The organism is uncultured Nocardioides sp. (assembly GCF_947489365.1).
GTDB lineage: Bacteria > Actinomycetota > Actinomycetes > Propionibacteriales > Nocardioidaceae > Nocardioides.
In genome coordinates, this window is sequence record NZ_CANLDB010000001.1 from 1,022,754 (window position 1) to 1,079,111 (window position 56,358).

Genomic DNA, 56,358 nt, shown 5'->3' on the forward strand with positions numbered 1-56,358 from the left:
CGCCGCCCGGCCGGGCCGGGTCGCCTTGTACGTGGTGGTCGAGCCCCGGCCGCGGCCCGACTTGCTGATCGCCAGGTAGCCAGCCGCCTCGAGCGCCCCGGCCTGCTTGGACAGGTCGGAGTCGCTGACCGCGAGGTGGTCGCGGAGGAAGCCGAAGTCGGCCGAGGTCGCTCCCGTGAGGACGGCCATGATCGCCAGGCGCTTCGGTGCGTTCAGGACGGGGTCGAGACCGGCCAGGGCGGAGACGGGGGTCTCGGTCACGCGACGCGCGCCTGCACGGCGGCCGACGCCCGGGCGTACGCGCGGTTGTAGAGGAACACCGCCAGGCCCCAGGTGACGCCGATGAAGACGGCGGCGACCCAGCCGGCCGCGTAGTGGCCCAGCAGGTACGTGACCGGGACGATCACGAGCGGCGAGCAGAACAGCGCAGCCGTCGCCCGGTTGTACTCCCGCGGCATCCGCCCGGTGTAGGACGGGTACGCCGCCTGGGTGCGGTGGTCCCACCAGATGTAGCCGAGCATCACGGCCAGGTGGAGCAGGGACCAGAGGTTGCCGGTCACGCCGTCGAGGTAGGCCAGGCCGAGGGTGAACGTCGCCGCCCAGGCCGCCATGGCGATCGGCGTCCAGGCCGGGAACCGGTAGCCGGTCCACCCGAGGGTCTCGCCGCGCTCGGCCTCGCGGAGCTCCTGTCGGAGGGTCTCGTTGCTTTCCATGACGGAAACCGTAGAGAGAACTTTCCGGTGGTGCAAGTGGAAAGTTTCGCTCCGACAGGTGGAGCCTGCCCGAGCGGACACCGTCCGCGCCCGGCTCAGACGGCCTCCCGCGTCAGCGTGACGTCGGTGATGGTGATGCCTAGCGCCGCCTCGACCGCCGCGACGGGTGCGTCGAGGTCGCCCTTCCGGGGACGGCGGGTGCGGGCGAACCAGGTGACCTCGAGCGGACGCCGACGGGCCGAGCCCATGGCGCGCCAGTAGCCGGTGATCCGGCCGTCGACCAGGAGCGGCGGCAGGACCGTGGCGTTGGCCTGGTTCCACAGTCGTCCGTGGTGGGCGGGGTCGGCGAAGCGGGTGCGCGACGAGGGCTCGTAGGCGCACATGAACGCGTCGAACTCGGGGAGCAGACGGACGCCCGTGTCGGCCACGGCAGGCGGGGCGTCGGGGAGGTCGACGTAGACCCGACCGTCCGGGCCCTCCTCCCCGTCGAGGGACAGCCGTTCCAGGGCGGCGTCGACGGTGCCGAGCGTGACCCCGGCCCACCAGGCGAGGTCCTGCCGGCTCGCCGGCCCGTGCGCGGTGAGATGAGCACGCACCAGGTCGGCGACGACGTCGGGGTCGGTGAGCCGACGGCCCCGCTCCGGTGCCACCGAGGTCGTGTAGCCCGCGCGCCCCTGGCCCTCCCACCCGCCGCTGAGCGGGCGCCGGACGAGCCCCCCATGGGTGTAGGACAGCGACCGGCCGATGCTCGCCCGCACCTCGTCGGGGTCGCGTCCGTCGCGCCCGCCGACCCAGGCGGCCAGGTGGGTGTGCAGGTCGTCCGCGGTGCGCGGCTCGGACGCGGCGTACGACTCGAGCTCCGACCACAGCTCGTCGACCGTGAAGCGCTGGGGCCGCAGCACGCGCGCGACGTCCCTGCGACGGGCCATCCGGGTGACGGCCTCGTGCAGGGGGTGGTCCTCCGCGGCGACGGTGTGGACGGTCCCGCGGAGCGTGCTGCCGCGCAGGATCGCGCCGGCCTCGAACGCGTCGGTGATCGCCGCGTGGGTGACACCGGGGAACCGTGCGGCCATGCCGAGGAATGTCGACCGCGCGGTCTGCGACTGGATCGCCCCGGTCCGGCGCAGCGCGGCGGCGACCTGCGCCGGGTCGGCCGGCGGTACGACGTCCGCGGGGAGCTGGCGGGCGAGGGCGCGGGCGCCGAGGTCGTCCCAGGTGGTCACGCCCCCGAGTCTGGGCCCCAGTGCGGGTCGCGGCCCAGCCTCCCGAGCAGCCGGTCGGAGGCGGAGGCGTCGTCCGGCACGCTCACGGGCGGCCCGCAGATGCCCTCGCTGTGGAGCGCGGGTCCCCAGCCGTCGGCGAGGGCGGAGAGGGCGTCCGCGTCGGGGACCTCGTACGACGCTCCCGCGGCGACGGCGACGTCCCAGGCGTGGATCTCGAGGTCCCAGCCGTAGAAGTCGGCCATGGTGGCGCCGATCGTGGTCGGCCCGAAGAACCCGTCGTAGGTGCGGGCGGCGACGTCGTCGGTCAGCACGACGGCCATCGCGCGGGCGTGCGCGCGCCAGCGGGCGGCCGGGTCGTCACCCGACGGCGCCGGGACGGTCAGTCCGTGGCGGGCGAGGAAGTCGCGCTCGGTGTCGATGACGTGGTCGACGACGTCGGCCACCGTCCAGCCCTCGCAGGGGGTGGGGGCGTCGTGGTGGCCACCGGCCCGGTCGAGGGCGGCGCTGAAGCGGTCGGCGCGGTCGCGGAAGGCGGCGGCGCTGCCGCCGGCGGTCTCGGTCGTGGTCATCCGACGACCGTAGGGCCGGTCGCCGACGGCGGGCTTGTGATAATCCGACACGTGCCCGCCCCCGACGTCGACCGGATCGATCCGGTCGACCGCGCGCACCTGACCGGGCGCAGCCGGCCCACACCGCCGATCGCGCGCTACTCGGCCTCGCCGGCGGTGGCCGGGCTCGTGTCGCGCTACTGGGTGCCGGTGTGGTCGTTGCCCTCGCCGCAGACCCAGACCACGCTGCAGCACCCGGTCTGCCTGCTCGTCGTCACGCCGGCGTACGCCCGGCTGTACGGCGTCGCCCGTGGCGCGTCGAGCGTGACGCTGGAGGGCGACGGCTGGGCCGTCGGCGTCCTGCTCCGACCCGCGGCCGGGTCGCTGCTCGTCGACGGGTCGGTGGCGCCGCTCGTGGACGGCGACCGGCCGATCGACGGACTGCCGGGTCTGGACGGGCCCGCGCTCGTCGCCGGGGTACGGGACGCCATGACCGACGACCCGGGCGCCGAGGCGTCGCACCGCACGGCGATCGCGGCGTACGAGGGCGCGCTGGCTGGCCTGCTGCCCCTCGACGAGGAGGGCGTGGCGGTCAACCGGGTCGTCGACCTCGTCGCGACGCTGCCGGTCGACGCCCGCGTGGTCGACCTCGCCGAGGCCTGCGGCCTGACCGAGCGCACCCTGCAACGGCTGGTGACCCGCCGCGTCGGCATCACGCCGAAGTGGCTCCTCCAGCGGCGGCGCCTGCACGACGCGGTCGAGCGGCTCAAGGCGGGGGAGACCTCGTTGGCCGCCATGGCGGCGGAGCTCGGGTACACCGACCAGGCCCACTTCACCCACGACTTCCGCACCGTCACCGGCCTCACCCCCGGTCGCTACCTCGCCGACCAGCCGGCGGGCTCGTGATCGACGTCCCGGCCGGGCTGGCCGACCGGCGTCGGCTGGGGGAGGACTGGGCGGCCTGGCTCGACCGTCTTCCGGCTCTCACGTCGACCCTGTTGGCGGAGTGGTCGCTGCGGCCCGACGGCGACCCGCTGCACGGGTTCTGCTCCCTGGTGCTGCCCGTGAGGGGCCCGGACGGGCCCGCGGCGCTCAAGGTGAGCTTCGACGGCGACGACGAGTCCGCCCTGGAGCACCTCGCGCTGCGGCGGTGGGACGGCACCGGCGCCGTCCGCCTGCTGCGCGCCGACCCACGGCGGCGCGCGCTGCTGCTGGAGCGGATCGGCCCGCACGACCTCGGCGACGCCTGGGACGTCGAGGCCTGCGAGGTCGTCGCGGGCCTGTACGCCGGCGTCCACGTCCCCGCGCTGCCGCAGCTGACGACCCTGGCGTCCGTCGTCGAGCGCGACGACGCACGCCTCGGCGACCTGCCACGCGACGCCCCGCTGCCGCGACGACTCGTGGAGCAGGCGCGGTCCCTCACCCCGGACCTCCTCGCCCCCGGCGGGGAGGACCCCGTGCTCCTGCACGGCGACCTGCACTACGGCAACGTGCTCGCCGGCCGCTCCGAGGCGGAGCCGTGGCTCGTCATCGACCCCAAGCCGCTGGCGGGCGACCGGCACTACGAGCCCGCCCCGATGCTGTGGAACCGGATGGACGAGCTCGGGGGGTCGGCGTACGACTCGGTGAGGGACGGCCTGCGCCGCCGCTTCCACACCCTCGTCGACGTCGGCGGCCTCGACGAGCACCGGGCCCGCGACTGGGTCGTCGTCCGGATGGTGCACAACGCGCTGTGGACGATCGACGACGCCCGGGCCCAGGACCGCGCCCTCGAGCGCGGCGAGCGCGACTGGATCACCCGCTGCGTCACCGTCGCCAAGGCCGTCCAGGACTAGCGCCGAGTCGGCCCGAACGCACCCGCTGGGGGCGCCGAGTCGGCTCGAACGCACCCGCTGGGGGCGCCGAGTCGGCCCGAACGCACCTGCTGGGGACGCCGAGTCGGCCCGAACGCACCTGCTGGGGGCGCCGAGTCGGCCCGAACGCACCCGCTGGGGGCGCCGAGTCGGCTCGGAGTCCTGGGCCGGGGGTCCTGGAGACGTTCGTTCGGGCCGACTCGAGGGCTGTGCGAGGTGCGTTCGGGCCGACTCGGCGGTGCTGGGGAGTGCGTTCGGGCCGACTCGGGCTACCGGGGCAGGGCGAGGGCGTGCTCGAGGCGGGCGCCGAGGGCGAGCAGGGTCGCGTCGGCACCGGCGGCGCCCATGAGCATCGCGCCGACCGGCATGCCGTCGACGACCGAGAACCCGGCGGGCACGCTGAGCGCCGGGACGCCGACGAGGTTGGCGACGACGGTCCAGCAGTCGGTGTACGGCGCCGCCATCGGGTCGGCGAGCTCCTCGGGGGTCAGCTCGCCGGCCAGCAGGGGAGCGGTGGTCGGCATCGTCGGGCACAGCAGCACGTCGCAGGTCTGCAGGGCCCGCGCCACCTGCAGGCGCAGGCGCCGACGGACGTGCTCGGCGCGGTCGAGCTCGTCCTGGCCGGCGGCCGTGGTGAGCAGCTCGCGGCCGATGGCCACCCGCCGCTCGACCTCCTCGCCGGCGCGCCCGGTGGCCACCCAGGGCTCCAGCACGGGCACGCAGGCCGCCGAGGTCAGCGACATGTACGACGCCAGGCCGCGCGGCCCCTCCGGCACCAGCTCGCGGACGACGTCGACGCCCAGGTCGACCAGCGCGTCGAGCACGCCGTCGAAGCACCGCAGCACGCCGTCCTGGTTCACCCGGCCCGAGAGCTCGTCGACGATCCCCACCCGCAGGGGCTCGTCGCGGCGCACCGGCAGCTCGGCGGGCGTCGGCGACCCGGCGAGCACGTGCAGCAGCCGACGGACGTCGCCGACCGACCGCCCGAGCGGGCCCACCCGGTCGAGACGCGGCGCGAACGGCACGACCCCGTCGAGCGGGACGAGCCCGGGGGAGGGCGCCATCCCGACGACCCCGCACTGCGACGCGGGCTCGCGCACGGAGCCGCCGGTGTCGGTGCCGACCGCCAGGGTCGCCATGCCGGCCGCCACCGACACCGCGGCCCCGCCGCTGCTGCCGCCGGGGCTGCGGCGCCGGTCGTGGGGGTTGCGGGACGGCCTCGTGACCGACGTCTGCGTGGAGGCGCCCATGGCGAGCTCGTCCATGTTCGTGCGACCCAGCAGCACGGCGTCCGCCGCGCGCAGCCGCGCGACCGCCGGGGCGTCGTACGCCGCGGGCACGCCGTCGTGGGCCGCCGAGCTGCAGGCCGTCACCTCACCGGCGACGTCGAGGTTGTCCTTCACGCTCACGGGCACCCCGGCCAGCGGGCCCAGCCCGTGCCCCGCCGCGCGCCGCGCGTCGACCGTGGCCGCCTGCACGAGCACCCGGTCCGGGTCGACCGCCACGAAGGCGGAGAGGTCCGGGTCGACCTGCTCGACCGCGCGCAGGTGGGCCTCGGCGACCTCGGTCGCCGAGGTCTCGCCGCGGCGTACGGCGCGCGCGATGCGGCCCGCGGAGGCGCGCGTCAGGTCCTGCACGACGAGCAGGGTCCCACCCGGGCATCATGGGCGCCGAGGGGCCTCCGACGGGGCCGGCGAGAGCAGGAGCGGGACGTGACCGGAGACGACTTCTGGACCCAGGCCGAGCGGCACCTGGTCCGGTACGGCGGAGCGTTCACGCCGCGCGTCATCGCCCGCGCCGAGGGCTCGTGGGTGCACGACGAGGAGGGTCGCGCGATCCTCGACTTCACCTCCGGGCAGATGAGCGCCGTCCTCGGGCACTCCCATCCCGACGTGGTCCGCACCGTCAGCGAGTCGGTGGCCACGCTGGACCACCTGTTCTCGGGGATGCTCAGCCGCCCCGTCGTCGACCTCGGCGTGCGCCTCGCCGGCACGCTGCCCGACCCGCTCGAGCGGATGCTGCTGCTGACCACCGGCGCGGAGTCGAACGAGGCCGCGATCGCGATGGCCAAGCTCGTCACCGGCCGCCACGAGGTCGTCGCCTTCGACCGGTCCTGGCACGGCATGACCACCGGGGCGCGCGCCACCACCTTCTCGGCCGGTCGCAAGGGCTACGGCCCCGCGATGCCCGGCAGCCTCGTGCTCCCGACCCCGAACGCCTACCGCTCGCCGTTCCGGCACCCCGACGGCAGCCACGACTGGGAGACCGAGCTCGACTTCGGCTTCGGCCTCGTCGACCAGCAGTCGACCGGGTCGCCGGCGGCCTGCATCGTCGAGCCCATCCTGTCCTCCGGCGGGATCATCGAGCTCCCCGAGGGCTACCTGCGACGGCTCAAGGACCACTGCGAGCGGCGCGGGACGCTGCTGATCCTCGACGAGGCGCAGACCGGGGTCGGGCGCACCGGCACGATGTACGCCTTCGAGCGCGACGGCGTCGTCCCCGACATCCTGACCCTGTCGAAGACCCTCGGCGCCGGCCTCCCGGTCGCCGCGGTCATGACGAGCGCGGCGATCGAGGAGGCCTGCCACGAGCGCGGGTTCCTCTTCTTCACCACCCACGTCTCCGACCCGCTGGCGGCCTCCGTCGCGCTCACCGTGCTCGACGTGGTCGAGCGCGACGACCTCGTCACCCGCGCCCAGGTGCTCGGCAAGGAGCTCGGCGAGCGCCTCGCCGACCTGCACGAGCGGTACGACGTCGTCGGCGACGTCCGCGGCCGAGGCCTGCTGCAGGGCCTCGAGCTCGTCACCGACAAGGCCAGCCGCGCACCGGCCGACGAGCTCGGGCGCGCGGTCACCGCCGGCTGCCTGGAGCGCGGCCTGCACGTCAACATCGTCCAGCTGCCCGGCATGGGCGGGATCTTCCGGATCGCCCCGCCGCTGACCATCAGCTCCGACGACCTGCACCTCGGCGTGGACCGGCTCGAGGAGTCCCTCGTCGCCGCGCTGGGCTGAGCCCTCACAACCGAGGCTCAGGCGGTCGCGAACCTCCCGAGCACCTGCTCGGCGCGGATGCCGCCGAGGTGGTCGGCGAAGATGCGCTGGTAGCCGAGCTCCTCGCGGCTGCGCGCCGACGGCAGGCCCTCGAGGCGCACGGACTCCCACTCGTCGTCGGGCACGAACGCCTCGGCGCGGCGGGTCATCACGTCGGCGGTGCCCGAGCCGTCCCCGAACTGCTCCTTGCGGCGCCACAGCACGGAGTCCGGCAGCCACCCGGCGAACGCCTCGCGGAGGATCGCCTTCTCCTGCGCCTGCTCCTGACCGTCCTCGCCGAGCAGCTTCCACGCCACGGGCACGCGCTGCGCGACGGCGAGCATCTCGCGGGCCAGGAACGGCACCCGGGCCTCCAGTCCGAACGCCATGCTCACCCGGTCCGCGCGCTGCAGGTTGAGGTGGTGCAGGACCTGCACCCCCTCGACCAGGGCGTCGGCCAGTGCGGCCTCGTCCAGCTCGCGGAGGTGGTGGTAGCCGGCGAACAGCTCGTCGGCGCCCTCCCCGGTCAGCACGACCTTCACGTGCTGCGCGGCCAGCTCGGAGAGCAGGTAGTTCGGCACGGCGGAGCGCACCAGCGACGGCTCGTAGGACTCGATCGAGCGGACGACGGCCGGCAGCACGTCGATCACCTCGTCGTCGGTGTAGACCCGCTCGTGGTGCTCGGTGCCGAGGTACGCCGCGACCCGGCGGGCCGCGACGAGGTCCGGGCTGTCCGGCGTCCCCGCCGCGAACGACCGGACCACGGTGCCGGGACCCGACACGTGCTCGATCTCGCGGACCATGATCGCCGCGACGAGGCTGGAGTCGAGGCCACCGGAGAGGAAGACGCCGATCGGGACGTCGGCCATCATCCGCGCCCGTACCGCCTCGACCAGCGTCCCGCGGATGGCGGCGTGCGCCTCCTCCCGCGTCGTGTACGACGGCCCGACCGGCTCGTCGGTGCCCAACGGGTCGGTGCGGAGGTCGACGAAGGGCTGCAGCCCGGTGCGCGGGGTCCAGTGGTGGCCCGGCGGGAACTCCTCGACCGCGGGCCGGACCTCGGGCGGGAAGGCGCCGAGCTCGGAGGCGGCGAGCAGCCGGCCGTCGTACCGGGCCCAGTAGAGGGGCTTCACGCCGAGGGGGTCGCGGGCGAGCACGAGTCCGCCGTCCCCCTCCCCGCCGTCGTCGGTGCCGTCGTCGGTGCCGTCCTCGGCGGCGACCGCGAAGGCGTACATGCCCCGGAGGTCGTGGATGCCGTCGAGCCCGCGGGCGGCGACGACGTGGAGGATCACCTCGGAGTCCGAGGAGGTCGCGAACGGCCCGCCGAGCTGGTCGCGGAGGTCGTCGTGGTTGTAGATCTCGCCGTTGGCGGCCACCCAGCGGCCGGCCACGGTGCCGCCGTCCGCGGAGGTCATCGGCTGTCTGCCGCCGGCGAGGTCGACGATCGCCAGCCGGGTGTGGCCCAGCCAGGTGGAGCCGACGAGGCGGGACCCCTGCCCGTCGGGCCCGCGGTGGGCGATCGGCGACAGCATGCGCTCACCGATCTCACAGGCCGTTGCCAGACGCTCGGGGGTGGGATCGAACTCGTGGACCACGGCGATGCCGCACACGCTGCTCAGCTCCTAGGGCGTCCCGCGCACGGTGGCGGGCCGATGAGTCGATGCCGAAAGGTTAGCGACGGCGTGTTACCGGTGAGTTGCGGCGTGATCTAGGTTACCCAGCAACACAGGCCCCGCCGGCTCGCGCCGGCGCCGGAGAGGGAGACCCATGACGACCACGCAGGACGCGTCCTTCGTCGATCACCTGCCCACCAACGTCGCCGTCCAGTTCTTCGACCGGGTCGCCGTGGCGCCGGGCGCCGAGGCCTTCCGGTTCCCCGTCGGGGAGGCCTGGGAGTCGGTCACCTGGAAGCAGGCGGGGGACGACGTCTCCGTGCTCGCCGCCGGCCTCGTCAGCCTGGGGATCACCCCCGAGCAGCGCGTCGGCATCGCCTCGGGCACGCGCTACGAGTGGATCCTGGCCGACCTCGCCATCATGGCCTCCGGAGCCGCGACCACGACGGTCTACCCGACGACGAACACCGAGGACACGGCGTACATCCTCGGCGACTCGGAGAGCCGCGTCGTCTTCGCCGAGGACGACGAGCAGATCGCCAAGCTCCGTGAGCGGCGCTCCGACCTGCCCCTCGTCTCCAAGGTCGTGACCTTCAGCGGCACCACCGACGGCGACTGGGTCATCGCGCTCGACGACCTGCGCCGCCTGGGCAACGAGCTGCTGGACCGCGAGCCAGGCACCGTCAAGGACCGCGTCGCGGCCACCGGCCCGGACGACCTCGCCACCCTCATCTACACCTCCGGCACGACGGGTCGCCCCAAGGGCGTCCGGCTGACGCACCGGTCGTGGGTCTATGAGGGCGAGGCCATCAAGGCCCAGGACATCCTCGGCCCCGACGACCTGCAGTTCCTCTGGCTGCCGATGGCGCACTCGTTCGGCAAGGTGCTGCTGTCGACGCAGATGGCGTGCGGCTTCGCGACGGCCGTCGACGGTCGCGTCGACAAGATCATCGACAACCTCGCCGTGGTGAGGCCGACCTTCATGGGCGCCGCGCCGCGCATCTTCGAGAAGGCCTACTCGCGGATCACCGTGATGACGGCCAGCGAGGGCGGGGCCAAGGAGAAGATCGCCACCCAGGCCTTCGCGGTCGGGCGCAAGGTCAAGGCCCTCGAGCTCGCCGGCAAGCCGGTCCCGCTGCCGCTCAAGCTCCAGTACGCCCTCTTCGACAAGCTCGTCTTCTCGAAGGTCCGCGCCCGCTTCGGCGGTCGCGTCCGGTTCTTCATCTCCGGCGCCGCGGCGCTCAACAAGGACATCGCCGAGTGGTTCCACGCCGCCGGCATCCTCATCCTCGAGGGCTACGGCCTCACCGAGACCGCCGCCGGCTCGTTCGTGAACCACCCCGACCACTACAAGTTCGGCACCGTCGGCCCCGCGGTGGCCGGCACGCAGGTCCGGCTGGGCGACGGCGACGAGGTCCAGATCAAGGGCCCCGGCGTCATGAACGGCTACCACAACATGCCCGAGGCGACCGCCGAGACGCTGACCGAGGACGGCTGGCTGCGCACCGGCGACAAGGGCTCGCTCGACGCGGACGGGTTCCTCACCATCACCGGCCGCATCAAGGACCTCTTCAAGACCTCCGGCGGCAAGTACGTCGCCCCGTCGGCCATCGAGGCGCAGTTCAAGGCGCTGTGCCCCTACGCCAGCCAGTTCCTGGTCTTCGGCAACGACCGCAACTACTGCGTCGCGCTCGTCGCGCTCGACCCCGAGCAGATCCAAGGCTGGGCCGATGAGAACGGCCTGGTCGGGTCGTCGTACGCCGAGATCGTGGGCTCTGACGCGGCGAAGAAGATGGTCGGCGAGTACGTCGACCAGCTCAACGCCCGCCTGAACCGCTGGGAGACCATCAAGAAGTGGGACATCCTCGACCACGACCTCACGGTCGAGTCGGGTGAGCTCACGCCGTCGATGAAGGTCAAGCGCAACGTCGTGGAGTCGACCCAGTCGGCCCGCATCGACGCGCTGTACGCCGGCTGACGGCTCCCACCCGGGTGCCCTCCCCGGCGTTGTCGGCGCCGGGGAGGATGGACCCATGTCGTTCGGGGTGTACGTCCACGTCCCGTTCTGCGCGACCCGCTGCGGCTACTGCGACTTCAACACCTACACCGCCACCGAGCTCGGCGGCGGGGGAGCGCAGGCGCAGTGGGCGACGTACGCCGAGGCCGAGGTCGACCTCGCCGTGGCCGCACTGGGCCCGCGGGAGGTCGAGACGGTCTTCTTCGGCGGTGGCACCCCGACGCTGATGCCGCCGGAGGACCTCGTGCGGGTCCTCGGCGCGGTCGGGGACCGGTTCGGGCTCGCCCCGGGGGCCGAGGTCACCACGGAGGCGAACCCCGACAGCGTCACGCCCGCGTCCCTCGCCGCGCTCCGCGAGGGCGGCTTCACCCGGATCTCGTTCGGGATGCAGTCCGCGGTGCCCCACGTGCTCGCCGTCCTGGAGCGCACCCACGACCCCGCCAACGTCGCCCGGGCCGTCGCCTGGGCGCGCGAGGCAGGGTTCGAGCAGGTCAGCCTCGACCTCATCTACGGCACCGCGGGGGAGTCGCTGGCCGACTGGCGGACCTCCCTGGAGGCCGCCCTCGAGAGCGCACCCGACCACGTGTCGGCGTACTCGCTCATCGTCGAGTCCGGCACGCGCCTCGCCCGCCAGGTCCGCTCCGGCGCCGTCGCCGCGCCGGAGGAGGACGACCTCGCCGACAAGTACCTCCTCGCCGACGAGCTGCTCACCGCCGACGGGCTGGAGTGGTACGAGGTGTCGAACTGGGCGCGGACGCCGGCCGCCCGCTGCCGGCACAACGAGCTGTACTGGGCGAGTGCCGACTGGTGGGGCGTCGGCCCCGGCGCCCACTCCCACGTCGCCGGCGAGCGCTGGTGGAACGTCAAGCACCCCACCGCCTGGTCCGGCCGTCTCGCCGCGGGGGAGTCGCCGGCGGCCGGCCGGGAGACCCTGACCGACGAGGACCGCCACCTCGAGCGCGTCATGCTCGAGCTGCGCCACCGCTCCGGCCTGCCCCTCGACCTCGCCGACCCCGCCGCCGTCGACGACGTCGTCGCGCGCGGGCTCGTCGTACGGCACGACGACCGGCTGGTCCTCACCCGCGACGGGCGGCTCCTGGCCGACGCCGTCGTGCGGGACCTGCTGCCCTGACCTCCTGGTCGGAGGTCGAGGTGCGAGGGCCGCCAGGCCCGAGCCACGAGACCCGGTGCGATGGAGGTGGTCGTCTCGCCGTGCGGTGGTCGGCGAGGCCGGCGTTCGTCTCACCGGGTCTCGACACGCCGGTCGCGACCTCGCAGGCTCGGTCGCGCGGCTGCTCGACCTCCCCGCCCTACGACCCCTCGTTCCTCGGGGTCGGGGCGGTGACGAAGTCGATGAGCTCCTCGACCCGCCCGAGCAGGGCCGGGTCGAGGTCCTGGAAGCCGCGGACGCCGCCGAGGATGTGCTTCCAGGCGCGGGCGATGTCGGCCTGGCCGCGGTGGGGCCAGCCCATCCGCTGGCAGACGCCCTTCTTCCACTCCTCGCCGCGGGGGACGTCGGGCCAGGCCTCCTTGCCGAGGCGCTGCGGCTTCACCGCGGCCCAGATGTCGATGAACGGGTGGCCGACGATCAGCACGTGCGCGCCCACGTCGGAGCGGCGTACGGCGTCCGCGATGCGGCTCTCCTTCGACCCGCGCACGAGGTGGTCGACGAGGACGCCGACCCGGCGCTGCGGGCCCGGCCTGAAGTCACGCAGCTCGGCGGCGAGGTCGTCGACGCCGCCGAGGTACTCGACGACCACGCCCTCGACGCGCAGGTCGTCGCCCCACACCTTCTCGACGAGCTCCGCGTCGTGGCGGCCCTCGACGAAGATCCGGCTCTGGCGGGCGACACGGGCGGGGGCGTCGTGGACGGCGATCGAGCCCGACGCGGTGCGGGTCGGACGCTCGGGGGCGCGCTGCGTGACCGGGGCGGTCAGCACGACCGGGCGGCCCTCCAGCAGGAAGCCGGGACCGAGCGGGAAGGTGCGCCGCTTCCGGCGTCGGTCCTCGAGGGTCACCGTGTCGAGGTCGCGGTCCACCGCGACCACCTCGCCGCACCAGTCGGTCGTGACCTCCTCGACGACGAGGCCGCGGTCGGCCGGGGTCTCGACGGCACGGCCGTTCTTCGGCCTGCGCCAGTCGGTGGAGAGGACGTCGGTCCCGTAGCGGTCGCTCACCCGCCGAGGCTAGGTCCGCGCACCGCCCCGACGGGGGAGGGCACGCCGCCGGGCACGGGGTCGGGTCAGGAGGTGGGGTCGTCCTCGTCGTCCCCGCCACCGCCGCCGATCTCGTGGTTCGGGTCGGCGAGCGGGTTGTCCTCGGCCGGGCGCACGTCCTCCGGCAGCGCCGAGTCGGGGATGCCCTGCTGGCCCTCGTCGCGGGACGGGGACTGCTCGGTCTGCTCGCTGCCGGATTCGCTCATGCTCGGACCGTAGACGCTTCCGCCGACACCCGACAGGGGCTGGGCCCGGTCCGTCGGTTCAGACGAGGGGAAGGCGCTTCTGGGCGCGGGGGAGCTGCTCGTAGATCCGGCGTACGGCGTCGCCGAGGCGGTCGGCCGGGAAGGGCCACTCGGCGGACCCGAGCGCGTCGTCCACGCGGATCCCGCGCCCGGCGAGGTCGCGGGCGGTCTCGGCGAGGATCCCGAGGTCGGCGCGCTGGTCCTGCACGAACGCCCGGTCGACGACGGGCCCGTGGCCGGGGACGACGACGGTGGTCGGGGTGACGAGCTGCAGGACGAAGTCGAGGGTCAGCGGCCACTCGAGCGGGAACGAGTCGGGGCCGAGGCCGGGCGTCGCGGCCTCCCGGTCCGAGGACTCCACCAGGTCGCCGGCGAGGACGACGTCCGCGTCGGGCACCCGGACGACGACGTCCCCGCCGGTGTGGCCGCGGCCGGGGTGGACGACCTCGAGGGCGCGGTCCCCGAGGTCCACGATCCCCACCGACGACAGCGTGTGGTCGGGGAGCACCGGGTCGGCGAGGCTCTCGAGGAGCTCGTCGCGGTGCGGGGCGTCGGGCGGCTCGCCCTGGACGTGGGTGCGCAGGTCGGCCAGGTACGCCGGCAGCGCGGCGGCTGCGTCGTCGTGGGCGTGGATCGGCACGCCGGGGTGCGCGTCGCGCACGGCGCGGTTGCCGAGCACGTGGTCGAAGTGCGCGTGGGTGTTCACCACGGCCACGACGTCGGCGCCGGGGACGAGCGAGCCGAGGTCGGCCAGGACCTCCCGCATCGCGGGCCCGGAGGCGTGGGTGTCGACGACCACCAGGCCGCGGTCGCCGCCGACGACGGTGACCGAGACGTCGCACCAGGCGTGGCGCCGTACCCAGACCCGGTCGGCGACCTCGACGAACGACGGGTCCTGGGGCACCCCCCGACCCTACGGGGCCCGGGGCGCGGCTCAGATGAGGCCGGCGTGCAGCTCGCGGCGCAGGAGGTTCGAGAGCTCGGCGGGGGTGCGCGCGGTGCGGGAGAACCAGACCGTGCGGGTGTGGGCGCCGTCCAGGTCGATCCAGCAGACCTCGACCCCGGCGGGTGTCAGGTGGGCGAGCGAGGCGGCGATCAGCTCGGAGCGCGGGGCGCCGGTGGCGAGCGCGAGGGAGGTGACGAGCTCGCCGGCGTGGCACTCGTTGGCGTGGTGGGTCGCGCGGCGCAGGTAGCCCTCGTTGAGGCGGTGCGCGGAGTCGGCGTAGAGCGCGAGGGGGACGGTGCGCCGGGCGGTCGACCCGTCCTCGGCGGGCTCGAGGACCACCACCAGGGAGGGGGTCAGCGTGACCACGCGCGCGTCGGCGCAGCACGACCCCGGTACCTCCTCCTCGGCGAGGCGTCCGGCGATGACGACCGACACGCCGTCGCCGCCGTCCTCGGACGCGGGCCCGGTCACGCGGAGCAGCGCGCTGCGACGCTCGCGGGCGGCGAGGGCGACCGGGGCCTCGCGGTGGCACCAGAAGGTCGGGACGCCGTCCCGCTCGGAGAGGCTCAGCCCGTCGGAGTTCAGCAGGTGCTCGACGCCCTCGGCGACCATGCTCGCCGCGGCCGGGCAGGACACCGCGCTGCGGGCGAGGCCGGCGAGCTCGGTCGGGTCCAGCGTGCCGACGGTGAGCGTCATGGGTACCTCCGGAAGAGCGCCGATCAACAATTTAGGTGAGCCTAACCTATGCAACGGGTCCCGGCGCAAGGGTTCGACCGCAGGTGCCGGGGCCGACGGCCGACGCCCGGTACGATTGGCACTCGACGCGCGGGAGTGCCAGAGTCGTGGGTCGCCGTCGTGGACCGTCGTCGCAAGGAGGTGCAGCATGGTCGAGGACCGGAGGCTGGCCGTCCTCCGCGCGATCGTGGAGGACTACGTCCGCACCGAGGAGCCCGTGGGGTCGCGCGCCCTCGTCGAGCGCCACCGGCTCGGCGTGTCCCCGGCGACCGTCCGCAACGACATGGCGGCGCTCGAGGACGAGGGCCTGATCGCCCAGCCGCACACCAGCGCCGGGCGGGTGCCCACCGACAAGGGCTACCGGATGTTCGTCGACCGGCTGACGACGCTGAAGCCGATGTCGGCCCCCGAGCGCCGCGCGATCGCCAACTTCCTCGACGGTGCCGTCGACCTCGACGACGTCGTGCAGCGCAGCGTCCGGCTCCTCAGCCAGCTGACCCGCCAGGTCGCCGTCGTGCAGTACCCGACGCTGTCCTCCAGCACGGTCCGCCACGTCGAGCTCGTCACGCTCACCCCCGCGCGGCTCCTCGTCGTCCTCATCCTCTCCAGCGGGCGCGTCGAGCAGCGCGTCGTCGAGCTGGCGGAGGGCTCGGCCGGGGGCCCCGACGTGGACGACGTCGAGGCCGGGGTCGCCGACCTCCGCCCGCGCCTGCTCGGGGCCGTCGTCGGCAAGCGGATCGTGGAGGCCGCCGCCGCGCTCGCGGACCTGCCCGGTCAGGTCCGCGAGGAGGACCGCACCCTCACGACACGCGTGGCCGAGGCGCTCGGCGACGCCATGTCCGACCACAGCGCCGAGGGCCGGATCGCCGTCGGCGGGACCGCCAACCTCGCGCGGTACGGCGACTCGTTCGACTCCGCCGTCCGGCCCCTGCTCGAGGCGCTCGAGGAGCACGTGGTGCTGCTCAAGCTGATCGGCGAGGCCACGGCGGGCGGCGCGGTCACCGTGAGGATCGGCGCCGAGGGCCCGTACCACGAGCTGTCGTCGACCAGCGTCGTCGCGACCGGTTACGGGCCCGCCGAGGCGCCGGCCGCCCTGGGCATCGTCGGCCCGACCCGCATGGACTACCCGGGCACGATGGTCGCGGTGCGCAGCGTCGCCCGCTACGTCTCCCGCATCCTCGACGACGCCTGACCAACGCCCCGGCGCGGCCCACCGGCCGATCGAGCGCCGGAGAACCACCAGACCCGCACCATCCCCGACAGACACGAGAGCCAGGAACCAGTGAGTCAGGACCTCTACGAGCTCCTCGGAGTGCCCCGCGACGCCGAGCCGGACCAGATCAAGAAGGCCTACCGGCGCCTCGCGCGGCAGCTGCACCCCGACGTGAACCCCGACGAGGCGACGCAGGACCGCTTCAAGGAGGTCTCGATGGCCTACGAGGTGCTGTCGGACCCGCAGAAGCGGGCGGCGTACGACCGTGGCGGGGACCCGATGGGAGGCGCCGCCGGCGGCTTCGGCCAGGGCGCGGGCTTCTCCTTCACCGACATCATGGACGCCTTCTTCGGCGGCCAGGGCGGCGGCGGCATGGGCGGTCCCGGCCAGGGACGCGGCCCGCGTCCGCGCATGCGTCGGGGCCAGGACGCGCTCATCCGGGTCGAGGTCGAGCTCGCCGAGGCCGCGTTCGGCGTGACCCGCGAGGTGACCGTCGACACCGCGGTCACCTGCGGGCTGTGCGGCGGCAACGGCGCGGCCGAGGGCTCGCAGCCGAAGACCTGCGAGACCTGCCGCGGCCACGGCGAGGTGGCCCACGTGCAGCGCTCGTTCCTCGGCGAGATCCGCACGCTGCGTCCCTGCGCGGCCTGCCGCGGCTACGGGTCGATCATCCCCGAGCCCTGCCGCGAGTGCTCCGGCGACGGCCGGGTCCGCTCGCGCCGCACGCTGACCGTCAAGATCCCCGCCGGCGTGGACGACGGGACCCGGGTCCAGCTGTCCGAGCAGGGTGAGGTCGGGCCCGGCGGCGGGCCCGCCGGCGACCTGTACGTCGAGATCTCGGTCGCCGCCCACGACGTCTTCACCCGCCACGGCCAGGACCTGCACTGCACGGTGACGATCCCGATGAGCGCGGCCGCGCTGGGGACGACGCTGCGGCTGCCGACCCTGGAGGCCGACCTGGTCGGCGCCGAGGCCGAGCCGAAGACCGACCTCGAGACCCACTACGACCTCGAGCTGCGCGCCGGCACCCAGTCGGGCGCCGAGCACCTCCTGCGCGGCCGGGGCATCCCGTCGCTGCGGGGGACCGGGCGCGGTGACCTCGTGGTCAACGTCACCGTCGAGACGCCCACACGCCTCGACCACCGCCAGGAGGAGCTGCTCGCCGAGCTCGCCCGCCTGCGCGGCGAGGAGAAGCCCGACGGCAGCGTCAAGCCGAGCACCCGGTCGGTGTTCGGCCGGCTGCGCGACGCCTTCAGCTGAGCCGACGCCCCGCCCGACCGGGTCGGGCCGACCGGTCGACCGCCCGGCGGCCGGGGCTCGTCACTCGATGACGAAGCCCCGGCTGTCGGCGTACGACCCGGCGCCCTCGGCGCCGCCCGTGGGGTCGTCGTTGCGGGCGATGAAGGTGTAGGTGCCGGGCTCGAGGTCGGACACGTCCACCTCGACGCTCCAGGGGTAGAGGCCGTCGACCCAGCCCTCCGCGGTGGTGACGCCCTCGTCGACGACCTCGCCGTCGATGCCACCGCTCCGCAGCTCCCACTGCACGGTGGCCTCGAAGCCGCTGCTGCGTCCGTCGGCGGCGAGCACGTCGCCGGTGACCTCCTGGGCCTCGACCGGGTTCGTGATGTTCATCAGCGCGAGGGTGTCGAGCTCGGCGGCGGCCGTCTCCGGGCCGGCGCCGACGCCGAGCAGGTCCCCGCCGTCCGGGCCGGACAGGAGGATCGGGTCCCGGGACTGCACGACGGCCTGGGTCGTCCAGACGACCTGCTGGCGCATCATCGTGGCCACGGCGTCGTCGATGCCGCCGGGGCGGCCCGCGAGGTCCTCGCTCTCGCTCGTCAGCCGCACACCCCACGGCTCGCCGTCGCCGCCGCTGACCTCGACGACGGTGTCCTCGGGCCACAGGGTCTGGTAGTCGGGGTCGCTCGGACGCACCGTCACCGCGGTGCGGACCGCGGCCTCGATCGTCGAGGCGGTGTCCTCGCCGTACGCGTCGGCCGGCCGGAATTCCCGCACCAGGCGGGGGCCGAGCTTCGTCCCGATCATGTAGTACGACGGCACGACCGGCGTCGCGACGACCTCGCGGTCCTCGCTCTCGTCGTTGCTGCCGCCGCCACCGCCACGCGTCCGGCCCTGGGTGGGCTCGATCTCGCGCGGGGTCGGCATCTCGGTGGAGCTGCTCGACTCGCTGGACGAGGCGGTGCTCGTCTCGTCGTCCGATCCGCCGCCGAGGACGGCGATGGTCACGATGACGACGGCGGTGGCCAGGACGGCGCCGCCGGCGCCGACGAGCCAGGTACGTCGGGACTCGGGCACGGGGGTCTCCTCGGTCAGGGGGGTGCGGGTGGTCCGCGGGGCCGGGGTGGTCCGCGGGGTGCCGCCGGGGGAGGTGCGGGCACGGATGGCCTCGAGGCGGTACGCCGGCTCGACGTCGTCGACGGCGTCGTGCATCAGGCCGCGCAGCTCGACGTCGTGACCGGGGTCGCGGGAGGTGTCGCGCCGGTCCCGGCCCGGCCACCTCATCGGTCCGCCTCCAGCAGGTCGCGGAGCTTGGCGGCGCCCCGCGAGGCGTGGCTCTTCACCGCGCCGCGGCTGATGTCGAGGATCTCGGCGATCTCCGACTCGGAGGCCTCGGCGTAGTAGCGCAGCACGAGCACCTCGCGCTGCCGGCGCGGCAGGCGGGCGAGGGCCTCCACCACGGTGCGGCGGCGCTCGGTGAGCAGCGCCATGCGGTCGGGGTCGCCGTCCTGCCCGGCGCCGCCCGGGTCGGGGCGGGCCGCCTCGGAGGCGAGACGTCGCCGGTGCTTCTCCACCACGCCGGCGTGACGCAAGGCCGAGCGCGACCGGTTGACGACGGCCTGGCGCAGGTAGGCCAGGGCCCGGTCGGGGTCGCGGAGACTGGACCACCGGCCGTGGGTCGCGACGAAGGCGTCCTGGACGACCTCCTCGGCCAGCCCGACCTCGCGGACGAGCAGCACCGCCAGCCGGACGAGACCGCGCCAGTGCACGGCGTACAGCTGCTCGAGGGCATGGTCGGCACCCCACCCGTCGGCCGTGGGGTCGGCGGTCGTGCCGGTGTGCGTCACGGTCCTCCCCGGCGCTCGCTGGTGTGTGATCACGCTAGTGGGACGCGTGGGGTTCGCCCGGGGTTGACACGTCCGGGCGAGTCGCCGTCCCCCGGGCCCCCGGCGACGGTCGTAGGGTCCGACCATGAGCGACCCCGACTGCCTGTTCTGCCGCATCGTGGACGGCGCGATCCCCGCCGAGGTGGTGCACTCCACCGAGCACTCCGTGGCCTTCCGGGACGTGAACCCGCAGGCCCCGACCCACGTCCTCGTCGTCCCGCGGGCCCACCACCGCGACGCCGCGGCCCTCGCCGCCGCCGACCCGGCCGCCGTCGCCGACCTCGTCGACGCCGCCGCCCACGTGGCGGCGTCCGAGGGCCTGGAGGGCTACCGCCTGGTCTTCAACACCGGGGAGGCCGCCGGCCAGACCGTCTTCCACACCCACCTCCACGTCCTCGGCGGCCGCCCGCTGTCCTGGCCCCCCGGCTGACCGTCGAGTCGGCAGATCTGCGCAGCCCTACGGCGTCGAGTCGGCACGTCTGCGCAGCTGTACGGCGTCGAGTCGGCACGTCTGCGCAGCCGTACGGCGTCGAGTCGGCAGATCTGCGCAGCTGTACGGCGTCGACCCGGGCCCCTCGGGTGCGCAGACGTGCCGACTCGAGCCCCCTGGGGTGCGCAGACGTGCCGACTCGAGCCCCCTGGGGTGCGCAGACGTGCCGACTCGGCACCGAGGGGCGGGGTGGGTACCGGAGGGTGCCCGGCGAATCTCGGTGGGCGGCCTCGGGGGACCGCGATATCCTCGAGGTGCCAGGACATCACCACCAGGAAGGCTGTTGCAGCCCTTGACCGACGACACCCCACAGACCGTCTCCCAGGTCGTGATCGTCCCCAACAGCATCGACATGGTCACGCTGCTCGGTCCGGCCGACAGCCACCTCGCGCTCGTGGAGCAGGCCTTCGGCGCCGACGTCCACGTGCGCGGGAACCGGATCACGCTGACCGGCGAGCCCGCCGAGGTGGCCCTCGCCGAGCGGCTGCTCGACGAGATCGTCACGATCATCCGCACCGGCCAGGGCATGAGCGCCGAGACCGTCGGGCGCGCCATCGCGATGATGCGCGAGGAGACCTCCGAGCGCCCCGCCGAGGTGCTGAGCCTCGACATCCTCTCCAACCGCGGGCGCACGATCCGGCCGAAGACGCTCAACCAGAAGCGGTACGTCGACTCGATCGACAAGCACACGATCACCTTCGGCATCGGCCCCGCCGGCACCGGCAAGACCTACCTGGCGATGGCCAAGGCGGTCCAGGCGCTGCAGAAGAAGGAGGTCACCCGGATCATCCTCACGCGTCCGGCCGTCGAGGCCGGTGAGCGGCTGGGCTACCTCCCGGGCACGCTGAGCGAGAAGATCGACCCCTACCTGCGCCCGCTGTACGACGCGCTGCACGACATGATCGACCCCGAGACGATCCCGAAGCTGCTCGCGGCCGGGACCATCGAGGTCGCCCCGCTGGCGTACATGCGCGGTCGCACGCTGAACGACGCGTTCATCATCCTCGACGAGGCGCAGAACACCTCGCCGGAGCAGATGAAGATGTTCCTCACCCGCCTCGGCTTCGGCTCGAAGATCGTCGTCACCGGTGACGTCACCCAGGTCGACCTCCCGGGCGGCGTGAAGTCGGGCCTGAAGGTGATCCAGGGGATCCTCGGCGACGTCGACGACATCGTCTTCAACCAGCTCAGCAGCCGCGACGTCGTCCGCCACCGGCTCGTCGGCGCGATCGTGGCGGCGTACGACGTCTTCGACAACACCCCTGCGCCGACGGGGCAGGCCCGCCCGGCGGCCGCGCCCGACCGTCGCCGGTGACCCGCCGAGGACCGGTCCGGTGATCGAGGCCACCGACGAGTCGGGGACCGACCTGGACCTCGACCCGTACGTCGCCGTGGCGGCGCACGCGATGCGCTGGATGAAGGTGCACCCCGAGGCGGAGCTGTCGGTGACCGCCGTCGACGAGGCCGCGATGGCCGAGCTGAACGGGCGCTGGATGGACAAGGAGGGCCCCACCGACGTGCTGGCCTTCCCCATGGACGAGCTGCGGCCCGGTGACGGCGTGGAGGGCGTGCTCGGAGACCTCGTGCTCTGCCCGACGGTGGCGGCCCGGCAGGCCGAGGAGGCCGGCCACCCCCAGCAGGCCGAGCTCGAGCTGCTCACCGTCCACGGCGTGCTGCACCTGCTCGGCTACGACCACGCCGAGCCCGACGAGCACCGCGAGATGTTCGGGCTGCAGGACGAGATCCTGGACGCCTGGAGGAACGGAGACCCCGCCCCGTGAGCACCGAGAAGGACCTCCCGCCCGAGGACGCCAAGCTGCTCACCCTCGCGCGGGCCACCCGCGCGCGGACCCGGGCCGCGGAGGGTGCCGCGGTCCGCGACCTCGACGGACGCACGTACGCCGCCGCGACGGTCGACCTGCCGTCGCTGCAGCTGTCGGCGCTCGCCGGCTGCGTCGCCATGGCCGTCGCCTCGGGCGCGGCCGGACTGGAGGCGGCGCTCGTGCACACCGCGGCCGAGGCCGTCGCCCCCGACGACCTGGCCGTGCTGCGGGACCTCGCCGGGGCCGACGTCCCCGTGCACCGTGCCGGACCCGGCGGTGTGACCTCCACCACCACGACCTGAGCCGTCCAGGAGTACGTTGCCGGGAGTGACCGGGAACGTGGTGGGTGCACATGAGCACCAGGAGGGCGTCGAGCGCCTCCTGCGCTCGTTCTCGCTGCTGCCCGTGGACGCCCCGGTGCGGCTGGCCAAGGCCACGACGAACCTGTTCCGGCCCCGCGCGGCCGCGGCCTCCGGGCTCGACGTCTCCGGGCTGACCGGGGTGGTGTCGATCGACCCGGTCGCGCGGACGGCCGACGTCCAGGGGGTGTGCACGTACGCCGACCTCGTCGACGCCACGCTCCCGCACGGGCTGGCGCCGCTGGTGGTGCCCCAGCTGCGGACGATCACCCTCGGCGGCGCCGTCGCCGGTCTCGGGATCGAGTCCACCAGCTTCCGCCACGGGCTGCCGCACGAGTCGGTCCTCGAGATGGACGTGCTCACCGGCGCCGGCGAGATCGTCACCACGCGGCCGGGCGAGGAGCTGTTCGACGCCTTCCCGAACTCCTACGGCTCGCTCGGCTACGCCACGCGGCTGCGGATCGAGCTGACCGAGGTGGCGCCGTACGTCGCGCTGCGGCACCAGCGGTTCTCCTCGGCCGGGCTGCTCGCCGCGGCGGTGGCGCGCATCTGCGAGCGGGGCTCGTGGAAGGGGGAGCGGGTCGACGCGATGGACGGTGTCGCCTTCACGCCCGGCGAGCTGTACCTGACCCTCGCCCGCTGGACCGACGAGCCGGGGCCGACCTCCGACTACACCGGCGACCGCATCTTCTACCGCTCCCTGCAGGAGCGGGCCACCGACCGCCTGACCACCCACGACTACCTCTGGCGCTGGGACACCGACTGGTTCTGGTGCTCCGGGGCGTTCGGGCTCGACGACCCGCGCGTGCGTCGGCTCTGGCCGCGACGGTGGCGCCGCTCCGACGTCTACAGCCGGCTGGTCGGGCTCGAGCGCCGGTACGGCGTCGTCGACCGGCTCGACGCCCGCGCCGGCCGCCCGCGCCGCGAGCGGGTGATCCAGGACGTCGAGGTACCGGTGGGACGCCTCGCCGACTTCCTCACCTGGTTCGACGCCGAGGTCGGCATGCGCCCGGTGTGGCTGTGCCCGCTGCGCCTGCGCGCCGGGACGGCGGGCGACGGCCGCCCGTGGCCGACCTACCCGCTGGAGCCGGGGACGACGTACGTGAACGTCGGCTTCTGGGGCACGGTCGGCGTCGGCGACGGCGCCGAGGACGGCCCGCTGAACCGGGCGATCGAGACCCGCGTCCACGAGCTCGGCGGCCACAAGTCGCTGTACTCCGAGGCCTACTACGACCGCGAGACCTTCGACGCCCTCTACGCGGGCGACCACCTCGCCGCGGTGAAGCGGCGGCACGACCCCCAGGACCGGCTGACGAGCCTCTACGACAAGGCGGTGCGACGACGATGACGATCACACGGGGACACACGCAGGGCGAGGCCACGATCACGATCGGCGAGGCCCTGGAGACGCTGCTCCGCGACGGGCTGCCCGTCCGGTTCACGGCGTACGACGGCAGCACGGCCGGCCCGCCCGACGCCGACATCGGCCTCGAGCTCGTCTCGGAGCGCGGTCTGTCCTACCTGCTCACCGCTCCCGGCGACCTCGGGATGGCCCGTGCGTACGTCTCCGGCGACCTGCGCCTGACCGGCGCCCACGAGGGCGACCCGTACGACGCGATGCGGCTGCTGCAGAACCACCTCGTCTTCCGCCGCCCGGGCGCGGCCGAGCTGGTGCGTATGGTGCGCGGCCTCGGCGCCTCCCACCTCAAGCCCCCGCCGCCGCCCCCGCAGGAGCACCTGCCCCGCTGGCGCCGCGCCGTCGAGGGCCTGCGCCACTCGCTCAGCCGCGACGCCGAGGTCATCGGCCACCACTACGACGTGTCGAACCGGTTCTACGAGCTGGTGCTCGGGCCGTCGATGACCTACACCTGCGCGCTCTACCCGCACGACGGCGCGACGCTGGAGGAGGCGCAGGCCGCCAAGTACGACCTCGTCTGCCGCAAGCTCGGGCTCCGGCCCGGCATGCGCCTGCTGGACGTCGGCTGCGGCTGGGGCGGGATGGTCCGTCACGCCGTGCGCGAGTACGGCGTCACCGCCCTCGGCGTCACCCTGTCGCGCGAGCAGGCCGCGTGGGCCGCCGAGGCGGTCGAGCGGGAGGGACTGTCCGGCTCCGCCGAGATCCGGCACGCCGACTACCGCGACGTGACCGAGTCCGGCTTCGACGCCGTCAGCTCCATCGGCCTCACCGAGCACATCGGGGTCGCCAACTACCCGGCGTACTTCGGGTTCCTGCGCGACCGGCTGTGCCCTGGCGGGCGGCTGCTGAACCACTGCATCACCCGCCACGACAACCGCATGCGGGCCACCGGCGCCTTCATCGACCGCTACGTCTTCCCCGACGGCGAGCTCACCGGCTCGGGGCGGATCATCACCGAGGCGCAGGACGCCGGCCTCGAGGTGCAGCACGCCGAGAACCTCCGGGTCCACTACGCCCGGACCCTCGCCGGCTGGACCGCGAACCTCGTCGAGCACTGGGACGAGGCCGTCGCCGAGGTCGGCGTCGGCACGGCGCGGGTGTGGGGGCTGTACATGGCCGGCAGCCGGTTGGCGTTCGAGCGGAACGAGATCCAGCTCCACCAGGTCCTCGCCACCCGCACCGCCGACGACGGCACCTCCGGCTACCCCCTGCGCCACGACTTCCCCTGAGCCGAGTCGGCACGTCTGCGCACGCTGAGGGGCTCGAGTCGGCACGTCTGCGCAGCGGACACCCCGTCCGGGCGCGGAGATCCGCCGATCCGGCGGTGACTAGGGTGGGGACCGATGACCCGGCGCGCCCAGCAGTACGACGTCCAGGTGCTGCGCCGGGAACGTCTCGGTGAGCACCTGGTGCGGCTCCACCTCGGTGGACCGGGCCTGGCGGGCTTCACCTCGACCGGTGTCCCGGACGAGTGGGTCGGGCTCGTCGTCCCCGGCCAGTTCCAGCACCGCTACTACACGCTGCGCTCGGTCGGCCCGGACGCGCTCGTCGTCGACGTCGTCGTCCACGCCGAGGGTCTCGTCACCCAGTGGGCCGAGCGCGACTGCACCGGCGAGACCGTGACGATCACCGAGCCCAAGGGTTCCTTCGCGCTGCCGGACGGCGCCGCGTGGCTGCTGCTGGTCGCCGACCTCACCGGCCTGCCCGCCATCGCCCGCATCGCCGAGTCCCGCCCGGCGGGCCTCCCGTGCCGCGTGTGGGTCGAGTCCGCCGACGACCTCGGCGACTACCTGCCGGCCACCGACGGCCTCGAGGTCACCTGGGTGCGTCCCCCGGCCACCGGCACCAGCGGCCTGGCGGACCTCGTCGCGGACGTCGACTGGCCCGCCGGTGACGGCTACTTCTGGATGGCCGGTGAGTCAGCCCAGATGCGCGCCATCCGCAAGCACCTCCGCCACGACCGCGGCCTCGGGGCGTCGGCGTACGACGTGATGGGCTACTGGCGCGACCAGGTGCGCCAGCGCCGCACCGTCGACCCCGGCCCGATCTACGCCGCGGGCAAGGCCGCCGGGAAGAGCGACGAGGAGATCTGGGACGACTACGACAAGGCGAGGGAGGCCTGACATGAGCCTGTTCGGCGAGGTGCCCGAGGGGTTCCGGAGCGGGTTCGCCTGCTTCGTGGGCCGCCCCAACGCGGGCAAGTCGACGCTGACCAACGCCCTGGTCGGCACCAAGGTGGTCATCACCAGCTCGCGACCGCAGACGACGCGAACCGTCGTCCGCGGGATCGTCCACCGCCCCGAGGCCCAGCTCGTCCTCGTCGACACCCCCGGCCTGCACCGGCCGCGGACCCTGCTCGGCGAGCGCCTCAACGACCTGGTCCGCGCCACCTGGGGCGAGGTTGACGTCGTCTGCTGCTGCTTCCCCGCCGACCAGCCCATCGGGCCCGGGGACAAGTTCCTCGCCGGTGAGGTCGCCAAGGTCCGCCGTACGACGTTCGTCGCGCTGGCCACCAAGACCGACCTCGTCGGCCCGGACCGGCTCGCCGAGCACCTGATGTCCATCGACGCCATGGGCCGCGACCTCGGCATCGACTGGGCCGAGATCGTGCCCGTCTCCGCCGTGGCCGGCCACCAGGTCGAGCTCCTCTCCGACCTCCTGGTCGGGCTGATGCCCGAGGGACCGCCCCTCTACCCGGACGGCGACCTCACCGACGCCCCCGAGGAGGTGCTCGTCGCCGACCTCGTCCGCGAGGCCGCCCTGGAGGGCGTCCGCGACGAGCTGCCCCACTCCATCGCCGTCGTCGTCGACGACATGGAGCCCCGCGAGGGCCGGCCCGACGACAAGCCGCTGCTCGACGTCCACGCGTCGCTGTACGTCGAGCGCGACTCCCAGAAGGGCATCGTCATCGGCCACAAGGGCTCGCGCCTGCGCCAGGTCGGCACCGACGCCCGCAAGCAGATCGAGTCCCTCCTCGGCACCCCGGTGCACCTGGAGCTGCGCGTCAAGGTGGCCAAGGACTGGCAGCGCGACCCACGGCACCTGCGCAAGCTGGGGTTCTAGGGCCGACTCGGCGTCTCGGACCGGTGCGTTCGGGCCGACTCGGCGTCTCGGACCGGTGCGTTCGGGCCGACTCGGGGTTGTACGGCGGTGCGTTCGGGCCGACTCGGGTCCTACGCCGGGGTCCAGCAGACGCCGTACCGCTGGCCGGCGTCCCACTGCTCGGCGGTGGGGTACTCGTAGCCGAAGCGGAAGTTGAGCGGGTCGGAGGCGGTGTCGCGGGCGGCGTCCTCGCAGACGCCGTCGCCGGCGGCGGAGACCTGGTCCTCGCCCGGGTACTCCTCGCCCTCGGCGAGCGGCACGGTGGCGATCGCCCGCCACGAGGCGTCGTCCGCGCGGCACGGGACGCGCTCGAAGCCGTCGGTGCCGGGCTCGGCCGTCGCGCACAGGGCGTACGCCGCAGCCGCGTCCGGGGTGGAGAACAGGCCCTCCAGGCGGCCGGTCAGCGGCGCGAGCTCACCCTGGCCGGCCAGCGCGATCACGTCGCACCGGTACCAGGAGGCACCCTCGTCGGACTGCTCCACGGTGGGCGAGAACCAGACGGCCCGCAGGACGGTCAGCCGCAGGTCCTCCTCCGACCCGCCGAGGAACTCGGCCAGCCGCGGCGGGCACTCGGCCGCCGGCTGGGCCTGCGCCCGCTCCGAGTCGACCGCGAGCAGGTGGCCGTCGACGAGCAGGTCCAGCTCGCCGACCGCGAAGGTGCGGGAGGTGTGCTCCCCGGCGCAGTCCGTGGGGGCGGTCTCGCTGACCGGCGCCAGGGCCTCGTCGAACCCCAGCGGGTAGCAGGCCTGGACCTCGGGGACGGCGACGGCCGCCGGGGTGGGGTCCCCGGAGGACGCCGGGTCCGACGAGACGGGCCCGGCGGGCGTGGCCGACGGGCTCGCCGACGCGGCGTCCTGCGGTGCGGCGTCGTCCCCGCCACAGCCCGCGACGAGGAGGAGCGCACCGAGGGCGGCCAGGGCGGGCGCGAGGCGACGGAGGCTCACGAGTCGGTCCTGGCCCAGCAGATCGAGCGGCGGTTGCCGGCCTCCCACTGGCCCTCGCCGAAGGCGGTCCACCCGAACTCGTAGTCGAGGGGGTAGCCGAGCAGGGCCCCGACCTGGCTCGAGCAGGCGTCACGGCTGGTGACCTCGACGACGCGGTCGCCGGGCCACGGGTCGTCGTCCTCGCCGACCGGCACGGTCGACACGGCCCGCCAGGTGTGCGGCTCGGTGCACGCGACCTTCTCGCCCTCGGAGACGGTCGGCCCGTCCGCGCAGACCGTCCAGCGGTCCTGGGGGACCCCGGCCAGCAGTCCCTCGGCGGTCTCCGGGAGGTCGACGTACGCCTCGCCCGTCACGCCGCCGCCGACCGCGTCGCAGCGGTACCACCGGGCGCCCTGCTCCCAGGCGTCCTCCGACGGGCGGAACCAGGCCCAGCTGACCGTCGAGCGCATGACGCGGGACTCATCGCCGCCGACGAAGCGGCCGAACGCCCTCCCGCACGTCTTGTAGGCGAACGCCCCGAGGTCCGGGGAGTCGTACGCCGCGTCGGTGAAGCGGTCGGGCAGCGGGCCCACCGCGAACGTCTCGGCGGTGTGGCGCTCGGCGCAGTCCACCGGCGCCGTGCTGTTGCTGGGCTCGGCGACGTCGGAGGGACCCAGCACCCGGCACAGGCCGACCTCGGGCGTCTCGACGGTGTCGGCGGAGACCTGCTCCGGCTCGTCGCCGTCCCCGCCGCCGCAGGCCGTCAGCAGCAGGGGAGCGGCGAGGAGGAGGCCGAGCCGGTCGAGCCGACCGAGCGGGCGACGGAGCACCGGAGTCCGGTCGTCCGTCATGTCACCTCTCCCGGGGTTCTCGCCAGTACGTCGAGCGCGTGCGTCGTGCGCCCGTCTCAGACGCTCAGCAGTGCCGCGATCGTAGCGCCCAGCTCGTACGCCGAGGCCGTGTGCGTCGCGTCCACGTCACCCACCACGGCGAGGACGTCGCTCGACAGCCGCCACGGCAGCGCCCCGGCGATCGCCAGCACCGACCGCTCGGCCCCCTCGGTGTCGTACCGGCCGTGCACGTAGAGCCCGAAGGGCAGCCGCCCGCCGGCGGCCCCGCCGGCGGACCCGTCGTCCGAGAGCGCGCCGCCGGCCTCGAGGAAGACCGTGTCGAGGAAGTGCTTGAGGGCTCCGGACATGTAGCCGAAGTTCGCGGGCGTGCCCAGGACGACGCCGTCCGCGGCGATCAGGTCGCCGGCGCCCGCCTCGAGCGCGGGCCGCTCGACGACCTCGACGCCGGTGATCGCGTCGTCCTGCGCGCCGGCGAGCACCGCGTCGGTGAGCGCCCGGACCGTGGGCGTGGGGGAGTGGTGCACGACCAGCAGACGAGCCATGCCGAGAGCGTAGGTCCCGGCCGCGCTAGGGTGGCCCAGATGACGCGTCAGCGACTCCTCCTTCGTCGCCGCAGCGGGGCCTGAGAGCCGGACCCCTCGTTGCGGAGAGCACGTCTGCGCCGGCTGTACCGCCGATGCCGCTCCCACTCCGCACAGACGAGGACCACCCGATGCCGTTCCAGACCCCCGAAGCCCGCCAGAAGCCCAGCGGGATGCCCGTCGGGCGCTACCGCGCCTTCCCGCCGATCGACCTGCCCGACCGCACCTGGCCCTCGCAGACCATCACGCAGGCCCCGCGCTGGCTGTCGACCGACCTCCGCGACGGCAACCAGGCGCTGATCGACCCCATGACGCCGACCCGCAAGGCGGCGATGTTCGACCTGCTGGTCCGCATGGGCTACAAGGAGATCGAGGTCGGCTTCCCGGCGGCCAGCGAGACCGACTACGCCTTCGTGCGCCACCTCATCGAGGGTGACCGCATCCCCGACGACGTCACGATCTCGGTGCTGACCCAGGCCCGCGACGACCTGATCGAGCGCAGCATCCAGTCGCTCGTCGGTGCGCGCAAGGCCACGGTCCACCTCTACAACGCCCTCGCCCCGCTGTTCCGCCGCGTGGTGTTCCGCGCCGACCGTGACGAGGTCAAGGACATCGCCGTCCGCGGCACGCAGATGTTCATGAAGCACGCCGAGAACCTGCTCGACGCCACCGTCATCGGGTTCGAGTACTCCCCGGAGATCTTCACCGGCACCGAGCTGGAGTTCTCCGTCGAGGTCTGCGAGGCCGTCTGCGACGTGTGGCAGCCCGACGACCACCGCGAGATCGTGCTCAACCTGCCCGCCACGGTCGAGATGTCCACGCCCAACACGTACGCCGACCAGATCGAGTGGTTCTCCCGACAGCTGACCCGGCGTGACGCCACCGTCATCTCGCTGCACCCGCACAACGACCGTGGCACCGCGGTCGCCGCGACCGAGCTCGCCCTGATGGCCGGCGGCGACCGGGTCGAGGGCTGCCTGTTCGGCCACGGCGAGCGCACCGGCAACGTCTGCCTGGTCACCCTCGGCATGAACCTGCTCAGCCAGGGCGTCGACCCGATGATCGACTTCTCCGACATCGACGAGGTCCGCCGGACCGTCGAGTACTGCACCCAGCTGCCCGTGCACCCCCGCCACCCGTACGCGGGGGACCTCGTCTACACCGCCTTCTCCGGCTCCCACCAGGACGCCATCAAGAAGGGCCTCGAGGCGCTCGAGGTCGAGGCGGCCGCCGCCGGTCACGACGTGTCGGAGCACCCGTGGGAGGCGCCGTACCTGCCGATCGACCCGAAGGACGTCGGCCGCAGCTACGAGGCCGTCATCCGCGTCAACAGCCAGTCCGGCAAGGGCGGCGTCGCCTACCTGCTGAAGGCCGAGCACAAGCTGGACCTGCCGCGCCGCGCGCAGATCGAGTTCAGCCGCGTCGTGCAGGAGCGCACCGACGCCGAGGGCGGCGAGCTCACCTCCGCGCAGATCTGGGAGGTCTTCTCCGCCGAGTACCTGGACCGCACCGCCCCCCTCGCCCTCGACTCCGTGCAGACCTGGTCCGAGGCGGGCGAGGAGGACGGCCTGCGGGTCGGTGTCCGCGTCGACGGCGAGCCGATGACGTTGCACGGCTCCGGCAACGGCCCCATCGCGGCGTTCGTCGAGGCGCTCGCCGGCCTGAAGGACGCCCACGGCGACTCCTTCGACGTCCGGGTCCTCGACTACGCCGAGCACGCCCTGTCGTCGGGCGGCGACGCCATCGCCGCGGCGTACGTCGAGTGCGCGGTCGGGGAGAAGGTGCTGTGGGGCGTCGGTCTCGACGCCAACATCGTCACGGCGTCGCTGAAGGCCGTGACCTCGGCGGTCAACCGCGGTTGAGCCGCCCCGTCCGCGGCCGGCCGGCGGGTTCGCCCGCCGGCCCGGACGCCGACCCGCCCGCCGGCTCGGCTGCGGCCTCGGCGGCCGGTCGCGGCAGCGCGGCCGGCGCCGGGCTGTCCTGGAGCGGTAGCCGCACCGAGAACGTCGTCCCGGCCAGGTGGGCGGAGCGCACGAGGATGCGGCCGCCGTGCGCGGCGACGACCGAGTGGACGATGGACAGGCCGAGCCCGGTGCCCTGGATCGCACGCCGCTGGGCGGTGGTGGACCGGAAGAACTTGGTGAACAGCCGTGACTGCTCCTCGGCGGGGATGCCGATGCCGGTGTCGCTCACCGCGAGGACGGCCTCGCCGGCCTCGGCGCTGACGCAGACCTCGATGCGGCCGCCGTCGTCGGTGAACTTCACCGCGTTGCTGACGAGGTTCACCAGCACCCGGTCCAGGTGCTCGGCGTCACCGTGGACGACGACGCCGTCGTCCTCGGGCAGGCGGTAGGTGACGGCGAGGTCGCGGCCGTGCAGCAGCGGGACGAGGGTGTCGCGGCTCCGCTCGACGAGGGCCCCGAGGTCGACCCGCTCACGGCCCAGCTCGGCGGCGCCCGACTCCAGGCCCGAGAGCGTCAGCAGGTCGTCGGCGAGGCCGATCAGACGGTCGGCGTTGCGGGCGATCGCGTCGAGGAAGGGCGCCTGGTCGTCGCGGGGGACGTCGACGGTCCCGTCGCGCAGCATCTCGGTGTACCCGACGATGCTGGTGACGGGCGTGCGCAGCTCGTGGCTGACCGTCGAGACGAAGTCGTTCTTCGCGTGGTCGAGGGCCTGCAGCCGCTCGACCGCGGTCCGCTCCTTCTCGAGCGCCTGCATCAGCAGCTGCTGGCTCTGCCGCTGCTCGGTGACGTCACGGCCGATGCACAGGAAGCCGACGCCGAGGTCGGGGTCCGCCACGATGCTGAGCGTGGTCGACACGGTCCGGGCCGTGCCGTCGGTGTGCAGCCACTGGAGGTCCTCGGGCACGGGCGGCTGCCCCGGCGCGATGTCCAGCGTGAGCCGGAAGAACGACTCCTCCGCCGTCTGGAGCGTCGGGTCGACGCCCCAGCGCTCGAGGCACTGGCCGGGGTCGAAGATGCTGACGAACGGGGAGCCGACGGCCTCCTCGGCGGTCCGCCCGAGCAGCCGCTCCGCGCCGGTGTTGAAGAAGGCGATGCGGCCGTCGGCGTCGGCGCCGATGATCACGGTGGTCATGGCCGCCTCGAGCAGCTGGCTGACCATGAGGCGCTGGCGGCGCTCGTCGGTCACGTCGATGCCGGTCATGATCAGCAGGTTCGGGGTGCCGTCGGGGTCGCGGGCGAAGTCGGTGCTCCACAGCACGCGTCGCCGTCCTCCGTCGCGGCAGAGCAGCTCGGCCTCCGAGGACGGCGGCAGCTCGGAGTGGGGCAGGTCGGCGATGGCGCGACGCAGGGTGCCCTGACGGTCGGCGGGCAGCAGCTCCCACACGAAGCGGCCGACCAGCTCCTCCTCCTCCCAGCCGAGCATGCTGGTCGCGGCGGGGTTCGCGGCGACGAGGATGCCGTCGACGTCGACGATGAGGATCAGGCACGCCGCCGTCTCCGCCACCGCGCGGCTGAGCTCGCGCTCGCGGTCGGCGTCGCGGTGGGCGTCGCGCACGGGGGTCAGGTCGACCAGCTGGGCGGACCGGACGCCGTCGCCCTCGGGATCCCGGGTGCCGGAGACCGCGAGCCCGATGCGGGTGCCGGGGCGGCCGTGCAGGCTGACCTCGTCGCGCCACGGGTCGCCGTCCTCGACGCACTGGCGCACGAGCGCGGGGTCGAGCTCGAAGAGGTCGTGGAGGTGGCGGCCGAGCACCTCGTCCGTGCGGCCGCCGATCATCTCGCCGGCCACGTCGTTGAGGTCGACCACGACCAGGTCGCCGTCCTCCTCGTGGAGCTGCAGGAGGCCGACGACGGACTCGGAGAAGCTGCGGCGCAGGCTCCGCTCGCTGTCCAGCACGCGCAGGAGGAGCTCGCGACGCTGCTCGAGCGCGAGGGCGAGCGGCAGCGCGACCAGCACCGCGCAGATCACGTACGACTGGGTGAGGGCCGCGTAGAAGTACGCGGCGTACAGGTCGCCCGAGGTGGAGGCGAACAGGCCGACGCCGAGCCGGGCCGCGACCGTGATGCCGATGGCGAGGACCAGCAGCTCGACGACCACGACGCGGGTCCCGAGCCGGAGCCCCGCCCACACCAGCAGCGGCAGCGGGGCCAGGGCCAGCAGGCCCGCGCTGGTCGGCTCGGAGACAGCCAGGACCAGGGCGAGGACGAGGGCGACCGCCTGGACCGTCGTCTCCAGCCGCGGCGGGCGGGAGCGTCGGCCCCGGAAGGCGAGCGCCGCGGAGACGACGGTGAGGGTGCCGGCGAGGTGTGAGGCGGTGGTGTTGCGCAGCATCGCCAGCAGGCCGTCCTGGCCGTCGGCGGCGACGGCGGCGACGGCGATCAGGGAGCAGGCCAACGCGCCGAGGGTCGAGGCGAGGGCGATCCGCCAGAAGTCGTCGAGGCGGGTCAGGGGCCCGTCCTGCGGCGAGCGGGTCACGCCCAGCATCGACCGCAGGACGACGGTGGCGACGCCGATCTCGGCGAGCACCGCGACCCCGAACGGCAGGGACAGCTCGAGGCTCCGCCCGCCCAGCCAGATGGCGAGGGTCGAGACGGGCCAGGACAGCAGCACCAGGGCGGTGGCCGTCCGGCGGGAGCCGAGGAAGGCGAGGACGACGGCGAGGCCCGACGCGGGCCACCAGGACGAGCTGGGTGCTCCGGCCGGGGCCAGGCCGACCGAGCTCCAGGTCAGGACGAAGACCCCCAGCAGGCCGAGCGGCACCGCGAGCCGCGCCGACACGGCGTGCAGATGCTGCTCCAGGACCCGGGACATACACCGAATACTCATCGCTGCGGGAGCCCCGCTCCAGTGACTTGAGGAACCCTTGCGGAAGTCTCACGCCGACCCACGGGGCGACGTCCCGAGGCCCGGGACGGCCCCGTCGCCCGCCGTAGGGTGGCCGCGTGCCCACCGCAGCCCCGCCGCTCGTCTCGGAACGCATCGGCCAGTTCTTCGTCGGCGACGACGGCTCGCGCGACCGCCTGGAGTACACCGAGTACGGCGCCGGGGAGGCCTGGGTCGTGCTCCTGCACGGCCAGCTGATGCCGCGCCGCATGTGCCAGCCGCTCGCTCGCTCGCTGGCGGCCGAGGGCCTCCACGTCGTGACGCTCGACCTGCTGGGCCACGGTCGCTCCGACCGACCCGCGGACCCGCTGGCCTACTCGATGACGGCGTTCGGGACCCAGGTGGTCGCGCTCCTGGACCACCTCGGCGCCGAGCAGGCGGTCGTCGGGGGCACCTCCCTGGGCGCCAACGTGTCGCTCGAGGTGGCGGTCGCGGCCCCGGAGCGGGTCCGGGGGCTGCTGCTGGAGATGCCGGTCCTCGACAACGCGCTCGAGGCCGGGCTCATCGCCTTCGCCCCGCTCATGCTGGCGGCGCGGTTCCTTCCGTGGACCGTCGCGGGGGTCCGGATGCTCACGCGGCCGGTCCCCCGCGGGTTGGTGCCCTTCTGGACCGGCATCGCCCTCGACACCCTCGACCAGCGCGCCGACTCCCTGGCCGCGGTCGTGCACGGGATCTTCTTCGGCCGGATCGCGCCGCCGTCGGTCGAGCGCCGCCGGATCACCGCGCCGGCCCTCGTCGTGGGCCACCCCTCGGACCCGATCCACCCCGCGGCCGACGCCGCGATGCTGGCCGGGGAGATGTCGTCCGCGGAGTTCGTGCGCGCCCACAGCATCCTGGAGTGGCGCGCCCGCCCCGCACGCCTCGACGCGATCGCCGGCGCGTTCGCCCGGGAGTGCTGGCGCTCCGCCGCGAAGCCCGCCCGTCGCCGGACGCGGCGTCCCGCTGGGGGGACCGCCGACCCGGCATGATGGGCAGGTGCCCGTCTACCGCGACGAGGCGGTCGTCCTGCGCACCCAGAAGCTCGGCGAGGCCGACCGCATCATCACCCTCCTGACCCGCCGGCACGGCCGCGTCCGCGCCGTCGCCCGGGGGGCCCGTCGTACGACGTCGCGGTGGGGCTCGCGGCTCGAGCCGTTCACCCACGTCGACCTGCAGCTCGCCCAGGGCCGCACGCTCGACGTCGTCACCCAGGCGGTCACCCTGGACCCGTTCTCCATCACGCTGCGCGCCGACTACGACCGCTACACCGCGGGCACGGCGATGCTCGAGACCGCGGAGCGGCTCGTGGTCGAGGAGAAGGAGCCGGCGGTCCAGCAGTTCCTGCTGCTGGTCGGCGGCCTGCGCGCCATGACGGGCGCCGAGTCCGCGACCGGCGTACGCCGGCGGCCCGAGGAGGTCCTCGACTCCTACCTGCTCCGCTCCCTGTCGGTGGCCGGGTACGCCCCGTCGTTCGAGGCCTGCGCCCGCTGCGGCGAGGTCGGGGAGCACCGCTGGTTCGCGCCGGCGGCGGGCGGGATGCTCTGCGGACGATGCCGCGTCCCGGGCGCCGCGACCGTCGCCCCCGGCACGGCGAGCCTCCTGGGCGCGCTGCTGGCGGGCGACTGGCCGCAGGTGGCGCTGGCCGGCGACCGGCAGCGACGCGAGGCCGGTGGCCTGGTCTCCGCCTACCTGGCGTGGCACCTCGAGCGTGGGCTCCGCTCGCTGGCCCACGTCGAACGGTGACGGGGGCCCTGTCCGGCAGCGGCCGGGCGGCTCAGGTGGCTCAGGCCGGCGAGGTGTCCTTGCGGCGGGTCCAGTCGGCGACGTCGTCGTTGAAGCGGGACAGCAGGCGCAGGAACGAGACCTGGTCCGCCTCCGGCCAGCCCTGGAGCATGGCCTCGAGGGCGGCCTGTCGCGCCTCGCGGGCGCTCGCGACCGTGTCCCGACCGAGGTCGGTCAGGTGGAGGATGGTCGCCCGCCGGTCGGACGAGTCCTGGGTGCGCTCGACCAGCCCGAGCCGGGAGACGGTCTGGACCTGCCGGGTGACCGTGGACGGATCCAGGTCGAAGGCCTGGGCGATCCGCCCGATGCGTTGGGGCCCCTCGTCGTCGAGGAGGCAGAGGATGGAGTAGCTGGAGCGCTCGATCTCGGCGTCGCTCGACCCGGCGACGTGCAGCCGCGGGTTGCGACGGTGCAGGGTCAGGAGCTGCTGCTCGATGTCGGCGTTGATGCTGGACACGGGTGGTCACCTTTGTGCGGGGGACGGTCACGACGTGGGGGGAGACTCCCACTTTAGAGGGAAGTGTGTGTTTCAACTATCCATGAGCGGTCCTAGAACACTGAAGATGTCCGCAAGGCTCCATGAACGGCCCGGCGACGGCCCGCCGCGTGGGACAGCGGTGGTCGGACCGTGAGGCGTCGAGCGCCGGTGCGCACGCCCGACCCCCACCCGTCCGGAGCGACGCCGCCCCCCGTGCCGGCCGACCTCGTGCCCGCCCACGTGGCGATCGTCATGGACGGCAACGGGCGCTGGGCCAAGGAACGCGGGCTGCCGCGCACCGCCGGGCACGAGCGGGGCGAGGACTCCTTGTTCGACGTCGTCCAGGGCGCGATCCAGGTCGGCGTGCGGGCGGTGTCGGCGTACGCCTTCTCGACGGAGAACTGGTCGCGCTCGCCCGACGAGGTCCGCTTCCTCATGGGGTTCAACCGCGACGTGATCCGCCGTCGACGTGACGAGATGCACGAGCTCGGCGTCCGGGTCCGGTGGGCCGGACGGCGTCCGCGCCTGTGGCGGTCGGTCGTCGACGAGCTCCGGGTCGCCGAGGAGATGACCAAGGACAACGACGTCCTCACCCTCACGATGTGCGTCAACTACGGCGGGCGTGCGGAGCTCGCCGACGCCGCGCGAGCGATCGCCCGCGAGGCGGCCGCCGGGCGGCTCGACCCCGAGCGGGTGGGGGAGCGGACGCTGGCGCGGCACCTCTACGTCCCCGAGCTCCCCGACGCGGACATGGTCTGGCGCACGTCGGGGGAGCAGCGGCTCTCCAACTTCATGCTGTGGCAGGCGGCGTACTCCGAGATGGTCTTCACCGACGTGCTGTGGCCCGACGTCGACCGGCGCGACCTCTGGGCCGCCATCGAGACGTACGCCGGCCGCTCGCGGCGCTACGGAGGGGCCGTCTGAGGCGCTCGGACCAGGTTCGACCGCCGCGCGGTGATCGAGGTGCGAGCGTCGCGCAGCGACCGAGCCACGAGATCTGGTGAGACGTACGACGCCCCTCGCCGGGTCTCGTGGCCCCTGCGCTCCTGCGTCGCTCCGGGACACCTCGACCTCCGGCGCGGCCGGTGGTCTCGACGACGCGCGCTCGCTGCGCTCGCGTGCTGCTCGACCAGCTGGAGCCCGGAGGCCCGACCCGGAGATCGAGGTGCGAGGGTCGCGCAGCGACCGAGCCACGAGGTCCCGCGCGCCGACCGGCGCGGTCCGGGTGGCAGGTCACGCAGAGGCGGCGCAGTCGGCGCAGGTGCCGAAGAGCTCCAGGGTGTGGGCGACGTCGACGAAGCCGTGCTCGGTGGCGACGGCGGTGGTCCACCGCTCGACGGCGGGTCCCTCGACCTCGACGGTGCGTCCGCAGCTGCGGCAGACGAGGTGGTGGTGGTGGGTGCCCGAGCAGCGGCGGTAGATGGCCTCGCCGTCCTCGGTGCGCAGCATGTCGACCTCGCCGGCGGTCGAGAGGCGCTGCAGGGTGCGGTAGACGGTGGCGAGGCCGACGCGGTTGCCGCTGCGGCCCAGCATCTCGTGGATCTCCTGGGCGGAGCGGAAGTCGTCGAAGGACTCGAGGGCCTCCGCCACGGCGCGCCGCTGACGGGTGGGTCGCCCCCCGCCGGTGTCGGCGGTCTCCTTCTCGGCGCTCGCGTCAGTGCTCGTCATAGTGACCTCCATGAGGGGCGTGTCGGTGCCCGTCGTGAAGGTAGTCGACGTGGTCGCCGTGCTCGACCGCCGGATGGCCGCACCCGTCGCCGTGCTCGTGGCCGTGCTGCTCGACCGCGTGCGCGCCGGCCGGCACCGCGACGGGCAGCGTCTCCGCGGCGAACGGCACCCGCAGCGCCCGCCGCCGTCGTAGCCAGACCCCCACGGGCCAGGTCACGACGAAGCCGGCGAGGGCGACCAGGACGATCGTCGGGCCGGGGGCGACGCGGGCCGAGAAGGACAGGTACGCCGCCAGCAGCAGCCCGCCGAGCGCCGCGCCGAGGCCGAGCACCATCGCCATCCAGACCGTCCGGCGGAACGAGCCGGCCAGCTGCTGCGCCGTCGCGACGGGGATGATCATCAGCGCCGAGACGAGCAGCAGGCCGACCGTCCGCATCGCGACGGTGACCGTCACGGCCGCCATCACCGCGACCAGGACGTTGTAGGCCCGCACGCGGAGCCCGGCGACCCGCGCGAACTCCGGGTCGTGGGTGACGGCGAACAGCTGGGGGAGCAGGCCGACGGCGACCACCACGATCACCGCGGCCAGCACCATCGTGAACCACACGTCCGCCACCGAGATGGTGGTGATCGCGCCGAACAGGAACTCCTGGAGCCGGCTCGCGGACTCGCCCGCCACGCCGGTGATCAGCACGCCGCCGGCCAGGCCGCCGTAGAACAGCAGGGCCAGCGCGACGTCGCCGCCGGTGCGGCCGTACTCCCGGATGACCTCGATCGCGACCGCGCCGAGGACGGCCACGACGACGGCCGTCCAGGTGGGGGAGGTGCCGGTCGCGAGGCCGAGCGCCACGCCGGTGACGGCGACGTGGCCGATGCCGTCGCCCATCAGCGACAGCCGGCGCTGGACCAGGTAGATGCCGACCAGGGGCGCGGCGAGACCGACGAAGACGGCCGCGATCAGGGCGCGCTGCATGAACTCGTACGACAGCAGCTCGATCACGGGCGGCCTCCGTGCTCGTGGGCCGCGGCGCCGAGGCCGTCGACCGGGGCGCCGAGGTAGGGGAGGTGGTCGTGGCGGACCGGGCGCTCGTGGTGGTGCCCGCCCGCGGGGTCGTGCGCGCCGGCCACGTCGTCGGTGATGCGGCCCTCGCGCACGGTGATGGTCCGGTCGACCAGCGGTGCGAGGGGCCCGAGCTCGTGGGTGACCAGGACGACGGTCGCCCCGGCGTCCGAGACGACGCCCAGCGCGTCGGCCAGCGCCTGCTGGTTGGCGGCGTCGACACCGGCGGTGGGCTCGTCGAGCACGTACAGGTCGGGTCCGGAGACGAGGGCGCGGGCGATCAGCACCCGCTGCTGCTGCCCGCCGGACAGCGTCGTGACCGGGTCGCCCGCCCGGTCGGCGAGCCCGACGACGGCGAGGGCCTCGTCGATCGCCGTGCGGTCGGCGCGGCGCAGGGGGCGCAGGACGGACCGGTGCACGAGGCGGCCGGACGCCACGACCTCCCACACCGAGGCCGGCACGCCCGACCCGGCGCCCGAGCGCTGCGGGACGTAGCCGACGCGTCGCCAGTCGGAGAAGCGCTGCTGGTCGGTCCCGAACAGCCGGACGGAGCCCGAGGTGACCGGGCGGAGCCCGACGACGGCGCGAATCAGCGTGGACTTGCCCGAGCCGTTGGCGCCGACGACCGCGACGAACTCCCCGGGGCGCACCACCAGGTCGACGTCCCGGAGGACGGGTCGCCCACCCAGCACGACACCGCCGCCGAGGACCTCGACGACGGTCTCGACATCGGCGCCGTGGGCGTCAGGGGCGGCCGTCACCGGCCGCGGGACGGACCTCAACAGCCGTTCGCCGCCTGCAGGGCCGTCAGGTTCGAGCGCATGAGGGAAAGGTAGTCCTGATCCGCGGTCTCGTCGCTCAGGCCCTCGATCGGGTCCAGGGTGGCCATCTCGACGCCGAGGTCGTCGGCGAGGGACTGCGCGGCCTCGGGGCTGGCCAGCGTCTCGGAGAACACGGTGGTGACGCCCTCCTCGCGGGCGAGCTCCTCGATCTGGGCGCGCGCCGCCGGCGTCGGCTCGGCGTCCGGGGTGAGACCGGTGATGGCCTCGAACTCGAGGCCGTACTTGCCCAGGTAGCCGAAGGCGCCGTGGTTGACGACGACCAGGTCCCGCTCGCAGGAGGCGAGCCCGTCGGCGTACGCCGTGTCGAGGTCGGTCAGCTCCTCGCGCAGGGCCTCCGCGTTGTCGGTGTACGTCTGCGCCCCGTCGGGGTCGATGTCGCCCAGGGACTCGGCGACGGCGTCGGCGAGGTCGGCCATGCGCACCGGGTCCTGCCAGAAGTGGGGGTCCAGATCGCCGTGGTCGTGGTCGTCGCCCTCCTCGGAGTGGGCCTCGTCCTCGTGGGCGTGGTCCTCCTCCTCGGCGTGATCCTCCTCGGAGTGGCCCTCCTCGGAGTGGTCGTGCTCGTCCTCCTCGGAGGCCGGGATGAGGTCGACGACCTCGGCGGCGTCGAGGGTGTCGGCGGGGCCGTTCTCCTCCACGGCGGCGTCGACGGCGACCTGGAAGCCCGACTCGAAGACGACGAGGTCGGCGTCGCTGACCTGCGCGGTCTCGCCGATGCCGAGCTCGAGGTCGTGGGGCTCGGCGCCGGGGGTGGTGAGGTTGGAGACGTCGGCGCGGTCGCCGGCGACCTGCTCGGTCGCCCACGCCAGCGGGTAGAAGGCCGCGACCACCTGCGGGGTGCCGTCGGACGCGGCGGCCGCGCCGTCGTCCGAGCCGGTCAGCGCGCCGCAGCCCGACAGGGTCAGGACGGCCGCGAGGCCGAGGGCGGCGGGCGTGAGCAGGGCACGGGAGCGGGACCGACGAAGCATGACAACGATTCTCACTGGGACTGAGAATCGATGTCAAACCGGCGTCTGGTTGGCTGGAGGGGTGCTCGTCCTCAGCAGGTTCCGGGTCGCCGACGCCGACGTCGTCTCCTTCCGCGCCGACGTCGATGCGGCGCACGCGCTGCTGGCTGCGCGGCCCGGTTACGTCGGCGGGGAGGTGGGGCGCAACGTGGACGAGCCCGACCTCTGGGTGCTGTCGACGCGCTGGGAGAACGTGGGCTCCTACCGCCGCGCGCTGTCGTCGTACGACGTGAAGCTGGGGGCCGTCCCGCTGCTCTCACGGGCCGTCGACGAGCCCAGCGCCTACGAGGTCCTCGAGCCCGGAACCACCGGCAACGACCCCGGAGCCCGCTCGCCAGGAGCCCGCTGAGGGAGGCGCACGCTGCGTGACGCGCCGGGCGCGCGCTGGCGGCCTCGACGTCACTCGACGCACCTCGGGTGCGCCGTCGCTCCGTCGAGTTGCCATCGCGGGCCCCTCGCGCCACTCGCTTGCGCGCCTCCCTCAGCAGTCTCCTAGGCTGACCCCTTGTGCGTCCGGCAGCCGGTCGGGCGCCGAACCCCAGGAGTCAACCCGTGGCCAAGCCGCCCCCCAGCACCCTCGACCAGGTCGTCTCCCTCGCCAAGCGGCGGGGCTTCGTGTACCCCTGCGGCGAGATCTACGGCGGCACCAAGTCGGCCTGGGACTACGGGCCGCTGGGCGTGGAGCTGAAGGAGAACATCAAGCGCCAGTGGTGGCGCGCGATGGTCCACTCCCGCGACGACGTCGTCGGCCTGGACTCCTCGGTGATCCTCCCGACCCGCACCTGGGAGGCCAGCGGCCACCTCAAGACCTTCTCCGACCCGCTGGTCGAGTGCCAGTCCTGCCACAAGCGGTTCCGCGAGGACCACCTGCAGGAGGAGTACGCCGGCCGCAAGGACGTCGCGGACCCCGACACGGTCGACATCAACGAGTCCGTCCCCTGCCCGAACTGCGGCACGCGTGCGGCGTGGACCGAGCCGCGGCAGTTCAACATGATGCTCAAGACCTACCTGGGCGTCATCGAGGACGCCTCCGGCCTGCACTACCTGCGCCCCGAGACCGCCCAGGGCATCTTCCTGAACTTCGCCAACGTGGTGACCTCGAGCCGCCAGAAGCCGCCCTTCGGCATCGCCCAGATGGGCAAGAGCTTCCGCAACGAGATCACGCCCGGCAACTTCATCTTCCGCACCCGCGAGTTCGAGCAGATGGAGATGGAGTACTTCGTCAAGCCCGGCGAGGACGAGGAGCTCCACCAGCACTGGATCGACACCCGCACCGCCTGGTACGTCGACCTCGGCATCGACCCCGCGAACCTGCGCCACTTCGAGCACCCGAAGGAGAAGCTCTCCCACTACGCCAAGCGCACCGTGGACATCGAGTACCGCTTCGGCTTCTCCGAGCGGGACTTCGAGGAGCTCGAGGGCATCGCGAACCGCACCGACTACGACCTCTCGCAGCACAGCACGCACTCCGGTGTGGACCTGTCCTACTTCGACCAGGCCGCGGGCGAGCGCTACCTGCCGTACGTCATCGAGCCCGCCGCCGGCCTGACCCGCTCGCTGATGGCGTTCCTCATCGACTCCTTCTCCGTCGACGAGGCCCCGAACACCAAGGGCGGCGTCGACAAGCGCACCGTCCTGCGCCTGGACCCGCGCCTCGCGCCGATCAAGGTCGCCGTCCTGCCGCTGTCGCGCAACGCCGACCTGTCGCCCAAGGCCCGGGACCTCGCCACGGAGCTGCGCCGCACCTGGAACGTCGACTTCGACGACTCCGGCGCGATCGGTCGCCGCTACCGCCGCCAGGACGAGGTCGGGACGCCGTACTGCGTGACCGTCGACTTCGAGACCCTGGAGGACGGTGCGGTGACGGTGCGCGAGCGGGACACGATGGCGCAGGAGCGGGTCAGCCTCGAGGGCATCTCCGCGTACTTCGCCACGCGTCTCCTCGGCTGCTGAGAGCGCCACGGAGAGGCTGGCGCTGCGGCATGATCACCCGTGTGACCCGACGTCCGACCACGCCCCTCGTGGCGACCGCGACGCTGCTCGCCGTCGTCGCCCTCGCGGGCTGCTCTTCGGGGCAGGAGGAGCCGGCCGAGACCCAGGAGTCGTCGTCCGGCCCGGCCGACGGCCCCGACCTGGACCCGGCGGCCGACGCCTACCCCGACGTGCCCGGTGCGCCGGAGCTGACCCCGCCCGGCACGGAGCTGGGGTACGGCGACGAGGCCGAGGTGGCGTGGCAGCCCCGCGAGGGCACCGTCGGCGCGCTGAAGATGAAGGTCATCGAGGTCGAGGAGACCACCCTCGAGGAGTTCTCCGCGTTCGAGGTGAACAGGGCCGTCAGCAGGTCGCGCCCGTACTTCGTCACCGTCCGCGCCGAGAACGTCGGCGACACCGACCTCGGCGGCGTCGGCATCCCCCTCTACCTGCTCGACAGCCGCGACACCCTCGTCGAGCGCTCGGTGTTCGGCAGCGAGTTCACCGCCTGCCCCAGCGAGCAGCTGCCCCGCCGCTTCCGCACCGGCGACGTCACCAGGACGTGCCTGGTGTTCCTCGCGCCGCAGGGCAGCGAGGCGGAGGCCGTCACGTTCCGGCCGACCGAGGAGTTCGACCCGATCACCTGGACCGGGGAGATCACCGAGCCCCGGACCGGCAACCAGGGCAACCAGGGCAACCAGGGCGGCGGTCAGGGCGGCGGTCAGGGCGGCGGTCAGGGCGGCCAGGGCGGCGGTCAGGGCGGTCAGGGCGGCGGTCAGGGCGGCGGCGGGTGACCGCGCCCGCGGCCACCGCCCACCCGGGCCTCGACGTCGGCGGGCTGCACCTCGACGTCCCGGTGGTGCTCGCGCCGATGGCCGGGGTCACCAACGCGGCGTACCGCCGGCTCTGCGCCGAGCAGGGCGCCGGCCTCTACGTCTGCGAGATGATCACCTCCCGGGGGATCGTCGAGCGTGACGAGCACACCCTGCGGATGCTCGTCTTCGACGAGATCGAGACCACCCGCTCGGTGCAGCTGTACGGCACCGACCCCGTCTACATGGGCAAGGCCGCGGAGATCCTCTGCGCCGAGCACGGCGTCGGCCACGTCGACCTGAACTTCGGCTGCCCCGTCCCCAAGGTCACCCGCAAGGGCGGCGGGGGAGCGCTGCCGTGGAAGCGGGGGCTGCTCGCCGAGATCCTCACCTCCGTCGTCGCCGCCTGCACGCCGTACGGCGTCCCGGTGACGATGAAGACCCGCCTCGGGCTCGACCGCGACCACCTCACGTACGCCGACGCCGGCCGCATCGCCCAGGAGTCCGGGTGCGCCGCGATCGCGCTGCACGGGCGGACCGTCGAGCAGTCCTACTCCGGGGAGGCGGACTGGGGGCCCATCGCCGAGCTGGTCGACGCCCTCGACATCCCCGTCCTCGGCAACGGCGACGTCTGGGAGGCCGACGACGCCCTGCGGATGGTGGAGACCACCGGCGCGGCGGGCGTGGTCGTGGGCCGCGGGTGCCTGGGCCGTCCCTGGCTGTTCGCCGACCTCGCCGCCGCGTTCACCGGCGCCCCGAGGCCGCCGCTGCCCACCCTCGGCGACGTCGCGGCCATGATGCGCCGTCACGCCGAGCTGCTGTCCGCCCTGATGGGTGAGCCGCGCGGCTGCACCGAGCTGCGCAAGCACGTGTCCTGGTACCTCAAGGGCTTCCCGGCCGGCGGCGAGCTGCGTCGCGCCCTGGCGACCGTGGGCTCGCTCGCCGACCTCGACCGGCTGCTCGCCCAGCTGGACCACACCGCGCCGTACCCGACCTCGGAGCTGGGCGCCCCCCGCGGCCGTCAGGGGTCGCCGCGTCGCCGCGTCGCCCTCCCCGAGGGGTGGCTGGACGACGCCGACGGCGCCGGGACGGGCGTGCGCGAGGACGCCGGGGAGACCTCCGGGGGCTGAGCGCACCCGCGCGAGGGATCCAGGTGACCCCTACCACGGGGCCCGGACGCGATTGGGCGGGCCTCGGTGGTCTGTGTTTGACTCGGGCCTTCTGCCGGGTCCTCCCCCCTTGTCACCCGGCCGCCCCCGTGTCAGCAACAGCAGAGGAAACCGCGCTGTGGCAAAGCCCCGCCCCAAGCACCGCGCCGCCAAGCACCGTGCGGAGCGACCGCCGTCGTCACGCCCCCGCGTCGCTCTCGTCGCCGCCCCCGTCGCCGCGACGGTCACCGTCGGCGCCATCGGCTTCGGCCTGTCGGCCGGCGCCCAGGACGACGTCCGGGTCGTGGTGAGCGAGGCCAGCGGCTTCGAGAGCATCAGCGAGCGCGCCGTCAGCGGCACGAGCCGCTCCGGCGACCGTGAGTCGGAGGCGCCCGCCGAGGACGCCGCCGAGGAGCAGGCCGCCCAGCGCGAGGCCGCCCAGGAGCGCCAGGCCGCGCAGGAGCAGGCCGAGCTGGAGGCGACGGAGCAGGCGGTCTCGCAAGCCGACACGCAGCTCTGGACGACCACCGAGCTGAACCTGTGGACCGAGCCGGAGGAGGCCGAGGCCGAGCAGCTCGGCGTCCTCGAGGGCGAGAAGAAGGTCCTCGTGACCGGTCGCGCCGAGGACGGCCGCGAGGAGATCGTCGTCGACGGCGAGTCCCGCTGGGTCACCGCGGGCTACCTGTCGGAGGAGAAGCCCGCCGAGACCGGCCTCGACGTCGACTGCACGAACGGCAGCTCGTACGCCACCCCGGTGAGCCAGAACATCGTCGACGTGCACCGCGTCGTCTGCGGCAACTTCCCGGAGATCACGACGTACGGCACGCTCCGCAGCGACGGCGAGCACGCCCAGGGCATCGCGATGGACATCATGGTCTCCGGCGACCGGGGCTACGAGGTCGCGAACTTCCTGCAGGCCAACGCCGCCGAGCTCGGGATCAACTACCTCATCTACTCCCAGACGATCTGGTCGGTCGATCGCGCCTCCGAGGGGTGGCGCGGCATGGAGGACCGCGGGTCCACCACCGCGAACCACTACGACCACGTCCACGTCACGACGTACTGACCGTCCTGCGGTCGTGACCGGTGCCCGCACCGGTAGCGTCCCGCCGGTGGTCCTCGAGGCGTCGTACGACGAGCAGGCGCGCGAGCGGTTCGTCGGTGAGCCTCCGAAGCGCGTCGACTCCCCGGACCGGACCGCCTTCGAGCGGGACCGCGCCCGGCTCGTCCACGCCGCCTCGACGCGGCGTCTCGCGGCCAAGACGCAGGTCGTCGGGCCGGGGACGGACGACTTCGTCCGCAACCGGCTGACCCACACCCTGGAGGTCGCCCAGATCTCGCGGGACCTGTCGCGTGCGCTGGGGTGCCACCCCGACGTCGCCGAGTCGGCAGCGCTGGCCCACGACCTGGGGCACCCGCCCTTCGGGCACAACGGCGAGCGGTTGCTGGCCGAGGTCGGCGGTGCCTGCGGCGGGTTCGAGGGCAACGCCCAGACGTGGCGGCTGCTGACCCGGCTGGAGTCGAAGACCGCCCGCCCGGACGGCCGGTCCGCCGGTCTCAACCTCAGCCGCGCCGTGCTGGACGCGTGCACCAAGTACCCCTGGACCCTCGACGAGGCCCGCGCGACCGGCCTCACCCCCGGCGGCGCGCACGGCGACGGCTCCCCGCGCGTGGTCGTGAAGTTCGGGGTGTACGACGACGACCACGACGTCTTCGCCTGGATGCGCGACGGCGTCGAGGGGCGACGCCAGTGCGTCGAGGCGCAGGTGATGGACCTCGCCGACGACGTCGCCTACTCCGTCCACGACGTCGAGGACGGCGTCGTCGCGGGTCGGGTCGACCTCGCGGAGGTCCGCGCCGACCCCGCCGCGGTCTGGGAGACCGTGCGGTCCTGGTACCTGCCGGACGCCGACGACGCCTCCCTCGACGCGGCCCTCACGGACCTCGCCGGGGTGGCGGGCTGGCCGACCGCGCCGTACGACGGCTCCCGCGCCGGGCTGGCCGCGCTGAAGAACCTCACCAGCGACCTCATCGGGCGCTTCTGCCAGTCGGTCCAGGCGGCGACGGCCGAGGCCTCCGGAGGTGGACCGCTGGTGCGCCACGCGGGCGACATCGTCGTCCCCGGGGCGACCCTCACCGAGATCGCCGTGCTCAAGGGCATCGCGGCGCACTACGTGATGCGGGCCGAGGACCGGGTGGCGCTGATGGGCCGTGAGCGCGAGCTGCTGGCCGAGCTCGTCGCGGCGCTGCTCGACCGCGGCCCGGACGCGCTGGACGCGCCGTTCGCCGACGACTGGCGCGACGCCGGCGACGACCCGGCGCGGCTGCGGGTGGTGCTGGACCAGGTCGCGTCGCTCACCGACGCCAGTGCGCTGGCCCGCCACCGGCTCCTCGTAGGGTGACCCGCATGACCGGTACCGACCCCCTGGTGTGGCTGCCCTTCGACCCCGCCGAGCTCGGCGACCTCCCCGCGGGGCTGCGCTACGAGCAGGTCGACCCGGTCCGCGACGAGCTGCCGTCGTCCAAGGACGAGGTGCGGTTCCTCGTGCCGAACTACCAGCTCGGCGGCCGCATCGGTCCCTTCCTGGCGCAGCTCGGTTCGCTCGAGGTCATCCAGACCCAGACCGCCGGCGTGGACGACGTCCGCCCCCACGTGCCGGAGGGCGTCACCCTCTGCAACGGTCGCGGCATCCACGACGCCTCGACCGCCGAGCTCGCGGTGACGCTGACGCTGTCGGTGCTCCGCGGCATCCCCGGCTTCACCCGCGACCAGGACCGCGCGGAGTGGAACCACGGCTGGCGCCGCTCGCTGGCCGACCGGCGCGTCATGGTCCTCGGGTACGGCAGCATCGGCGCGGCCGTCGAGGCTCGTCTCACCCCGTTCGAGTGCGAGGTCGTGCGGGTGGCCCGCTCGGCGCGCGAGGGCGTCCACGCCTTCACCGAGCTCCCCGACCTCCTCGGTGACGTCGACGTGGTCATCGTCATCGTCCCGCTGACCGACGAGACCCGTGGCATGGTCGACGCCGACTTCCTCGGCCGCCTGCCGGACGGTGCCCTCGTCGTCAACGTCGCCCGCGGTCCGGTCATCGACACCGAGGCGCTGCTCGCCGAGCTGCGCGCCGAGCGCCTCCACGCCGCCCTCGACGTCTTCGACACCGAGCCGCTGCCCTCCGACCACCCGCTGTGGACGGCCCCGAACGTGCTGATGACGCCCCACGTCGGAGGCACCAGCAGCGCGATGCACCCCCGCGCCTACGCCCTGATCCGCGCCCAGCTCGCCCGCTTCGCCGCGGGGGAGCCGCTCGAGAACGTGATGACCGGCGCCTACTAGGTCCGAGGCTGCTCGAGGTCGCTCGCGGGCCTGGGGACGGCCGCGGCGGGATGTCGGCGCCCGGCCGTAGGGTTGCCGTGTGGCAGGCCGGATCCGCGAGGACGACATCGCTGAGGTGCGCGAGAAGGTGCGCATCGAGGAGGTCGTCTCCTCCTACGTCACCCTGCGCAACGCCGGCGGCGGCTCCCTGAAGGGGCTCTGCCCGTTCCACGACGAGAAGACCCCGTCGTTCAACGTGAACCCTGCACGCAACTTCTTCCACTGCCTCGCCGGGGAGACCCGGGTGCTGACGTGGGAGGGAACGCGACCGATCGCGGAGCTCGCCGGCGGCGAGCACCGGATCCTGAGCGCCTCCAACACCTGGGTGACCGCGCCGTTCCGCAGCTATGGGCACCAGCGGCTGCACCGCATCACGATGACCCGCAACAGACAGGTCAAGGAGCTCTACGCCACCGACGGCCACCGGTGGTTCGTCCGTTCCGGTGCCCGTGGGACCGGGAGGCGGGAGAAGGTGACGACGTCGCTCCGGGCCGGTGACCGCCTGGTGTCCGTGTTCCCCACCATGCGCGTGCGGCGCACGACGCCGTCGCCGTTCGGCATCGCGCACGGGTTCACGTACGGCGATGGCACCCGGTCCGGCACGGGATCGATGGCACAGCTGTGCCCGCCGAAGGACCTCGCGATGCTGAAGTGGTTCCCGAACAGCCACACGAGCGCCAAGGACGAGAACCTGCTCGTCCACCACCTGCCGCGGTTCTTCAAGGACCTCCCACCGCTCGACGAGTCGGTGTCCTACCTCTACGGCTGGCTGGCTGGGTACTTCGCGGCAGATGGGTGCGTGGCCGACGACGGGACCGTCATGCTGAACTCGGCGGACCGGCGAGACCTGGAGTTCGTCCGCGACGTGTGCACCCGTCTCGGGATCGACACCTACGGGATCACGACGCAGAGCAGGGTCGGGTTCGAGGGTCGCGAGCCCAGCGACCTCCACCGCGTCCACTTCGTCAACGAGACCCTGACTAAGGCGTTCTTCCTCCTGGACGAGCACCGCCGCCGCTTCCTCGAGGCCGACAAGTCCTTCGCGCGGCGCGGCTGGATCGTCCAGGGGGTCGAGGAGACCGACCGGGTGGAAGAGGTCTTCTGCGCCGAGGTGGAGGACGGTCACGCCTTCGTCCTCGAGGACAACATCCTGACGGGCAACTGCTTCGGCTGCCAGGAAGGCGGCGACGCGCTCGCCTTCGTGCAGAAGATGGACGGCCTGAGCTTCGTCGAGGCCCTCGAGCGGCTGGCCGACATGGTCGGCGTCCAGCTGCGCCGCGAGGAGGGGGACGACGAGCCCCGAGGCCCCCGCGGCCCCGGCCGGCAGCGCCTGGTCGAGGCGCACACCGTGGCCGAGACCTTCTACCGCGAGCAGCTCGGCACCCCCGACGCCGTCGAGGCCCGCCGCTTCCTGGACTCCCGCGGCTTCGACCGCGCCGCCGCCGAGCAGTTCGGCGTCGGCTTCGCGCCCCGCGACGGCGACGCGCTCCTGCGCCACCTGCGCGCGCGCCGCTTCACCGACGAGGAGTCGGTCGCCGCCGGTCTCGTCGCGCAGGGCCGCTCGGCGTACGACCGGTTCCGTGGCCGCCTGCTGTGGCCGATCCGCGACGCCGGTGGCGACACCATCGGGTTCGGGGCGCGGCGCATCTTCGACGACGACCGGATCGACGCGAAGTACCTCAACACCCCCGAGACGCAGATCTACAAGAAGAGCCGGGTGCTGTACGGGCTCGACCTCGCCCGCAAGGCGATCGGCCTGCACTCCCAGGCGGTGATCGTCGAGGGTTACACCGACGTGATGGCGTGCCAGCTGGCCGGTGTCCCGACCGCCATCGCCACCTGCGGCACGGCGTTCGGCGAGGACCACGCGAAGATGCTGCGCCGCTTCCTGCACGACCACGACGAGTTCAAGGGCGAGGTGATCTTCACGTTCGACGGCGACGAGGCGGGGCAGCGGGCCGCGGTCAAGGCGTTCTCGCTCGACCAGAGCTTCGTGTCGCAGACCTACGTGGCCGTCGAGCAGGAGGGTCGCGACCCCTGCGACCTGCGTCTCGCCGAGGGCGACGAGGCGGTGCGGGAGCTCGTCGCGACCCGTGCGCCGCTGTACCGGTTCATCCTGGGCAACATCTTGAAGAACTACGACCTGGACCGCGCCGACGGCCGCGTCGACGCGATGCGCGAGGCCGCGGAGCTGGTGGCCTCGATCCGCGACCAGTCCAAGGTGACCGCGTTCGCCCAGGAGGTCTCCCGCATGATCGGCGCGGAGATCGACACGAACGTCGTCCTCGCGCAGGTCCGCCGCGCCGCCGCCCGGGGGCCCGAGGTCAAGGCCGCGCCCCGTCGTGACCGGGTCGACGCCGACGCGGCGACCCCGGAGGCCCCCCGCCGGGAGTCCGCGCCGCGGCCCGACCTCCGCGACCCGCGCTTCGGGCTCGAGCGCGAGACCCTGAAGCTCGTGGTGCAGCACCCCGGCGTCCTCGGACGCACCGTCGACGACCTCGACGTCGACGACTTCACCCACCCGACCTTCCGTGGCGTCTGGGAGGCGGTGGCGGCCTGTGGCGGTGCCCGGGCGGGCGCGGGGGACACCGGCTGGGCCTCGCGCCTCACGGAGGCCGCCACGGACCCCGCGGCACGCTCCGCCGTGAGCGCCCTGGGCGTCGAACGGATCCCGGTCGCGGGGGACCCCGACTCCTCGTACGCCGCCGCCCACGTCACGAAGCTGCAGGAGCTGACGGTCCTGCGCCGGATCCAGACGCTCAAGTCACGCCTGCAGCGCACCAACCCGGTGGAGCAGCAGACCGACTACAACCGCATGTTCGGCGAGCTCGTCGCCCTCGAGCAGCAGCGCCGTGCGCTGCGCGACCGGTTGGTGGCGGAGCAGTGAGCTTCCTGGACCGCCTGCGACCCGGCGCCCGGGAGCGCGCGCCCGAGGTCGCGAGCGCGGCGGGGGAGCGGCTGCTGGCCTGGTCGCGGACGAACGGCGGGGAGCACCCGGACGACGTGGTCGCGGGCACCCGCGACGCCCTGCACCTCCCCGGCGCCCACCGGGTGCCGTGGGAGCGGGTCGAGACCGCCGACTGGGACGAGGAGTCCAGCACGTTGCACGTGGTCGAGGTCGGGGCCGGGCGCGCCGAGCACCGGGTCGTCCTCGGGGAGGCCGGGCTGCTGCTCTCTCTCGTGCGGGAGCGGGTCACCGCCTCGATCGTGCTCCAGCGCCACGTCGCCGTGCGGGGCCGCCGCGGCTTCTTCGTCATCGCGCGCCGGCCCCCCGCGGGCGAGAGGACCGTGTCCTGGACGCTGCGCCACGACGCCGGCGTCGACCCCGACGACCCCGAGGTGCGCCGCGCCGCCGCGGACGCGCTCGACCGCGCCCGGGGCGACATCGGCGCGGACTGAGGCCGGTGGCCGGACCAGGTCGCGAGGACCCGATCCGATTGGTGGGCCCGCCCGGCCGGTTGCTACTGTTGCGCGCGCTGCCACCGCTTCGGCGTCACCGCGGAGCGATCCCCTGTAGCTCAATTGGCAGAGCATTCGGCTGTTAACCGGAGGGTTGCTGGTTCGAGTCCAGCCGGGGGAGCCAGGAGTCCCGGGCGCGTCGTCGCCCGGGACACCTCTCTAGGCTTCCGCCCGTGGCTCCCGATCGCAGTGCCTGGGAGCGCCGCACCGAGTGGGCGCTCATCGTCGCGGCCCTGGTGTTCCTCGTCGCCTACGCCTGGCCCATCCTCGACCCCGACCTCCCGGAGCCCGGACGGCGGGTCGCCTCGCTGACGGTCACGGTGGTCTGGGTGGTCTTCGGCGTCGACTACGTGGTGCGCCTGGCCGGCGCCGCCGATCGCCGTCGGTGGTTCGTGCGTCACCTGCCGGACCTGGCGATCCTGGTGCTGCCGCTGCTGCGACCCCTGCAGCTGCTCCGGCTCCTGACGCTGGTGCAGGTGCTGAACCGGTCGGCCGCCGGTCGCCTGCGCGGCCGGGTCGCGCTGTACGTCGTCAGCGGCGCCGTCGTCCTCGCCGCGGTCGCCGCCCTGGCGGTCCTCGACGCCGAGCGGGGTGCCCGTGGCGCACTGATCACGACGTACGGCGACGCGCTGTGGTGGGCGGCGGCCACGATGTCGACGGTGGGGTACGGCGACGTCTACCCGGTCACCGGCACGGGCCGTGTGGTCGGCGTGCTGCTGATGATCGGCGGGATCACCCTGCTCGGCACCGTGACGGCGACCCTGGCCTCGTGGCTGGTCGAGGCCGTGCGCGACGAGCAGGACGAGTCCACCCGCGAGCTGGACGCGTTGCGCGTCGAGGTGGCGCGGCTCTCCGCACGTCTGGAGGCCAGTGACGGGAGTGACACGAGAGGCTCCTGAGGCGTTTCTGGCCCGTGTGAGCCATCGATAATCGCAGGTCACACGGCGTGTCGCTGACTTTTGCGGTTTTCCTGCAACAACCCAGAGGAGACCTCACGATTTCTCTCGTGCCCGACCCCGCGGGCACCCCGAAGCCGGAGAAGTCGCCCCATGTCTCTTCCCTCAGGATCCAGCACCCACGGTGACACCCGTCGCCGTGTCCGTCGTCTGCTCGCCGCCTCCAGCGCCGCGCTCGTCGTCGCTGCCGGGACGGTCTCGACCGAGGCCGCGGCGACCACGGTCCCCTCGACGGGGACCCTCGCCGGCGCCCCCCTCAGCAGCGCAGCCCAGGCCGTCGAGCCCGGTGTCGCCGAGGGTGACTGGAAGCTGCTGGACACCGAGGACTTCACCACGCTCGACCGCGACCGGTGGCACGTCTACGACTCCCGCTCCTCGGGCGACGCGTCCCACACCTTCCGTCCCTGGCGGGCCAAGGTCCGCAAGGGGGCCCTGCGGCTCAGCGGAGGATCCGGGAAGAACGGCGTCTGGTCGTCCGGCACGGTCGGCGGGTGGGGCTGGGACGCCGGGAACCTGCGGCAGGGGCGCGTCGACATGCGCGTCATGACCGCGGCCGGTGCGGGCGTCGAGACCAACCTCATGCTCTGGCCCGACTCGCAGTCCGCGCCGCCGGCCCTCGAGCTCTACTCCAGCCCCGCCACCTGGGGCTCCCGCCAGCAAGCGGTGCAGCAGACGCACTTCCGGAAGGCCGACGGCACCAGCGCCCGCAAGTCCTCGACCCGCCGCGGCAACTTCACCCAGTGGCGCACGTTCAGCGTCCGCTGGGACGCCTCCAGGGTCATCTACCTCATCGACGGGGTCGTCACCCGCATCGACCGTACGGCCGAGCTGCTGCCGACGGGCCGGCTCTGGCCGCTGCTGCAGACCGTCGTCCACCGCAACGCCCAGGGCCGGGTCCCCGCCAGCGCCCAGGGCGCCACCACGAGCATCGACTGGATCAAGGTCTACGACTGGAAGCGGCCCGACGTCGGCACGGAGCCCGAGGAGCCGACCGACCCGGAGCCGCCGACCGAGCCGACCGGCGACTGGGTGAGCGTCGGTCGCGACGACTTCAACGGCAACGCCCTCGACACCAGCAGGTGGACGACGTTCTCGGGCACCCCCGGCTGCTGCGGCGACACCGTCTGGCAGGGCTCCCAGGTCCAGGTGTCGAACGGTGAGCTGGTCCTGCACAACCGGATGACGCCGGACGGCTGGCGCAGCGGTGGTGTCGGCGGGTGGAAGTGGAAGGAGACGGTGCGCCAGTACGGCCGCATCGACGCTCGCATCCGCTTCGACAAGGGCACCGGGTTCTCCGCGGCGGCGCTGACCTGGCCGACGGACGGCAGCTGGCCGCCCGAGATCGACTTCTACGAGATCTACGAGTCGCGCGGCAACCGCGACATGATGGCGCAGAGCACCCACTACAAGAGCCCGTCGTCCGCCACGGGCCGGGGCGTGGACCAGAAGTTCAACCACGGCATGGACTTCAGCAAGTACCACACCGTGTCCATGCGGTGGGCGGCCGACGAGCTGTCCTACTGGATCGACGGCCAGAAGGTCCACACGGTCCGCGACGTGACCAAGATCCCGCACAAGGCGATGTGGATCGGCTTCCAGACCCACGTGCACAAGATGAACGGGCAGTGGCCGTCCATGCCGGCCGGCCAGGACACCGTCGCGCTGCGCGTCGACTACGTCGAGGTCTTCAAGCAGAGGTGAGCTTCGAAGGGGGCGCTGAGCCACAGCGTCCCCGTGCGGCAGGACATCCCGGGGGTGGGCCTGCGCCGTCCGCGGGGGGGGACGGCGCAGGCCCGTCGGGCTGTGCGGGCCCGGGCGGCTACTCGCCCCACCCGGTCGGGACGACCTCGAAGGCCGCGGCGTGGGCGACCCCGAGCCGCTGCCCGGTCGGGCGGCTGATCCCCTCCAGGAACTCACCCGCGTCGAACCCCTCCCACCCGAGGCCGTCGAGGTAGGCCCGGTGGGCCTCCAGGGAGGCCACCCCGGCGTCGAGCGTCCCCGTCGTGTCGACCGCGTGGGTCGCCTCGGGGGAGCCGAACAGCCACACCTCCCGGACCCCTCCCCAGGGGGCGAGGCCGTCGACGAGCTGCTCGCGGTGCACCCACCGGTTCCCGGCGTCACCGACGGCGTCCAGGACCGCCCGCCCGACGGCGACGTGGTCGGCCTGGTTGCGGGTCCGGCCGCCCCAGGTCTCCCGGTGGTTCGCCGTGACCACGACGTCCGGGCGGTGGCGACGCACGACGTGCGCGATGCGTCGCCGCAGGTCGACGCCGTACTCGAGGACGCCGTCGGGCATCCGGAGGAACTCGACCTCCCTCACCCCGACCAGGCGCGCGGCCTCGACCTGCTCCGCCTCCCGCAGGGGTCCGCACTCCTCCGGGGGCAGCGCGTCGATGCCGGCCTCGCCCGAGGTGACCATGCAGTAGACGACCTGCTTGCCCTGCCCGGTCCACCGCGCCACGGCGGCGGCCGCGCCGAACTCCAGGTCGTCGGGGTGGGCCACCACGCACAGGGCGCGGTCCCAGTCCTCGGTCAGCGGTGCGAGCGGTGACGGCGTCTCGGCGCGGTCCTGGGTCATCCCCCGAGCATGACCACGAAACCGGTTTGCCCGCCAGGGGGCGGCCGGGGTGCGATGGCCTCATGGGCCTGCTGGTGCGCGAGACCGACCTGACCGACGACGGGGCGCTCGCGGCCTGGCACGCCCTCGAGGCGGAGTCCGTGCGGGCGTCGGACCCCCACGCGGCCCACCGCACCCTCGAGGCCCTCCGCGCGAGCGTGCAGCACCCCTCGGCGTACGTCGACCGGTTGCTGCTGGAGGCCCGCGACGGCGGGAGCCTCGTCGGGGTCGCCGAGCTGACGTGGCCCCTGCAGGAGGACCACCACCTCTGCTCCGCCGACGTCCACGTGCGCCCCGGCGCCCGCCGGCGCGGCGTCGGGCGTGCGCTGTGGCAGCAGGTCGACCGCCGTCGCCGTGGCCTGGGTCGCACCACCGTCGAGGCCGAGCTGGAGGTCCCGGTGGCCGACGGCGACGCACCCGGCCCGGCGTTCGCCGAGGCGCTCGGGTTCCGCCTCGTGCACCTCGAGGACCACCTCGTCCTCGGCCTCCCTGTCGACCCCGGCCACCGGGAGCGGCTGGTCGAGCACGCGACGGCGGCCTCCGGCGGCTACGAGGTCGTCACCTGGCGGGGCCGGTGCCCCGACGACCTCGTCGAAGCCTACTGCGCGCTGCGGACCCGGATGGAGCACGACGTCCCGACGGGCGAGCTGGCCGGCACGCCGGTGACGTGGGACGAGGCCCGGCTGCGGTCGAGCGAGGAGCGGACCTCCCGCTCGTACACGGTGCTCGTCGCGGCGGCCCGGCGTGCGGCGGACGAGGAGATGGCGGCGTACACGCTGCTGTTCGCACCCCACGACGACGACACCGCCCTGCAGGACGACACGCTCGTCATGCCCGAGCACCGCGGCCGGCGCCTGGGCACCTTGGTGAAGCTCGCCAACCTGGAGGCACTGGCCGAGCTCGACGAGCCCCGCCGCCTGGTGCACACCTGGACCGACCCGGACAACGCCGCGATGGTCGCGGTCAACCGTGCCTTCGGCTTCGTCACGGTCTCGCGGTGCCACCAGGTCCAGTGGCGCGAGGACGCCGCCGGACAGGCCGGATAGGGTCGCGCCATGTCTCGCCCGGGGCGTTAGCTCAGTCGGTCAGAGCAAGCGACTCATAATCGCTCGGTCGTCGGTTCAAGCCCGACACGCCCCACCAGCCCGGCGGTGGGCCCGGCGTAGGTTCGGCCCATGGCCGCTCCGCCGCTCTCCCGCGCCACCCGGCGCCGGGTCTACCTGCTCCTGATGGTGGTCTGCCTCGGCCTGGTCCTCCTGGCCTGGAACGTCGTGCGCTTCTTCTCGGTGCCCCTCGCGGTGGGCATGAGCGTCCTCGCCGCCGTCCTGCCGCCCGCGGC

54 protein-coding genes, 2 tRNA genes and 1 pseudogene (2 of these 57 running past the window's edge) are annotated in these 56,358 nt (G+C 73.8%); 35 read left to right on the forward strand and 22 right to left on the reverse strand.

What is annotated here, in order from left to right:
- The 4 genes from Q0858_RS04885 to Q0858_RS04900 form a co-directional block, all read right to left on the reverse strand.
- Positions 1 to 261, reverse strand: the 5' portion of a protein-coding gene (locus tag Q0858_RS04885) for a transcriptional regulator (protein WP_299051603.1). Its footprint begins 42 nt before the window's first position; the window shows 261 of its 303 coding nt (coding positions 1–261); the start codon lies at positions 259 to 261; the stop codon falls past the left edge of the window.
- On the reverse strand, positions 258 to 713 hold the full coding sequence (locus Q0858_RS04890) for a hypothetical protein (RefSeq protein ID WP_299051605.1): 456 nt from the start codon (positions 711 to 713) through the stop codon (positions 258 to 260). Before Q0858_RS04890 ends, Q0858_RS04885 begins: the two co-directional genes overlap by 4 nt.
- Before the next feature lie 95 nt (positions 714 to 808).
- Positions 809 to 1,936, reverse strand: coding sequence for a winged helix DNA-binding domain-containing protein (locus Q0858_RS04895; RefSeq protein WP_299051607.1), 1,128 nt, complete (start codon positions 1,934 to 1,936; stop codon positions 809 to 811).
- Entirely contained in the window at positions 1,933 to 2,505 is a 573-nt protein-coding gene (locus tag Q0858_RS04900; protein ID WP_299051609.1) for a maleylpyruvate isomerase family mycothiol-dependent enzyme, read from the reverse strand. The genes Q0858_RS04895 and Q0858_RS04900 overlap by 4 nt, the downstream gene beginning before the upstream one ends.
- A 51-nt stretch (positions 2,506 to 2,556) precedes the next feature.
- On the opposite strand from Q0858_RS04900, the gene Q0858_RS04905 reads away from it, so the two are divergent.
- Positions 2,557 to 3,390, forward strand: a complete 834-nt coding sequence (locus Q0858_RS04905) for a helix-turn-helix domain-containing protein (protein ID WP_299051610.1) — start codon at positions 2,557 to 2,559, stop codon at positions 3,388 to 3,390.
- Positions 3,387 to 4,319: an aminoglycoside phosphotransferase family protein gene (locus Q0858_RS04910; protein ID WP_299051612.1), complete on the forward strand. Its 933-nt coding sequence runs from the start codon at positions 3,387 to 3,389 to the stop codon at positions 4,317 to 4,319. The genes Q0858_RS04905 and Q0858_RS04910 overlap by 4 nt, the downstream gene beginning before the upstream one ends.
- Positions 4,320 to 4,606: 287 nt before the next feature.
- Here the strand turns inward: Q0858_RS04910 and Q0858_RS04915 are convergent, their stop codons facing one another.
- The gene (locus Q0858_RS04915) at positions 4,607 to 5,974 is read right to left on the reverse strand and encodes an amidase (RefSeq protein ID WP_299051613.1); all 1,368 of its coding nucleotides are present in this window, start codon (positions 5,972 to 5,974) and stop codon (positions 4,607 to 4,609) included.
- 75 nt (positions 5,975 to 6,049) lie between these two features.
- On the opposite strand from Q0858_RS04915, the gene Q0858_RS04920 reads away from it, so the two are divergent.
- Entirely contained in the window at positions 6,050 to 7,348 is a 1,299-nt protein-coding gene (locus Q0858_RS04920; RefSeq protein ID WP_299051614.1) for an aspartate aminotransferase family protein, read from the forward strand.
- A 17-nt stretch (positions 7,349 to 7,365) separates the two neighbouring features.
- Here the strand turns inward: Q0858_RS04920 and asnB are convergent, their stop codons facing one another.
- A complete protein-coding gene (gene asnB / locus Q0858_RS04925; RefSeq protein WP_366915987.1) occupies positions 7,366 to 8,976 on the reverse strand; it encodes an asparagine synthase (glutamine-hydrolyzing) in 1,611 nt (536 codons plus the stop codon).
- A gap of 157 nt (positions 8,977 to 9,133) precedes the next feature.
- On the opposite strand from asnB, the gene Q0858_RS04930 reads away from it, so the two are divergent.
- Positions 9,134 to 10,957, forward strand: a complete 1,824-nt coding sequence (locus tag Q0858_RS04930; protein ID WP_299051616.1) for a long-chain fatty acid--CoA ligase — start codon at positions 9,134 to 9,136, stop codon at positions 10,955 to 10,957.
- A gap of 55 nt (positions 10,958 to 11,012) precedes the next feature.
- Positions 11,013 to 12,128, forward strand: a complete 1,116-nt coding sequence (gene hemW / locus Q0858_RS04935; RefSeq protein ID WP_299051618.1) for a radical SAM family heme chaperone HemW — start codon at positions 11,013 to 11,015, stop codon at positions 12,126 to 12,128.
- 178 nt (positions 12,129 to 12,306) lie between these two features.
- On the opposite strand, the gene Q0858_RS04940 is transcribed toward hemW, so the two are convergent.
- The 4 genes from Q0858_RS04940 to Q0858_RS04955 form a co-directional block, all read right to left on the reverse strand.
- Positions 12,307 to 13,173 carry a DUF3097 domain-containing protein gene (locus Q0858_RS04940; RefSeq protein ID WP_299051620.1) on the reverse strand — a complete coding sequence of 289 codons (867 nt, stop codon included), beginning with the start codon at positions 13,171 to 13,173 and terminating at the stop codon, positions 12,307 to 12,309.
- Between the two features lie 65 nt (positions 13,174 to 13,238).
- Positions 13,239 to 13,418: a hypothetical protein gene (locus Q0858_RS04945; RefSeq protein WP_299051622.1), complete on the reverse strand. Its 180-nt coding sequence runs from the start codon at positions 13,416 to 13,418 to the stop codon at positions 13,239 to 13,241.
- Positions 13,419 to 13,476: 58 nt separating this feature from the next.
- Positions 13,477 to 14,361 carry an MBL fold metallo-hydrolase gene (locus Q0858_RS04950; protein ID WP_299051623.1) on the reverse strand — a complete coding sequence of 295 codons (885 nt, stop codon included), beginning with the start codon at positions 14,359 to 14,361 and terminating at the stop codon, positions 13,477 to 13,479.
- Positions 14,362 to 14,391: 30 nt separating this feature from the next.
- A complete protein-coding gene (locus tag Q0858_RS04955) occupies positions 14,392 to 15,099 on the reverse strand; it encodes a hypothetical protein (RefSeq protein WP_299051625.1) in 708 nt (235 codons plus the stop codon).
- A gap of 187 nt (positions 15,100 to 15,286) precedes the next feature.
- On the opposite strand from Q0858_RS04955, the gene hrcA reads away from it, so the two are divergent.
- Together hrcA and dnaJ are read left to right on the forward strand one after the other, a co-directional pair.
- The gene (hrcA, locus tag Q0858_RS04960) at positions 15,287 to 16,330 is read left to right on the forward strand and encodes a heat-inducible transcriptional repressor HrcA (protein ID WP_299051627.1); all 1,044 of its coding nucleotides are present in this window, start codon (positions 15,287 to 15,289) and stop codon (positions 16,328 to 16,330) included.
- 90 nt (positions 16,331 to 16,420) lie between these two features.
- Complete coding sequence (gene dnaJ / locus Q0858_RS04965; protein WP_299051629.1) at positions 16,421 to 17,611, forward strand: molecular chaperone DnaJ; 1,191 nt, start codon at positions 16,421 to 16,423, stop codon at positions 17,609 to 17,611.
- A 60-nt stretch (positions 17,612 to 17,671) separates the two neighbouring features.
- Here dnaJ and Q0858_RS04970 read toward each other — a convergent pair whose 3' ends face one another.
- Positions 17,672 to 18,874, reverse strand: coding sequence for a Gmad2 immunoglobulin-like domain-containing protein (locus Q0858_RS04970; RefSeq protein ID WP_299051631.1), 1,203 nt, complete (start codon positions 18,872 to 18,874; stop codon positions 17,672 to 17,674).
- Positions 18,871 to 19,437 (reverse strand): SigE family RNA polymerase sigma factor, encoded by a 567-nt coding sequence (locus Q0858_RS04975; protein ID WP_299051633.1) that lies wholly within the window; start codon positions 19,435 to 19,437, stop codon positions 18,871 to 18,873. The genes Q0858_RS04970 and Q0858_RS04975 overlap by 4 nt, the downstream gene beginning before the upstream one ends.
- Before the next feature lie 124 nt (positions 19,438 to 19,561).
- On the opposite strand from Q0858_RS04975, the gene Q0858_RS04980 reads away from it, so the two are divergent.
- The 8 genes from Q0858_RS04980 (at position 19,562) to era (ending at position 26,628) form a co-directional block, all read left to right on the forward strand.
- Positions 19,562 to 19,906: an HIT domain-containing protein gene (locus Q0858_RS04980; RefSeq protein ID WP_299051635.1), complete on the forward strand. Its 345-nt coding sequence runs from the start codon at positions 19,562 to 19,564 to the stop codon at positions 19,904 to 19,906.
- Positions 19,907 to 20,318: 412 nt separating this feature from the next.
- The gene (locus Q0858_RS04985) at positions 20,319 to 21,281 is read left to right on the forward strand and encodes a PhoH family protein (RefSeq protein WP_299051769.1); all 963 of its coding nucleotides are present in this window, start codon (positions 20,319 to 20,321) and stop codon (positions 21,279 to 21,281) included.
- A 19-nt stretch (positions 21,282 to 21,300) separates the two neighbouring features.
- Complete coding sequence (gene ybeY / locus Q0858_RS04990) at positions 21,301 to 21,747, forward strand: rRNA maturation RNase YbeY (RefSeq protein WP_299051637.1); 447 nt, start codon at positions 21,301 to 21,303, stop codon at positions 21,745 to 21,747.
- The gene (locus tag Q0858_RS04995) at positions 21,744 to 22,091 is read left to right on the forward strand and encodes a cytidine deaminase (protein WP_299051639.1); all 348 of its coding nucleotides are present in this window, start codon (positions 21,744 to 21,746) and stop codon (positions 22,089 to 22,091) included. The genes ybeY and Q0858_RS04995 overlap by 4 nt, the downstream gene beginning before the upstream one ends.
- Before the next feature lie 25 nt (positions 22,092 to 22,116).
- Entirely contained in the window at positions 22,117 to 23,496 is a 1,380-nt protein-coding gene (locus Q0858_RS05000) for an FAD-binding oxidoreductase (protein WP_299051641.1), read from the forward strand.
- On the forward strand, positions 23,493 to 24,794 hold the full coding sequence (locus Q0858_RS05005; RefSeq protein ID WP_299051643.1) for a class I SAM-dependent methyltransferase: 1,302 nt from the start codon (positions 23,493 to 23,495) through the stop codon (positions 24,792 to 24,794). The genes Q0858_RS05000 and Q0858_RS05005 overlap by 4 nt, the downstream gene beginning before the upstream one ends.
- 114 nt (positions 24,795 to 24,908) lie before the next feature.
- Positions 24,909 to 25,688, forward strand: coding sequence for a siderophore-interacting protein (locus tag Q0858_RS05010; RefSeq protein ID WP_299051644.1), 780 nt, complete (start codon positions 24,909 to 24,911; stop codon positions 25,686 to 25,688).
- A gap of 1 nt (position 25,689) precedes the next feature.
- Entirely contained in the window at positions 25,690 to 26,628 is a 939-nt protein-coding gene (era, locus tag Q0858_RS05015; RefSeq protein ID WP_299051646.1) for a GTPase Era, read from the forward strand.
- Positions 26,629 to 26,738: 110 nt separating this feature from the next.
- Here era and Q0858_RS05020 read toward each other — a convergent pair whose 3' ends face one another.
- Genes Q0858_RS05020 through Q0858_RS05030 form a run of 3 tightly spaced genes read right to left on the reverse strand, consistent with a single transcriptional unit; the run spans position 26,739 to position 28,983 of the window.
- Positions 26,739 to 27,611: a septum formation family protein gene (locus Q0858_RS05020; protein ID WP_299051648.1), complete on the reverse strand. Its 873-nt coding sequence runs from the start codon at positions 27,609 to 27,611 to the stop codon at positions 26,739 to 26,741.
- Positions 27,608 to 28,441, reverse strand: coding sequence for a septum formation family protein (locus Q0858_RS05025; RefSeq protein WP_299051650.1), 834 nt, complete (start codon positions 28,439 to 28,441; stop codon positions 27,608 to 27,610). Before Q0858_RS05025 ends, Q0858_RS05020 begins: the two co-directional genes overlap by 4 nt.
- A gap of 56 nt (positions 28,442 to 28,497) precedes the next feature.
- Positions 28,498 to 28,983, reverse strand: coding sequence for an NAD(P)H-dependent oxidoreductase (locus Q0858_RS05030; RefSeq protein ID WP_299051652.1), 486 nt, complete (start codon positions 28,981 to 28,983; stop codon positions 28,498 to 28,500).
- Between the two features lie 170 nt (positions 28,984 to 29,153).
- On the opposite strand from Q0858_RS05030, the gene leuA reads away from it, so the two are divergent.
- Positions 29,154 to 30,884 carry a 2-isopropylmalate synthase gene (gene leuA / locus Q0858_RS05035; RefSeq protein WP_299051654.1) on the forward strand — a complete coding sequence of 577 codons (1,731 nt, stop codon included), beginning with the start codon at positions 29,154 to 29,156 and terminating at the stop codon, positions 30,882 to 30,884.
- Here the strand turns inward: leuA and Q0858_RS05040 are convergent.
- Positions 30,871 to 33,798, reverse strand: coding sequence for a PAS domain S-box protein (locus Q0858_RS05040; RefSeq protein ID WP_299051656.1), 2,928 nt, complete (start codon positions 33,796 to 33,798; stop codon positions 30,871 to 30,873). The genes leuA and Q0858_RS05040 overlap by 14 nt on opposite strands.
- Positions 33,799 to 33,929: 131 nt before the next feature.
- On the opposite strand from Q0858_RS05040, the gene Q0858_RS05045 reads away from it, so the two are divergent.
- Positions 33,930 to 34,838, forward strand: coding sequence for an alpha/beta fold hydrolase (locus Q0858_RS05045; protein WP_299051658.1), 909 nt, complete (start codon positions 33,930 to 33,932; stop codon positions 34,836 to 34,838).
- 7 nt (positions 34,839 to 34,845) lie between these two features.
- Positions 34,846 to 35,592, forward strand: coding sequence for a DNA repair protein RecO (gene recO / locus Q0858_RS05050; protein ID WP_299051660.1), 747 nt, complete (start codon positions 34,846 to 34,848; stop codon positions 35,590 to 35,592).
- A gap of 40 nt (positions 35,593 to 35,632) precedes the next feature.
- On the opposite strand, the gene Q0858_RS05055 is transcribed toward recO, so the two are convergent.
- On the reverse strand, positions 35,633 to 36,088 hold the full coding sequence (locus Q0858_RS05055) for a MarR family transcriptional regulator (protein WP_299051662.1): 456 nt from the start codon (positions 36,086 to 36,088) through the stop codon (positions 35,633 to 35,635).
- 189 nt (positions 36,089 to 36,277) lie between these two features.
- Between Q0858_RS05055 and Q0858_RS05060 the strand changes: the two genes are divergently transcribed.
- Positions 36,278 to 37,033: an isoprenyl transferase gene (locus tag Q0858_RS05060; protein WP_299051664.1), complete on the forward strand. Its 756-nt coding sequence runs from the start codon at positions 36,278 to 36,280 to the stop codon at positions 37,031 to 37,033.
- Between the two features lie 309 nt (positions 37,034 to 37,342).
- On the opposite strand, the gene Q0858_RS05065 is transcribed toward Q0858_RS05060, so the two are convergent.
- The 4 genes from Q0858_RS05065 to Q0858_RS05080 are packed head-to-tail and all read right to left on the reverse strand — an operon-like array spanning position 37,343 to position 40,647.
- Positions 37,343 to 37,777, reverse strand: coding sequence for a Fur family transcriptional regulator (locus tag Q0858_RS05065; RefSeq protein ID WP_299051666.1), 435 nt, complete (start codon positions 37,775 to 37,777; stop codon positions 37,343 to 37,345).
- Positions 37,764 to 38,777 carry a metal ABC transporter permease gene (locus Q0858_RS05070; RefSeq protein ID WP_366915988.1) on the reverse strand — a complete coding sequence of 338 codons (1,014 nt, stop codon included), beginning with the start codon at positions 38,775 to 38,777 and terminating at the stop codon, positions 37,764 to 37,766. The genes Q0858_RS05065 and Q0858_RS05070 overlap by 14 nt, the downstream gene beginning before the upstream one ends.
- On the reverse strand, positions 38,774 to 39,598 hold the full coding sequence (locus Q0858_RS05075; protein ID WP_299051667.1) for a metal ABC transporter ATP-binding protein: 825 nt from the start codon (positions 39,596 to 39,598) through the stop codon (positions 38,774 to 38,776). Before Q0858_RS05075 ends, Q0858_RS05070 begins: the two co-directional genes overlap by 4 nt.
- A 17-nt stretch (positions 39,599 to 39,615) precedes the next feature.
- Positions 39,616 to 40,647: a metal ABC transporter substrate-binding protein gene (locus Q0858_RS05080; RefSeq protein ID WP_299051669.1), complete on the reverse strand. Its 1,032-nt coding sequence runs from the start codon at positions 40,645 to 40,647 to the stop codon at positions 39,616 to 39,618.
- A 61-nt stretch (positions 40,648 to 40,708) separates the two neighbouring features.
- On the opposite strand from Q0858_RS05080, the gene Q0858_RS05085 reads away from it, so the two are divergent.
- The 13 genes and pseudogenes from Q0858_RS05085 (at position 40,709) to Q0858_RS05140 (ending at position 54,103) form a co-directional block, all read left to right on the forward strand.
- Positions 40,709 to 41,035: an antibiotic biosynthesis monooxygenase gene (locus Q0858_RS05085; RefSeq protein ID WP_299051671.1), complete on the forward strand. Its 327-nt coding sequence runs from the start codon at positions 40,709 to 40,711 to the stop codon at positions 41,033 to 41,035.
- A 203-nt stretch (positions 41,036 to 41,238) separates the two neighbouring features.
- On the forward strand, positions 41,239 to 42,639 hold the full coding sequence (locus Q0858_RS05090) for a glycine--tRNA ligase (protein ID WP_299051672.1): 1,401 nt from the start codon (positions 41,239 to 41,241) through the stop codon (positions 42,637 to 42,639).
- A gap of 41 nt (positions 42,640 to 42,680) precedes the next feature.
- A complete protein-coding gene (locus Q0858_RS05095; protein WP_299051673.1) occupies positions 42,681 to 43,451 on the forward strand; it encodes a hypothetical protein in 771 nt (256 codons plus the stop codon).
- Positions 43,448 to 44,599, forward strand: a complete 1,152-nt coding sequence (dusB, locus tag Q0858_RS05100) for a tRNA dihydrouridine synthase DusB (protein ID WP_299051674.1) — start codon at positions 43,448 to 43,450, stop codon at positions 44,597 to 44,599. The genes Q0858_RS05095 and dusB overlap by 4 nt, the downstream gene beginning before the upstream one ends.
- A 157-nt stretch (positions 44,600 to 44,756) precedes the next feature.
- Complete coding sequence (locus Q0858_RS05105) at positions 44,757 to 45,683, forward strand: hypothetical protein (protein ID WP_299051675.1); 927 nt, start codon at positions 44,757 to 44,759, stop codon at positions 45,681 to 45,683.
- 46 nt (positions 45,684 to 45,729) lie between these two features.
- A complete protein-coding gene (locus tag Q0858_RS05110; protein ID WP_299051676.1) occupies positions 45,730 to 47,019 on the forward strand; it encodes a deoxyguanosinetriphosphate triphosphohydrolase in 1,290 nt (429 codons plus the stop codon).
- 5 nt (positions 47,020 to 47,024) lie between these two features.
- Complete coding sequence (locus tag Q0858_RS05115) at positions 47,025 to 47,948, forward strand: 2-hydroxyacid dehydrogenase (RefSeq protein WP_299051678.1); 924 nt, start codon at positions 47,025 to 47,027, stop codon at positions 47,946 to 47,948.
- A gap of 79 nt (positions 47,949 to 48,027) precedes the next feature.
- Positions 48,028 to 48,213, forward strand: a pseudogene (locus Q0858_RS21505) (CHC2 zinc finger domain-containing protein); the annotation flags it as partial.
- A 417-nt stretch (positions 48,214 to 48,630) separates the two neighbouring features.
- Positions 48,631 to 50,874 carry a DNA primase gene (gene dnaG, locus Q0858_RS05120; RefSeq protein WP_366915992.1) on the forward strand — a complete coding sequence of 748 codons (2,244 nt, stop codon included), beginning with the start codon at positions 48,631 to 48,633 and terminating at the stop codon, positions 50,872 to 50,874.
- On the forward strand, positions 50,871 to 51,386 hold the full coding sequence (locus Q0858_RS05125; protein ID WP_299051681.1) for a hypothetical protein: 516 nt from the start codon (positions 50,871 to 50,873) through the stop codon (positions 51,384 to 51,386). The genes dnaG and Q0858_RS05125 overlap by 4 nt, the downstream gene beginning before the upstream one ends.
- Before the next feature lie 108 nt (positions 51,387 to 51,494).
- Positions 51,495 to 51,570: transfer RNA gene (locus Q0858_RS05130), tRNA-Asn, on the forward strand.
- 49 nt (positions 51,571 to 51,619) lie between these two features.
- A complete protein-coding gene (locus Q0858_RS05135; RefSeq protein ID WP_299051682.1) occupies positions 51,620 to 52,345 on the forward strand; it encodes a potassium channel family protein in 726 nt (241 codons plus the stop codon).
- A 150-nt stretch (positions 52,346 to 52,495) separates the two neighbouring features.
- Positions 52,496 to 54,103 carry a family 16 glycosylhydrolase gene (locus Q0858_RS05140; protein ID WP_299051683.1) on the forward strand — a complete coding sequence of 536 codons (1,608 nt, stop codon included), beginning with the start codon at positions 52,496 to 52,498 and terminating at the stop codon, positions 54,101 to 54,103.
- Positions 54,104 to 54,221: 118 nt separating this feature from the next.
- Here the strand turns inward: Q0858_RS05140 and Q0858_RS05145 are convergent, their stop codons facing one another.
- Positions 54,222 to 54,980 carry a PIG-L deacetylase family protein gene (locus tag Q0858_RS05145; RefSeq protein ID WP_299051684.1) on the reverse strand — a complete coding sequence of 253 codons (759 nt, stop codon included), beginning with the start codon at positions 54,978 to 54,980 and terminating at the stop codon, positions 54,222 to 54,224.
- 62 nt (positions 54,981 to 55,042) lie between these two features.
- On the opposite strand from Q0858_RS05145, the gene Q0858_RS05150 reads away from it, so the two are divergent.
- The 3 genes from Q0858_RS05150 to Q0858_RS05160 all read left to right on the forward strand — a co-directional run.
- A complete protein-coding gene (locus Q0858_RS05150) occupies positions 55,043 to 56,065 on the forward strand; it encodes a GNAT family N-acetyltransferase (protein WP_299051686.1) in 1,023 nt (340 codons plus the stop codon).
- Between the two features lie 20 nt (positions 56,066 to 56,085).
- A tRNA-Ile gene (locus Q0858_RS05155) sits at positions 56,086 to 56,162 on the forward strand.
- A gap of 32 nt (positions 56,163 to 56,194) precedes the next feature.
- A protein-coding gene (locus Q0858_RS05160; RefSeq protein ID WP_299051688.1) for a DUF3099 domain-containing protein crosses the window boundary here: on the forward strand, positions 56,195 to 56,358 show its 5' portion. 97 nt of this gene lie beyond the right edge of the window; only the first 164 of its 261 coding nucleotides appear in the window; the start codon lies at positions 56,195 to 56,197; its stop codon lies off the right edge, out of view.

What these genes read in the sequence shown, in the direction of transcription:
- Q0858_RS04890 (WP_299051605.1), bottom strand. Translation starts at nt 713, where the DNA reads ATGGAAAGCAACGAGACCCTCCGACAGGAGCTCCGCGAGGCCGAGCGC.
- Q0858_RS04900 (WP_299051609.1), bottom strand. Translation starts at nt 2,505, where the DNA reads ATGACCACGACCGAGACCGCCGGCGGCAGCGCCGCCGCCTTCCGCGAC.
- Q0858_RS04930 (WP_299051616.1), top strand. Translation starts at nt 9,134, where the DNA reads ATGACGACCACGCAGGACGCGTCCTTCGTCGATCACCTGCCCACCAAC.
- hemW (WP_299051618.1), top strand. Translation starts at nt 11,013, where the DNA reads ATGTCGTTCGGGGTGTACGTCCACGTCCCGTTCTGCGCGACCCGCTGC.
- Q0858_RS04945 (WP_299051622.1), bottom strand. Translation starts at nt 13,418, where the DNA reads ATGAGCGAATCCGGCAGCGAGCAGACCGAGCAGTCCCCGTCCCGCGAC.
- Q0858_RS04955 (WP_299051625.1), bottom strand. Translation starts at nt 15,099, where the DNA reads ATGACGCTCACCGTCGGCACGCTGGACCCGACCGAGCTCGCCGGCCTC.
- hrcA (WP_299051627.1), top strand. Translation starts at nt 15,287, where the DNA reads ATGGTCGAGGACCGGAGGCTGGCCGTCCTCCGCGCGATCGTGGAGGAC.
- Q0858_RS04970 (WP_299051631.1), bottom strand. Translation starts at nt 18,874, where the DNA reads ATGAGGTGGCCGGGCCGGGACCGGCGCGACACCTCCCGCGACCCCGGT.
- Q0858_RS04980 (WP_299051635.1), top strand. Translation starts at nt 19,562, where the DNA reads ATGAGCGACCCCGACTGCCTGTTCTGCCGCATCGTGGACGGCGCGATC.
- Q0858_RS04985 (WP_299051769.1), top strand. Translation starts at nt 20,319, where the DNA reads ATGGTCACGCTGCTCGGTCCGGCCGACAGCCACCTCGCGCTCGTGGAG.
- Q0858_RS05005 (WP_299051643.1), top strand. Translation starts at nt 23,493, where the DNA reads ATGACGATCACACGGGGACACACGCAGGGCGAGGCCACGATCACGATC.
- Q0858_RS05010 (WP_299051644.1), top strand. Translation starts at nt 24,909, where the DNA reads ATGACCCGGCGCGCCCAGCAGTACGACGTCCAGGTGCTGCGCCGGGAA.
- era (WP_299051646.1), top strand. Translation starts at nt 25,690, where the DNA reads ATGAGCCTGTTCGGCGAGGTGCCCGAGGGGTTCCGGAGCGGGTTCGCC.
- Q0858_RS05025 (WP_299051650.1), bottom strand. Translation starts at nt 28,441, where the DNA reads ATGACGGACGACCGGACTCCGGTGCTCCGTCGCCCGCTCGGTCGGCTC.
- Q0858_RS05030 (WP_299051652.1), bottom strand. Translation starts at nt 28,983, where the DNA reads ATGGCTCGTCTGCTGGTCGTGCACCACTCCCCCACGCCCACGGTCCGG.
- leuA (WP_299051654.1), top strand. Translation starts at nt 29,154, where the DNA reads ATGCCGTTCCAGACCCCCGAAGCCCGCCAGAAGCCCAGCGGGATGCCC.
- Q0858_RS05040 (WP_299051656.1), bottom strand. Translation starts at nt 33,798, where the DNA reads ATGTCCCGGGTCCTGGAGCAGCATCTGCACGCCGTGTCGGCGCGGCTC.
- Q0858_RS05065 (WP_299051666.1), bottom strand. Translation starts at nt 37,777, where the DNA reads ATGACGAGCACTGACGCGAGCGCCGAGAAGGAGACCGCCGACACCGGC.
- Q0858_RS05080 (WP_299051669.1), bottom strand. Translation starts at nt 40,647, where the DNA reads ATGCTTCGTCGGTCCCGCTCCCGTGCCCTGCTCACGCCCGCCGCCCTC.
- Q0858_RS05115 (WP_299051678.1), top strand. Translation starts at nt 47,025, where the DNA reads ATGACCGGTACCGACCCCCTGGTGTGGCTGCCCTTCGACCCCGCCGAG.
- dnaG (WP_366915992.1), top strand. Translation starts at nt 48,631, where the DNA reads ATGCTGAAGTGGTTCCCGAACAGCCACACGAGCGCCAAGGACGAGAAC.
- Q0858_RS05140 (WP_299051683.1), top strand. Translation starts at nt 52,496, where the DNA reads ATGTCTCTTCCCTCAGGATCCAGCACCCACGGTGACACCCGTCGCCGT.
- Q0858_RS05145 (WP_299051684.1), bottom strand. Translation starts at nt 54,980, where the DNA reads ATGACCCAGGACCGCGCCGAGACGCCGTCACCGCTCGCACCGCTGACC.
- Q0858_RS05150 (WP_299051686.1), top strand. Translation starts at nt 55,043, where the DNA reads ATGGGCCTGCTGGTGCGCGAGACCGACCTGACCGACGACGGGGCGCTC.